This is a genomic window from Arthrobacter sp. TmtSoilC77, assembly GCF_059739415.1.
In genome coordinates this window covers 2,525,114-2,581,326 of record NZ_AP046050.1, presented here as the reverse complement: position 1 = coordinate 2,581,326, position 56,213 = coordinate 2,525,114, and the positions used below count along the sequence as shown (strand labels likewise).

Below are 56,213 nucleotides of genomic sequence, written 5' to 3'. Positions count from 1 at the left end.
GATTGGCTTCTCTGAACACCACCTGCGCGGGTGGCGGAATGGCAGACGCGCTAGCTTGAGGTGCTAGTCCTCGAAAGGGGGTGGGGGTTCAAGTCCCCCTCCGCGCACAAAGAAGGCCCCGGGAAACCGGGGTTTTTTTGTTCCCTCAACCATGCTGGGTCCATTCCAGTCATGGGTGGCGTTTACTAAGCCAACGGCCAGCCCCTCCATGACTCCAAGGCCACCCGTTTGATCTGTCCGGCCGGAAACCATTCCACATGATAGTCCCGCCGATCATCCATCCATTCCACAAGGCCGTAGGTCCGTGTGTACTTGATGGCCCGTCCATACACCTCACCAACACGGACAAGCGGTTGGGCGGCCGGCTCAAGCTCCATGATCTTGCCATCGTCAGGCTTCGGGTGGTTGGCCTCCGCCTCGGTCTGCAACATCATGCGGGCGAAAGCTTTGGAGTCTTGCTTGGGTCTCATAAACCAAGAATAGAACATATGTTCGAATGCGGCCGACCGTTTGCCCAGGGCCCCTCTCAATTGCCTTGGCTGGCAGCTTTCTCCACCGCTGCCAGCATACTTTCGAAGGTCGCCCTCAGCATTCGGTCAATCAAAGGACCCGTCAGGCGGCCGACGGGCCCACCTCTGGGCACATAGCGGTAGTCAAAGGTGAGCGCGGTCCCTTCGCCATCTGGCTGGAGGACGAGCCTGGAGTCGGCTTCTTTGAAGGGCACCAGCGCCGATGGCTCGTTCCTCGTGCCCAGGGCGCGGCCTTGCTCCCATTCGGTGACGGTTTCGATCATCGAGCCGACGGGCGACAAATGTACCCGACGGCGGGCACCCAGCCCTTGGGTCCTGTTACCGATGGTTTGTGATGCCCTTAGGCCGTTCCAGACGTCAGCGAGGTTGCCGAAATCCGCTAAAACAGCCCAGATGGAGTCACTGGTTGCAGCTGCTTGTCGCCGTACGGTCAGGTGGCGTTCCCTCATGATCATCACTCCGCGCCAATGGAAATTGCCTGGCTCATCGCTTGAGCGATGTGCCGCGCCCCTGAACGTGCCGCTCCTGCGGACTACGTCGAACTGCAAGAACGGGGTCGGCCGCGTCCAGCGTCAAACGGGGAAGCTTGGCAAGTCTTCTCCACAGAAGGTAGATCCGGACATCCACACCGTTGCGTTCGAACCGCGACATGAAGACGTCCCTGCAGGATGAGTAGCACAGTCGAAGGGATTCCCGAAGACCACCAAATTGCGCCGACCTCACCAGCAGAAGACCCACATGACCTACGAGCACCGGCACCAGAAACAGAGCTGGCGTGTGGCACCACTTGAAGCGAAGTTCGCTACGCCAGCGCAGTTGGCGCCTACGCAGAGGTTGGCGGTCAGCATTCGGGCAGTGCTGCACCGGATCCGAAGTTCCGTGCCTGACTACGAGGCCCGAAGCCAACAGTCGAATCGATAAATCCGATTCTTCGCAATAGAACCTATAGGACTCACGCAAACCACCGCAGGCAAGCACAGCATCGCGGCGCAGAGCATGCGCCGCGCCGATAAAGCTACGGGCAAGCTGAACGGTACCGCTGGATTGGTCGCCCTGCATGAGGGCGCCGTTCTCGGCAAAGGGGACTGCAACTGCGGCAATCGCAGGCGACGAGAAATCGGCCACCGTTTGCCGGGCCGTGGAGGCAGATGTGAAGTACGCGTCATCATCGAGGATGAGGACGAGTGGAGTTGATGCTGCCCGGATACAGATGTTCCGGGCAGCTATCAAACCGACATTCTCCTGACCCGTAATAAGGTCGACGGCGGGAAACTGCTCTCGAACCACCTCTGAAGTGCCGTCCGAGGATGCATCGTCATAGACGATGATGGGAATTGCGGGTTCCTGGGCGAGGGCGCTCGAGAGCAGCCTCTTCAGGTCATCAACTCGGTTGTAGGTCGAGACGCACAAACTTATCTGGTTCATGTGGCAAGACTCTCCTCCTGCGGGCTGTCCGTCTGAAGAGAATATCCCGCCCCCAAGGATTTAAGGAGGGCCTAAGACAAGGGAGCCACGCTGCCCCTGAAGTGACGCCGGCCGCTGCGCGGGTTCCACGCCACGTAGTCCGAATGCTGCCAAGCCCCGGATTCCGCCTGGATGGTGGAGATGTCCAGCGCCACCCGGGCCGGCAGGAATACCGGCGCTTCAAACGTCACGTCCCAGGCGAAGGCATCAGACTTGACCGCTCCGACATCTGCCAACGCCCGGGAGGCAAGGTACATGCCGTGGGCAATGGATCCCCTCAGGCCCAATGCTTTGGCCGATAGGACGCTCAGATGGATGGGATTGAAATCGCCCGACACGGCGGCATAACTGCGTCCGATGTCCAGGTCCAGTTGCCACAGGGCCGTGGGGTCCGGCGGGGAAAAATTGCCATTGTCCCCGGAGCCGCTTGAGTTTCCGGGCTTGTCGATACCAGGCAGGAAGACCCCTTTCGCAAGGTATGTGGATACTCCCCGCCACAGCAGTTCGCCTGAGGAGCTGGAGCGGACTTCGGCGATGACATCCACTTGCGTACCCGCCCGATGACCCGAAAGGTTCTCTGACCAGGACCTGATGTCCAGGGCTTCTGTGAACTGAATGGGAACCTGCTGCTCTACATGGTTCCTGAGGTGGATCATCCCGAGCAACGGCAACGGAAAATCATCCCGGTTCATCACGCTCATGGACACCGGAAAGGCCAGTGCGTGCACGAATCCTGCTGGCAGGATGTCACTGGCGGTCTCCCCCAAAAGGTGCTGGTAGGCGGTCAGGTTGGCGACATCCGCCTGGACTCCCATGACCTCGTGGCTAACGGCCGGCAATGTCGCCTGCCCCGCCGATGACCCCAGAACGCGGCGGCGGGCGGCAGTTGCCGCTGCATTCATGTAGAGCTTGGGCAGCGACGGCAGCTCCCCAAGGATGACCGGCTGCGGTTTGTTCATGCTCCCACCAGTTGCTGTCCACACACGCGAAGGACTTCGCCCGAGATTCCTCCCGCGGCATCGCTCGCAAGGAAAGCGATGGCCTCCGCCACGTCCTGTGGCTGGCCACCCTGCCTCAGGGAATTGGCTCTTCGCGCTGCTTCACGTATGACGAATGGCATCCGGGCAGTCATCTCTGTCTCAATAAACCCTGGTGCTACAGTGTTGATCGTCCCCCCGAAGGACTCCATGAGCGGCGCAGTTGAGCGCACCATTCCAATCACGCCACCCTTGGACGCGGCGTAGTTGGTTTGGCCCCTGTTGCCGGCAATGCCGCTGGTGGATGCCACCGCAACGATGCGCGGCTTTTCCTTGAAGTGCTCCGATGCCAGGAGGGCCTCATTGATCCTCAGTTGCGCGGCGATGTTGACGGCGATGACAGACTGCCAGCGGCCCTCATCCATGTTCGCCAGGAGCCGGTCGCGCGTGATGCCGGCGTTATGGACTACGATGTCGAGCCTGCCATGGCGTTCCATTGCGTGGTCGATCATCCGGTGACCGGCGTCGTCACGGGTGATGTCGAGTTGGAGGGCAGTCCCACGGACCTCGTTGGCCACTGCCGCCAAATGATCCCCCGCGGCAGGGACATCCACCAGCACCACCTTTGCCCCGTCACGGTGGAGCGTCCGGGCGATCGCGGCACCAATGCCCCGCGCGGCACCAGTGACGACGGCTACTTTTCCGGCGAGGGGCTTCCCGGCGTCAAAGGGCAGGCTGCCGGCGGAGGAGCTGATCGTCAGGAACTGGCCATCCACATAGGCGGAGCGGCCTGAAAGGAAGAACCGGAGGGCTCCCAGGGCTGACGGGCTTGTGGTGGCTAGATCCTCATCGAGGAGAATGCCATTGGCGGTGGCACCGGCGCGCAATTCCTTGGCCAGTGAACGCAGCAGGCCATCGATGCCCTGCCGGGCCGCCGCCGCAGCAGGAGCTGGTGCCGACTGGGCTGTTCTTGAGAGCGTAATGACGCGTCCGTTGGGCGAGAGGTCGCGCAAGGAAGCGCCAAGTGTCAGCATTGGCTTGCCCAGGTCCTCCGGGTGCTGCACGGCGTCGAGGACAACGATGATGGCCCCGAGCTTTTCCTTCGGCAATGCATGACGGCGAATGTCCAGGCCCCAACCAAGAAGCGTGGTGGCAAGGTCATCTGCGCCCAGGCTGTCGCCGTTTACCAGCACCGGCCCAGCGATAAGCGGTGCGCCTGGCTGGTGTCGGCGGAGTTCAACCGGCTGCGGCAGGCCGAGCCTTTTGGCGACGTCCTTTCCCAGTCCTTTGCTGACGATTTTGGCGTATTTGTCTGTCATCACGCTCCCCTAGGCTGCTTCCAGAATGGCAACAACGCCCTGCCCGCCGGCGGCGCACACGGAAATCAGGCCACGTGCCGGCCTTCCATCCACAGCTCCCTTTTCATGGAGCATCTTTGCCAGCGAGGCCACGATCCTGCCACCGGTTGCTGCAAATGGGTGCCCGGCAGCAAGTGAAGAACCGTTGACGTTGAGCTTGGTGCGGTCCACCTTCCCCAGCGCGCCGTCCAGCCCCAACCGCGTTCGTCCGAAGTCCTCATCTTCCCAGGCGGCCAGGGTGCTGAGGACGGTCCCGGCGAAGGCCTCATGGATTTCGAAGAAGTCGAAGTCCTCAAGGGACAGCCCATGGCGGGCGAGGAGGCGCGGTACGGCAAAGACCGGCGCCATCAGAAGTCCGTCCTTGCCGTGGACAAAGTCGACGGCGGCTGCCTCACCGTCCAGGACGGTGGCGAGCTTGGGCAGGCCCCGGCTGTCCGCCCACTCCTCGGTGGCAAGCAAGACCGTTGCGGCACCATCGGTCAGCGGCGTCGAATTGCCGGCGGTCATGGTGGCCTCGGATCCCAGGTTCCTGCCAAAGACAGGCTTCAGTGTGGAGAGCTTCTCCAACGTGGTGTCTGCGCGAAGATTCGAGTCCCGGTTGAGGCCGCGGTACGGAGTAATGAGGTCCTCGAAGAAGCCGCGCTCGTACGCGTCGGCGAGGTTGCGGTGGCTGTTAAAGGCCAGTTCGTCCTGTGCCTCCCGGCTGATCTTCCACTGTGCCGTAGTGAGGGCTTGATGTTCGCCCATGGACAGGCCGGTGCGTGGTTCGCCGGTGTTGGGAGCATCCGGGGCCAGGTCCTTTGGCCGGATGCGCGCCAGGACCTTCAGCTTCTGGACGGAGGTCTTTGCGCGGTTGAGGTCCAGCAGGATTTCCCGCAGCCCCTCGCTGACGGCGATCGGGGCATCGGACGCGGAGTCAACGCCACCGGCGATCGCGGATTCGATCTGGCCCAGCTTGATCTTGTTGGCAAGCCCAAGCACGGTTTCCAGTCCCGTGGCACATGCCTGCTGAAGGTCGTACGCGGGTGTCTCCGGAGATAACGCCGAACCCAGTACAGCCTCACGGGTGAGGTTGAAGTCGCGGGAATGCTTCAGCACGGCTCCGGCCGCTACTTCACCGATCCGTTCATCCTGCAACCCGAAGCGCGCGATCAGTCCATCCAGCGCAGCAGTAAGCATGTCCTGGTTGGAGGACTTCACATAAGCGCCGCCTGTGCGGGCAAACGGGATGCGGTTTCCCCCAACGATCACGGCAGAACGCGTGCCTTGTATGCCCTTGCCCTGCTCTGCGCTTGCGAAGCCGCCTGTACCTGTTCCCGCGGTACCAGTCCCGGCTGTACCTTTGTTCGTGCCCGCGGGTGCGTCTGCTGCAGCCATGCTTGACTCCTTCGATGAATACCAGTTACTGATACCCAGCGTACCTGATACGCTGGGTATCGTGAACCGTCGCCGTACAGATTTTCCGAACGCACCCCAAGCTGGTGCTTTTGATGCCGCCACGGAGTCCGGCAACGCCAACCCGGACCCTGCGGTAGATGGGCGTGCCGCCAGATGGCAGAGCCATCGCGAGGAGCGTCGGCGCGAGCTCATCAAGGCAGCACGCAGGGCTGTGCATGCCTTGGGCAGCGAGGCGTCCATGGAAGACATCGCCGGTGCCGCGGGCACGTCAAAGTCGGTGTACTACCGCTATTTCGGCGATAAGGCAGGCCTTCAACAGGCCATGGGTGAAGTGGTTCTGGGGCAAATGCAACGCCGCATGAAAGAAGCGGCCCAATCGGCGCTGACACCACGCGAAGGCCTCTACGCCATGGTTTCGGCCTACCTGCAAATGGCGGAATCCAGCCCCAACGTTTATGCGTTCATCACCCGGTTGACGCCCGGGGAAGCTTCCTCGCAGGATGCCATTGCCGCGTCGGGCGCGCTGGGAAACTTCTTCGAACAGATCACCGACATGATCGCCACCCCCATGCGGCAGTACCTCGGTGCAGAGAAAGAAGCATTGATCGAGTACTGGCCAACTGCAGCCATTGGGCTCGTTCGGAATGCGGGTGAAATGTGGCTGGGAAGCCCTGCCTCCGATAGTAAACCGAACCAGGCCACCATGGCCGGGCACATCACGGACTGGCTATGCCTGGGCATCGCTCCTGAACTCAAAGCAGCCAACTGACATGAGCAATGATCCATCAGTTGTAAGAACCAAAGAAGGAATCAACATGACTGAAGTAGTGGACCGGGCGCCATCAGCCCGTCAACCATCCGGCCGCGAGGATGCGGCCATGCACACCAGCGGCTCCAGCCAGCAGGGTGGGGACCCGGTGGTGGATGTCGCGGCACTGGGTGAACAGCTCTTGGGCAAGTGGGCCCACATCCGGCGCCAGGCCCGCCAAATAGCAGGTCATCCTGACGTCCGGAAAATTGAAGGCCTCCATCACACCGAACACCGGTCCCGCGTGTTTGAACAGTTGAAGTTCCTGGTGGATAACAATGCCGTGCACCGGGCGTTTCCTACCCGCCTGGGGGGCTCCGATGACCACGGCGGAAACATTGCCGGGTTCGAAGAACTCGTCACGGCCGATCCCTCCCTCCAGATCAAAGCAGGTGTTCAATGGGGCCTCTTTGGCTCTGCCGTCATGCACCTTGGGACCCGGGAGCACCACGACAAATGGCTCCCCGGCATCATGAGCCTGGCCATTCCGGGCTGTTTCGCGATGACTGAGACGGGCCATGGCTCCGACGTCGCGAGCATCGCCACGACGGCCACCTATGACGAAGCGAACCAGGAATTCGTCATCAACACCCCCTTCAGGGCAGCCTGGAAGGACTACATCGGCAACGCAGCAAATGATGGCCTGGCCGCCGTCGTGTTTGCGCAGCTGGTAACCAAGAACGTTAACCACGGCGTCCACGCCTTCTATGTCGAGCTTCGCGACCCCACCACTAAAGAATTCCTGCCAGGCATCGGCGGGGAGGATGACGGCATCAAGGGTGGCCTGAACGGCATCGACAACGGCAGGCTCCATTTCACGGATGTCCGTATCCCCCGCACCAACCTCCTGAACCGCTACGGCGACGTAGCTGTGGATGGCACATATTCATCAACCATCGAGAGCCCGGGCCGCCGCTTCTTCACGATGCTCGGAACCCTGGTCCAGGGCCGGGTCTCTCTGGACGGGGCAGCCGTGGCGGCCAGCAAGGTAGCACTCAAAACAGCCATCCAGTACGCCACCGAGCGCCGTCAGTTCAACGCTTCCTCCCCCACCGACGAGGAAGTCCTGCTGGACTATCAGCGTCACCAGCGGCGCCTTTTCACCCGGCTTGCTACGACCTACGCCGCCGGTTTTGCCCACGAGCAACTCCTGCAAAAGTTCGACGACGTCTTCTCCGGTGCCCACGACACCGACGCCGACCGCCAGGATCTGGAAACCTTGGCGGCCGCGCTGAAGCCCCTCAGCACCTGGCATGCTCTGGATACCCTGCAGGAATGCCGCGAAGCCTGTGGTGGCGCGGGCTTCCTGATCGAGAACCGCTTTGCCTCGCTGCGCGCGGACCTTGACGTTTACGTGACTTTTGAAGGCGACAACACAGTCCTGCTGCAGTTGGTGGCCAAGCGGCTACTGGCTGACTACGCCAAGGAATTCCGCAGTGCCGACTTCGGCGTGCTTGCGCGCTATGTAGTGGACCAGGCCGCAGGTGTCGCCTTGCACAGGACGGGCCTGCGCCAAGTTGCCCAGTTCGTAGCTGACACGGGCTCGGTGCAGAAAGCAGCACTGGCTTTGCGCGACGAGGAAGGCCAGCGGACCCTGCTGACCGACCGCGTGCAGTCCATGGTGGCCGAAGTAGGTGCTGCGCTGAAGGGTGCCAATAAGCTGCCGCAGCACCAGGCGGCAGCCCTGTTCAACCAGCACCAGCATGAACTCATCGAAGCCGCTCAAGCCCATGCCGAGCTCCTCCAGTGGGAAGCCTTCACGGAGGCGTTGGCGGAGGTTTCCGATGAGGGAACCAAGCGGGTCCTCACCTGGCTGCGGGATCTGTTCGGGCTTTCGCTCATCGAGAAGCACTTGTCGTGGTATCTCATGAACGGCCGGCTGTCGATGCAACGCGGCCGGACCGTAGGGACGTACATCAACCGGCTGCTGGTCAAGATCCGCCCCCATGCGCTGGACCTCGTGGACGCCTTTGGGTACGGACCCGAGCACTTGCGCGCGTCAATCGCGACCGGCGCCGAAGCACGCCGCCAGGATGAGGCCAGCACCCACTTCCGTAAGCAGCGCGCCAGCGGCTCCGCGCCGGCCGACGAGAAGTCGTTACTGGCCCTGAAAGGGTCAAAGTCCCGGTAGCAGGATGTGATTTCCGAATGGTGAACTTTTTTGGAAGTTTCGCCAAAGCGCGACGGCGCCGTCCCCACTCAAGGGGGCGGCGCGGTCGTCGTTTTGCCTGCTTTCCAGGACGGTCAGCTGCTCAGCCGAGCACGGACCGGTACACCTCAAGCGTGGTTTCAGTGATGGACTCCCACGAGAAATGTTCCTCGGCACGTCGCCGGCCAGCAATGCCCATCTTGCGGGCGCGCGCTGGATCCGCAACTACATCGTTCAGGGCTGCAGCGAAATCGGCCACGAATTTTTCAGGATCAAGCGGTGTTCCCGTGCCGTCAGTGACCTGCTCCAAGGGAACCAGGAGGCCGGTCTCGCCGTGCTGGACAACCTCTGGAATGCCGCCCGTAGCACTTGCCACCACTGCGGCGCCGCAAGCCATGGCTTCAAGGTTCACGATGCCCAGCGGTTCGTAAATGGAGGGGCAGGCGAATGCTGTTGCATGGCTGAGGACCTGGATGAGTTCCCGGCGTGGCAGCATCCGCTCAATGAGGATCACGCCCTCACGCTTGCTTTGGAGCTCCTCAATGAGGCGCGCTGTCTCAGCTGCCAATTCGGGAGTGTCAGCTGCACCAAGGCAGAGGACCAGTTGAACATCGGCGGGAAGGCTGGAAGCGGCGCGCAACAGGTAGGGGACGCCCTTTTGTCGCGTGTTCCGGCCAACGAACACCACACTTGGCTTGGCGGGATCCATGCCCAACGCGCGGATGGCGTCGTCCTCTTCGTCCCGTTCCCACAGGGAAACGTCGATCCCGTTATGTACCACCCGGACTTTGTCGGGATCAACGTCAGGGTAGCTGCGCAGGATGTCCTGCCGCATTCCATCGGATACGGCGATGATCGCCGCGGCAGCTTCGTAGGCTGTCTTCTCCACCCATGAGGACAACGCGTAGCCACCGCCGAGCTGTTCGGCCTTCCACGGACGCAGCGGTTCCAGGCTGTGGGCGCTCAGTACATGGGGAATGCCATGCAGCAGCGAAGCGAGGTGTCCTGCCATGTTCGCGTACCAGGTGTGCGAGTGGACGAGATCCGCTCCCGCAATATCCGGAACGATCCGAAGATCCACGCCCAACGTCTGGAGGGCAGCATTGGCGTCGCCAAGGTCGTGGGGTGTGGCGTAGGAGTCCACGGTGGCCCCGTGGTAGTCGGCCTCACGTGGGGCGCCAAACGCCCGGACGTGAAGATCCACGTGCTTCGCCAGCACACGGCTGAGCTCGGCAACGTGGACACCGGCACCGCCATAAATTTCCGGAGGGAATTCTTTAGTCACAATGTCTATTCGCACGTTACCCAACGTAGTCGTTCCGGCTTATGTGTTCTAGTGTGAAAGGGTCCGGAAAATCGGACTTTTGGGGGCTACGAAGACGTACGGGGAGCTATGACCATGGCGTTGAAGAAAGTATTGGCAATCGTGTTGGCTGGCGGCGAAGGCAATCGCCTCATGCCTTTGACGGCGGACAGGGCGAAGCCAGCGGTTCCGTTTGCGGGAGGCTACAGGCTTATTGACTTTGCACTATCGAATCTGGTCAATTCGGGATATTTGAAAATCGTGGTTCTGACGCAGTACAAATCGCACAGCCTTGACCGACATATCTCCGAGACCTGGCGCATGTCCACACAGTTGGGCCGCTACGTAGCTTCCGTACCCGCGCAACAGCGAGTCGGCAAGAGCTGGTTCCTTGGCAGCGCCAACGCCATCTACCAGTCCCTGAACCTTATTCACGATGACGCTCCGGACATTGTGGTTGTGGTCGGCGCAGACCACGTCTACCGCATGGACTTCTCACAAATGGTGGAACAGCACATTGCCAGCGGCGCGAAGGCTACCGTAGCAGCCGTGCGGCAGCCGCTGAACATGGCCAACCAATTCGGTGTGATTGAAGTTGACCAGAACGATCCCCAGAAGATCGCGGCATTCGTGGAGAAGCCGGCCAGCACGCCCGGGCTTGCGGCCGATCCCACCCAGTTCCTCGCCTCCATGGGCAACTACGTCTTCAACGCCGACGCCCTCGTTGAAGCGCTTCACGTTGACGCCGAGCGACTGGATACAAAACACGACATGGGCGGGGACATCATTCCCTACTTCGTGGACAAGGGTGAGGCCGGGGTCTATGACTTCACGCTGAATGACATCCCTGGTGCCACCGAACGTGACCGTACGTACTGGCGGGACGTTGGCACCATCGACTCCTTCTACGACGCCCACGTTGACCTCATCTCCCCCGTTCCCATCTTCAACCTCTACAACTCCGAATGGCCCATCTACACCCGCCAGAGCATCTCGCCTCCCGCCAAGTTTGTCCGCGGCGGCAACAGCACGGTGGGTACCGCCCTGGACTCCATCGTGGCCAGTGGTGTGGTCATCTCAGGCGGCATCGTTGAAGGTTCCGTGCTCTCCAACGACGTCTTCGTGGAGGCTGGCAGCCGTGTCCAGGACTCAGTACTGATGGATAAGGTCCGCGTCGGCGAAGGTGCAGTGATCAAGAGGGCCATCCTGGACAAGAACGTCAAGGTCCCTGCCGGCGCCGCGATCGGACTGGACCCGGCGTTGGACAAGGCCCGTGGCTACAAGGTCACCGAATCCGGGATCACCGTCCTTGCCAAGGGACAGCTTGTTCCTGAACCCGGCGAAGAGGAGCTCGCGTTGTCCGCGGAGTACCGGCGGAGCCTGCCGGAAGCCGTTAAGGCTGCCACGCAGGATGACCCCGATATCCGGGATTCTGCCGAAAAGGTAGCTGCCGGCATCCAGGCCCGCGTAGTAGACACAGCATCACAGGGCGCCGGCCGCTAGGCTTCCGTCCATCACCGGCTGTGCTGGTAGAACCCGAGGCAGGCCCCAGGCTCCCAAGGCTGTAAAATCAGGTCAATGAGCTCCACCGATCTGACGCCTGAAGAGATCCAGGCCTGCCTCAAGGTTCTGACCACAATCCACGTCTATGACGAGGAGCACCCGGACTACGTCGCGGTCCGTCGTGCAACGGGCAAGATGTTCAAAGCAGTCAAGCGGCACCGCCGCGTCACCAAGCGGGACCTGATCGCGGAAGCCGACCGTGCAGTCATTGCCCTCACCGCAACAGCTGCGCCGGACCGCATCGATGATGAAACCCGCGGCAACAAGCTTGCTCCTTCAGCCACCGGCGAGGTCGCGGGCCATCTGATCCGCTCACGTCCCTGCTACATCTGCAAGCAGCACTACACCCAGGTGGATGCGTTCTACCACCAGCTATGCCCCGAGTGCGCTGCCTTCAGCCACAGCAAACGCGATGCCCGCACGGACCTGACCGGCCGCAATGCCCTGTTGACCGGTGGCCGCGCCAAGATCGGTATGTACATTGCGCTCCGGCTGCTCAGGGATGGCGCCCACACCACCATCACAACACGCTTCCCCAAAGACGCGGCACGTCGGTTTGCCGCGATGGAAGACAGCGCGGATTGGCTGCACCGCCTGAGGATCGTTGGCATCGACCTCCGTGATCCCGCCCAGGTGATGGCCCTGACGGACTCCCTGAACAAGGCCGGCCCGCTGGACATCATCATCAACAATGCCGCGCAAACGGTGCGACGCTCCGGCAACGCCTACAAACCCTTGGTTGACGCCGAGGACGAGCCCTTGCCGGCCGCATTGGACGCTGCCAACGGAGGCCCCGAACTGGTCACGTTCGGCCACGCCCATGACAAGCATCCACTGGCCCTGGCCAGCAGCGTCACCGAACATCCTGTCCTTGCCGGAGACGCCATCACTTCCCTGGCGCTCTCAACTGGTTCGGCGTCTTTGGCCCGGATCGAATCCGGAACGGCTATCGATGCCGGCGGGCTGGTCCCCGACCTCGCCACTATCAACAGCTGGACGCAGGTAGTGGACGAAGTGGATCCGCTCGAAATGCTCGAGGTGCAGCTATGCAACGTAACGGCTCCCTTCCTGCTGGTCAGCCGCTTGCGCGATGCCATGAAACGCTCAACGGCACGCCGAAAGTACATCGTGAACGTTTCGGCCATGGAAGGGCAGTTCTCCCGTGCCTACAAGGGTCCGGGACATCCTCACACCAACATGGCCAAAGCTGCCCTGAACATGATGACGCGCACCAGCGCCCAGGAGATGTTGGATTCCGATGGCATCCTCATGACCGCCGTGGACACCGGCTGGATCACGGATGAACGCCCGCATTACACCAAGGTGCGGCTCATGGAAGAAGGATTCCACGCGCCCTTGGACCTGGTGGACGGTGCTGCCCGCGTGTACGATCCCATCGTGATGGGCGAGAACGGCGAGGACCAGTACGGGGTATTCCTCAAGGACTACAAGCCCTCCCCCTGGTAAATCCAAAGTCGTCGAGTGTGCTTACAGATATGGCCCCCAAGTCCTTCCTGGGGGCCATATCTGTACACAGACTACTTACGCTAGGCGGGTGATCTCCACGGAAACGGATAGCCCCGAACCTCCGCCACCGGAAAGAATGCCTTTCAGCGGCGGAACATCCCGGTAGTCCCGGCCCCTCGCCACGGTCACGTGGTAGTCACCGGCAGGCTTATGGTTGGTGGGATCCCAGCTGCGCCATTCGCCGTCCCACCACTCCAGCCACGCGTGGGACTGCCCGGCAACCGTTTCGCCGATGTCAGCGGATGACCGCGGATGGATGTAGCCCGAAACGTAGCGCGCTGGTATGCCGCGGCTACGCAAGGCGCCAATGGCCAAATGCGCAAGGTCCTGGCACACACCCTGGCGTTGCGTCCACGCCTGTTCGGCATTCGTCGTTACACCTGTGGTGCCCTTCATGTACGTCATCTCGCCGGCCATCCACGAAAAGATGGCCAACGCCGCCTCATGGGGGTTTTTGCCGTCCACCACGCCTGGAATGATGCCGAGGACTTCCTCACCCGGGCCGCTCAACCGGGACTGGGGCAGCCAATCGCTGAATTCGTCCTGGATCTTTTCCGAGGCGATAACGTCCCAGCCCACGATGTCGTCCTCGGACGCCACACGTTCGGTCCGGTGCACTTCCACTGTGGCCGTGGCAAGGACCTCAAGGCTCTCGTGGGGCATCTGCATATCGAAGGCAGTGACGCGCGTGCCCCAGTAGTCGCGGTAGGTGCTGACCGAGGCCTGATTGGGTGAAACCTTCAGCGAGGATTCCAGGACCACCTGCTGGCCGTCGGTCAATGGAGTCATCCGCGCCTCGTTGTAGGACAACGTCACGCGTCGGTTGTATTTGTAGGCCGTCTTGTGGACGATGCTAAGCCGGGTCATGAAACTTCTCCCACCCAGGCGTGCTCATCAGCCTGATTGAAGTACTTACGGGAAATCGCGTCCGAAGCCTGGGTTACAGCCTTCTGCACACGTTCCATATGCTCCGGCAATTCGGACATCAGGTCATCCGTCCTGTGGAACTCAAGGAACGTTCTGGCCTGCCCAACAATCCGACGGGCATCGTTGATGAAGCCGACCCGCTGTGCTGAAGGATCCAGCTTTGCCAGGCACTCGTCCGCGTCGCGCAGGGCATAGACGATCGAGCGGGGGAACAACCGGTCCAGAAGCAGGAACTCGGCCGCGTGCTGGTCGCCAAATGCGGCCCTACGGGTCCGGATGAAGGACTCGTACGCGCCAGCACACCGCAGCATGTTCACCCAGGACATTCCCGCGGACTGCACATCCCGCGTGGACAACATGCGTGCTGTCATGTCCGCACGTTCAAGCGAACGCCCGAGAACCATGAACAGCCAGCTCTCATCATGGCTGACGGTGGTATCCGCCAGTCCGCGCACCATGGCGGTCCTCTCAAGGACCCAATTGCAGAAACGGTAGGTTCCCACGACGTCCTTGCGATGCTGGCTCAGGCCGTAATAGGTGGTGTTGAGGCTTTCCCAGAGTGACTGCGAGACGGTCTCCCGGGCCCTGCGGGCGTTCTCGCGGGCGGCGCCAAGCGAGCCGGCAATGGAGGACGCGCTCTGCTTGTCATAGGCAAGTGCATGCAGCAGCTCGGGCAGGCCGAAGTCTTCGCTTTGAGGTTTCGCACCCATGACGGCGAGGAGTTCGCGGGCCACACTGCGTTGCTCTTCAAGGGGCAGGTGGTTCAAGCGCTCCAGGTGTACGTCCAGGATCCTGGCAGTGCCGTCGGCGCGCTCTACATAGCGTCCGATCCAGAAAAGTGACTCGGCAATACGGCTCAGCATGAAACTGCGCCTCCTTCGCGTGGTGCTTGTCGAAGTTCAGGGGTCAATTCAACGGTGGTCCAGAGCCGGTTCACTGCTGCTGCTCCGTCTGGCGGTCCCGCCAATTGCTTTCCACGGGCCACACGGAAACCTGCTCGCGGACCGTCACGGACTGGCGCGGAATGATCTCAGCAGGCATTTGTGGCGAATTGGCCAACACCCAGGTGTCCTTGGAGCCGCCGCCCTGGCTGGAATTCACAATCAGGGAACCTTCCTTGAGTGCTACCCGGGTCAGGCCGCCGGGAAGGACCCAGACGTCGTCGCCGTCGTTGACTGCAAAGGGGCGGAGGTCCACGTGCCGCGGGCCGAATTTGTCTCCGGAGAGCGTGGGCACCGTGGAGAGTTGAAGGACGGGCTGTGCGATCCAGCCACGAGGATCTGCAATCACGCGCTTCCGCAAAGCGTCAAGCTCATCCTTGGAGGCGTCGGGACCGATAACCAGGCCCTTGCCGCCTGAACCGTCGACCGGCTTGACCACCAGTTCCTCCAAGCGGTCCAGAACATGTTCCCTGGCTTCCTTTTCCTCGAGCCGGAAAGTGTCGACGTTGGCAATGATCGGCTCTTCGTGAAGGTAGTACCGGATCAGGTCAGGCACGTAACTGTACACGAGCTTGTCATCGGCTACGCCGTTGCCCACCGCGTTGGCGATGGTTACGCCTCCAGCACGGGCGGCGTTGACCAGGCCAGGGCAACCGAGCATGGAATCGGAACGGAACTGCAGGGGATCCAGGAAGTCGTCGTCGATGCGCTTGTAGATGACATCCACGCGCTGTTCGCCGGCTGTGGTCCGCATATACACACGGTTACCGCGGCAGATCAGGTCCCGGCCTTCCACCAGTTCCACGCCCATGAGTCCGGCAAGGAGGGTGTGCTCAAAATATGCGCTGTTGAAAACGCCCGGTGTCAGGACCACAACCGTGGGATCGTCGACGCCGGCCGGTGCGGTCTTGCGCAGCGCTGAGAGGAGCCTGCGGGGGTACTCTTCCACCGGCCGAATGTGCTGCTGGCCGAATGCCTCGGGCAGGCCCTTGGCCATGGCGCGGCGGTTCTCCAGTACATAGCTCACGCCGGAGGGCACGCGGACATTGTCCTCGAGGACACGGAAGGTGCCTTCCGCATCACGAACGACGTCGATGCCGGAGACGTGGACTCGGACGCCGCCGGACGGTTCGAAGCCGTGAACGGCACGGTGGAAATGGGCGCTTGTGGTGACAAGTTGCCGGGGAATGACGCCGTCAGCCACCACGGCCATCCGGCCGTATACATCGTTGAGGAACGCTTCAAGGGCTTTGACCCGCTGTGCCACGCCGCGCTCAAGGACATCCCACTCGTCAGCGGGGATAACGCGCGGGACGATGTCCAGCGGGAACGGCCGCTCCTCCCCCGCGTAGTCGAACGTCACGCCGCGGTCCAGGAACGTGCGTGCCATGGAGTCGGCGCGGGCGGTGACATCGGCCAGGGAAAGCTCGCGCAGTGCACCGGCAACCTGACCGTAGGATTTTCTGGCGACGTGGCCGGGGGCGAACATCTCGTCGTAGGCGCCGCTGCGCGCAGCGGCCTCGGAATAATCCTGAAATAGGTCAGACATGGGAATTAGACAATCACCTTTTTGAGTCAAGCGCATTTCGCACTGATTGTGTCGCGGTTTCCGGAGGCTCCCGGTTCGCCTTTCGGTGCCCCATCCGGCAGGGTTGAGGCATGCCCTTGAACAGTCTTGCGCCCCACCTGTCCCGGCTGGGGCCGGGGCTGGTCCTGAGTATTGCCGCAACGGGGGTTGCCTTCACCGTCCACGCGGTGTTTCCGGCATTGGGGGTTATTCCCGTCATGACGCTCGCTGTCGCACTGGGCCTGCTCTCTGCAAATATACCGGGCACTGCTGTCTGGGCGGCGGGGCGCGCCCGGCCGGGCCTGGACTTCGCCGGGAAGCACCTGATGCGTGCAGGGATCGTCCTGCTTGGACTCAAGGTCAGCATGGGCGATGTCCTCGGGTTGGGGTGGTTGTCACTGCTTCTGATTGCAGCCGTGGTGTTGCTGAGTTTCGCGGGGACCTATGGACTCGCCAAGATCCTCCGCCTTCCTGACGAGGCGGCACTCCTGATCGCCACCGGATTCTCCATATGCGGTGCGTCGGCCATCGGTGCCATGGCAGCGGTAAGGCGGGTCAAGCACCAGGACACCGTACTTCCGGTGGCGCTGGTGACCTTGTGCGGCACCCTGGCGATTGGGGTGCTCCCCCTCCTCATGCACCCCTTGGGTTTGAACCCGGAACAATTCGGAGCGTGGACCGGTGCGTCCGTGCATGATGTCGGCCAAGTGGTTGCCACGGCCCAGACTGCGGGGACAGCGGCGCTGGCTGTCGCCGTCGTCGTCAAATTGACGCGCGTGGTCCTCTTGGCGCCGATCGCCGCGGCAGCAGGGCTGCACCAGCGGGTGATGCACGTACGGCGGCGGGCGAACACTGAATCAGGCCAATCAGGAAAGCACGACGGCGATGGCCGGTTTCCGCCGATTGTCCCTCTGTTTGTCCTCGGCTTCATCGCGATGGTGGGCGTTCGCACCTTGGGTTGGGCGCCCCCGGCAGTTCTGGAAGCCGCCGCCGGAGTGCAGGACATCCTGCTCGCGACCGCCCTGTTTGGGCTCGGTTCCGCGGTGCGTGTACGCACTCTCGTTAATACCGGGGGGCGTGCCGTTGCTGTGGCGCTGGGATCGTGGCTGCTGATCGCAACGCTGGGCCTGGGCGCCGTATGGATCATGATTAGATAGCTGTGTGTCGAATCACAATCTCTCGCGCGACGAAGCCGCAACACGTTCAGCCCTGATCACCACCCATAGCTACGACGTCACCCTCGATGTCCGCGACGCGGCAGATCCCGCAATCGCCGGCTACCCGAGCACCAGCACCATCAGGTTTTCTGCCAATCCCGGCTCAGCTACTTTCCTGGATTTCATCAGCGGCGGAGTGAAGTCCGTGATGCTGAACGGCAAGGTCCTGGACGTTGACCGGGTGGTGGACCGGGACAGGATCATCCTGGAGGACCTGGCCGCCGAAAACACGGTCACCGTTACAGGAACCGCGCTCTACAGCCGCTCCGGAGAGGGCATGCACCGTTTCGTCGACCCAGCCGATGGCCAGTGCTATCTCTACACCCAGTACGAACCGGCCGACAGCCGCCGCGTCTTCGCCAACTTTGAGCAGCCCGACCTCAAAGCCGAATTCACTTTCCACGTGATCGCTCCGGCAGGCTGGGAAGTTGCATCCAATGGCGTAGAGACCGCCCGAACGCCCCTGGCGGATGATGCCGCAGCCTGGAACTGGGATTTTGCCACCACCAAGCGGATGTCCACCTACATCACCACAATCCTCGCCGGGCCCTACTTCAAGGCCACTGACCGTTGGGGAGCAACGCTCGACGACGGCAGCCGCCTTGACGTCCCACTGGCCCTCTACTGCCGGGCGTCTTTGGCAGAGTCGTTCGATGCCGATGAACTCTTCCGGCTGACCAAGAGCGGGCTGGCGTTCTTCAACGAACTTTTCGACTACCCCTATCCTTGGGGCAAATACGATCAGGCCTTCGTGCCCGAGTACAACCTCGGCGCCATGGAAAACCCGGGGCTGGTGACGTTCACCGAGAAGTACGTCTACGCTTCCCGGGCAACAGACGCCCAGTACCAGGCGCGCGCCAACACACTGATGCACGAGATGGCCCACATGTGGTTCGGTGACCTCGTCACCATGACCTGGTGGGACGACCTCTGGCTGAAGGAATCCTTTGCCGACTACATGGGGACACTTGGCGTGGACCGGGCCACTGACTGGGATACGGCATGGGTGAACTTCGCCAGCAAACGCAAAGCCTGGGCCTATGTACAGGACCAGCTGCCTACCACACACCCCATTGTTGCCGACATTCCGGACCTCGAAGCGGCCAAGCAGAACTTTGATGGAATCACGTATGCCAAAGGGGCCGCTGTTCTGAAGCAGCTGGTGTCCTACGTAGGCTTTGACGACTTTATCGCCGGGTCCCGCCAGTATTTCCGGGACCACGGGTTCGGCAACACCTCGCTACAGGACCTTCTGCACGCGCTCACCGTCGCGTCGGGAAGGGACCTTGCCGGCTGGGCGCGCCAGTGGCTGCAGACATCAGGCATTTCCACCATCACGGCAGACATTGTGGATGACAACGGGATCATGGGCGCCGTGACGCTCCAACAGGATGCGACCGACCCCCTGACGGGCAAGCAGGAGTTGCGGCCCCACCGACTCCGGCTGGGCCTGTACGACCCCGATTCCTCCGGCCACCTCGTCCGGAGCGAGAGCATCGAGCTGGACGTCTCTGGCCCGAGCACGTTGGTGGCCGAACTTGCAGGGAAGCCCCGGCCCGCCCTGTTGCTGGTCAACGATGAGGACCTCAGCTACGCGAAGGTGCGTCTGGACGCCCTTTCGGAGCACACAGTCCGGAGTTCCCTGGGCACCATCCAGGACCCCATGGCACGTGCGCTGTGCTGGACCGCACTATGGGATTCGGCTCGGGACGGCGCTACGCCAGCGGTGCGGTACGTTACCGCCGTCGAACAGTTCGCACCCACCGAAACCGGCATCGGCGTCCTCCTGAACGTGCTGGGCAATGCAGCCACGGCTATTGAACGTTATGTCCCCGCTGTCATGCGGGATGGCGTGCGTAAGGACTTTCTGGCGGTCGCCGCGGCCCAATTGCAGTCCGCCGCCCCTGGATCCGACCAGCAGCTTGCCTGGGCCAGAACCCTGGCCGATGTTTCCAGGCACGGCGACAGCGAACTTCCCCTGCTGCGGGCCGTCCTGGAAGGCGCCACGGTCATTGACGGCCTGGCCGTCGACGCTGAACTGCGCTGGAGTTTCTGGCAGGCCCTTGCGGCCCACGGACAAGCGACGCAGCGCGAGCTGGATGCCGAACGTGAGGCGGACAAGACGGCCTCCGGCCGGGAAGGCCATGCAGTAGCCTCCTCGGCCCGTCCTGACGTCTCCGTAAAGGCGGCAGCATGGGACGCAGCCGTCAACACTAGCGGGCTGTCCAACGAGATCCTCAGCGCAACAATCACGGGTTTCACCATTGCGCCCGGAGAGCTCCTGCAGCCATACATTGAGCCCTACTTCGAATGCCTGGAACGTGTCTGGGCTGAGCGCAGTATCGAAATTGCAGGCAGGATCGTCAGGGGCCTCTACCCCGGCGCCCAGGATTTGGCGGCCGGAATGGAGCCGGTCGCCCATCCAGTGCTGGTGACGACCGACCGATGGCTGCATGAGCATACCGAAGCACCCCGTGCTTTGCGCCGCATCATCATCGAACAGCGCAGCCACCTGCTGCGGGCGCTGACCGCACAGGCAGCCGGGTAAGGAAACCTGCCTAAGGAACCCTGCTTAAGGAACCCGGTTCAACCACTCCTCCGTGCCGAACTTCGTTTCCACCCGCTTCCTGGCTTGCGAAAGTTCATCGTCTGAGAGGCGGGATTCAACTGCGCCGTAGCGTTCCACAAAAACTTCCTGCATGGCCTCAATGATGGCGGCGCGGGCCAAGCCGGTCTGACGGCGCAACGGGTCCACCCGTTTTTTGGCGCTGCGCGTGCCCTTGTCTGAGAGCTTTTCCTTGCCGATGCGCAGGACCTCCACCATCTTGTCGGCGTCGATGTCATAGCTCATGGTCACGTGGTGCAGCATCCCTCCGTTGGCCAGCCGTTTCTGGGCCGCACCCCCGATCTTGCCCTGCTCGGTGGCGATGTCATTGAGGGGAACGTAGAAAGCCGTGATGCCAAGCTTCTCCAGCGCCGCCATGACCCATGCATCAAGGAAGGCGTAGGAATCAGCGAAACTGATGCCATCCACCAACGTCTGCGGTACGTAAAGGGAGTAGGTGATGCAGTTGCCTGCTTCCATGAACATTGCACCGCCACCACTGATACGGCGAACCACCGTGATGCCATGCCTGGACACGCCCTCAGGATCGACCTCGTTCCGGACGGACTGGAAACTCCCGATGACCACTGAAGGTTCTTCCCAGTCCCAGAACCGCAGGGTGGGATTTCTACGGCCTGCTCCCACCGCCTCGGTGAGTACTTCGTCCAGTGCCACGTTGACGTGGGTGGGCAGGACCGACGGCGGTATAACTTCCCATTGGTGGTCGGACCAGCCCGTGGCTTTGGACAGCGCACGGCGGACAGTCACGGCAACCGCCTCTGCAGAGAATCCAAACAGTACAGACTCTGGGGGCAACCCTTGTGAAACAGCCGCAGCGATGTCTGCAGCCGGGGTCGTCACGGGCAGGCCAGTCAGAGCGGCATTGATGTCCTGCAGGGCTTCGTCGGGCTCCAGGAAGAAGTCCCCGCTCAGTGAAACGTTGGCCAGCCGGCCATCCCGGACATCCAGGTCCACCACCACGAGTTTGCCCCCCGGAACTTTATACTCCCCGTGAAGGCGGGCGACGCCGTCGTTGTTGTCGTGAATGTCGTTAGGGTGTTCTTCGGGTGCGGGCTGGGACGTCATGCGTTCCATCTTGCCGGAAAACGAAAAGGCCCGCACTGCCGGAAGTTCCAGCGATGCGGGCCTTCGAAAAGCCTTGGGGTGAAGTGGTTACTTCGAGCCGCCGAAGCCCTTGAAGCGAGCGTTGAAGCGCTCGACGCGGCCAGCGGAGTCCATGATGCGCTGCTTGCCCGTGTAGAACGGGTGGGACTCCGAAGAGATTTCGACGTCGATAACCGGGTAGGTGTTTCCGTCTTCCCATTCGATGGTCTTCGAGGAAGACACGGTCGACTTGGTCAGGAACTTCGTGCCGGAAGCTAGGTCGTTGAAAACAACAGCTTCGTACTTCGGGTGGATATCAGACTTCATAATGGGACCTTTTGTTCACGCAACTGGATTTTGCCAGCTGCCAGGTATGAATGGAGGTGGTCCGCCTGCTGCAGGTAGAAATTTCAGCGGCCGGGCCAACAATCAATCATAGCCGAAACCAGCCGGGTGCACGAACCAGCCTCAGTCCTGCGGGCGAAGCCGGGTTTGGGTATGTTGCGGGCAGCGTGTTCGCCACGATCAATGGCGTCTTCGGTCAATTCCATGGCGGCAACAGTGAAGCCCTTTCCCCTGCGCAGATGGCCGGGTTTACTGTAAGTGCATGCGCGGGCGCATCGAAGCCGACTATCTGGTGGTCGGCGCCGGGACAGCGGGGATGGTCTTCACCGACCGGATCCTCGCGCATTCGGATGCAACGGTCGCGATCGTAGATCGTCGGCACGCGCCCGGGGGACACTGGCAGGACGCATATCCGTTCGTTCGGCTGCACCAGCCCGCGAACCTCTATGGCGTGGAATCCGTGCCATTCGGAGCCAGCAGGCGCGACGTCAGTGGCACGAACGCAGGCATGTACGAACTGGCCGGCCCGAGCGAGATCTGTGCGCATTTCGAAGAGGCGATGACGCGGGTCTTCCTGCCGAGCGGCCGTGTAATGTACCTGCCCGAGTGCGAGTTCGTTGACGAGGATCGGATCGTCTCCCGCCTGGACGGCCGCACCGTGCCCGTCACCGTGCGCCGCCGCGTGGTGGATGCCAGGTATCTCGAGGGGCGCATCCCCGCCACCTCCGCCCCGCCGTTCGCCGTTGCCGATGGAGTCCGCTGCATCCCAACCGGTGGGCTCGCCCGACTCGCCCACCCGGCCGGACGCTTCACCGTGATCGGCGCAGGAAAGACCGCCCTCGACACATGCGTGTGGCTTCTTGAGCGGGGTGTGGATCCCGCCGACCTCACGTGGATCAAGCCGCGCGAGGGCTGGTGGCCGAATAGACGCTACCTGCAGCCGCACGATCTGGTCGTCGACCAGTACGTCGCGAACGCTGCACAGATCGAGGCCATGGCCCAAGCAACGACGGTTGACGATCTCTTCGCACGGCTCGACGAACAGGGAATCCTGCTACGGGTTGATCCCTCGGTGCCACCCACGATGTTCCACGGCGCGATCGTCGGAGAAGCCGAGATCGCCCTCCTCCGGCAAATCGAGGATGTCGTCCGACTCGGCCACGTGCGTAGTGTCGAGCGCGACCGCATCATCCTCGACGACGGCGTCATCCCTACGACACGCGAAACGCTGCACGTCCACTGCGCGGCGACGGGGCTCGTCCGGCCTCCACTTCGTCCGATCTTCGAACCTGGCCGCATCACGCTTCAGCCGATGTTCTGGGGCACCGTCTCGTTCCAGTACGCGATGCTTGGCGTCGTCGAAGCCGAACTCCACGACGACGACCAGAAGAACAAGCTGTGCCGCCCGCTGCACCTCTGGGATCGGAATGTCGACTTCCTCATCGCCTACGCCGCGCTGATGGCGAACTCCCGGGCACGCGGCCAGCATCCGGCCGTGTCCGCATGGTCGCGCACGAGCCGGCTGTATCCTTTCGCCGAGCTGCAGCGTTATGCCGACGACCCACGCATCCCCGAGGCTCAGGAGCGCAGCCGGGCCCATGCCGCCGGAGCGCTCTCCAACCTCCCCCGCCTCATCGCATCGGCGTGACCCGGCCATCGTCGGGCCGCGATCGCTGGGGGGCCACTACTTCGTCGCGTAGAACGCCACAGCGGATGCCGCGGCAACATTCAGCGAATCGACGCCGTTCATCATCGGAATTGTTACGCGCGCGTCGAGCACTTGGTCGGTCTCAGGCTTCAATCCCTCACCCTCGGTGCCGAAGACCAGCGCGAGGTTCGGATGGTCCTGGGCGACCAGTTCATCGAGTGTTATGGCCCCTTCGCCAAGCGACATGCCGGCAACGAAGTAACCTGCATCCTTAAGGACTCCAAGGTCTCCAGGCCACGACTCGATCCGCGTCCACGGCACCTGGAACACGGTGCCCATCGACACCCGGATGGAGCGTCGGTACAGCGGGTCGGCGCACTGGGGCGAGACCAGTACAGCGTCGACACCGATGGCTGCCGCGCTGCGGAAGATCGCCCCTACGTTCGTATGGTCGGTTAGGTTTTCAAGGACCGCGATCCTCGATCGTCCTCGAAGAGGAGCGGTTTCGTCCCCTTGCACTTTGGAACCACCGACGTCGGGGTGGTCCACGCTGTCTTCCAGCACGGCAACCCGGCGCGCATCCGCCAGCAGCTGCGAGAGCGGCACAGGTGCCGGACGGTGCATGGCTGCCATCGCTCCGCGGTGCAGATGGAAACCCGTGATTTCTTGCAGCAGCCTGGCTTTGCCAACGAACACCGGGACGTCGGGATAAGCCTGGAAGACGTCGTCGAGGTCTTCCAGCCACTTCTCCGCCAGGAAGAACGAGCGTGGCTGATGACCTGCTGCCAATGCACGGCGGAGGACCTTGGAGGATTCGGCAATGTACATGCCTTCCTCCGGCTCGCGAACCTTGCGAAGGTGCACATCCGTCAGCGTGGTGTAGTCGGTCACGCGGGGATCATCGGCGGACTCAAGATAGTGAAACGTCACCGGCCGATTATTTCAGCAGATTGGCGATCATAAAGCCAAGGGCCACGATCCCAAGCGTAAAGATGACCGCCCTCAAGACGCGTGGCGAAAGCTTGCGGCCAACCTTGGATCCGACCAGGCCGCCAATGGTTGAACTCACGCCGATCAGCAGGACCACGAGCCAGTTGATTCGATCGAAGGCGAAGATCAGGTAGGACACAGCAGCCACCATGTTGACGCCGAGCACCAGGATGTTCTTCATGGCGTTGGCGTTCTGCATGGTCCCTGTGAGGAACACGCCCAATATTGCTACAAGCAAAATCCCTTGAGCCGCTACGAAGTAGCCGCCGTAAACGCCGGCGAGGTAAACCAGGACCACGAGGAGGACTCCGTGGCTCCGGTCCCTGAGGGCATGTTCCGGATTTTGTTCACGGTTTCGCACCGAGGCTTGGAGACGAGGCTGGAACATCACCATCAGCAGCGCCAGTACCAGCAGGACGGGGGCCACAAAGTGGAAGACTTTGTCCGGCAGATGAAGCAGCAGCCAAGCCCCCGTGATACCGCCCAGCAGAGAGGCCGGAAGCAGCTTCATCAACTGCCTGCCGCGGCCCGCGAGTTCGCGGCGATACCCCCAGGCTCCGGCGGCAGTGCCAGCCACCAGGCCCATGGCATTGCTCATGGAGGCAACCACCGGAGTCACGCCCAGCGCGATGAGCACAGGAAAAGTCACGAGGGTGCCGGAGCCGACCACCGCATTGATGGTGCCGGCCCACAAGCCCGCGAAAAAGATCAGGATGCTGCTAAGAATCTCCACCGTCGACTACTGGCCCGCCTGGCGGCGGGCGGTTGCCGTGTAACGCCCGGCGTTTTCCGTGACGTCCAGGGCCAGGCCGAAAGTGTTGCTCAAGTGCTCGTCCGTGAGTACGTCCTTAATGGCACCGGCTGCCACTACTCCACCTTCGCGCAGCAGCATGGCGTGGGTGAATCCCGGGGGAACTTCCTCAAGGTGGTGGGTCACCAGGACCATCGCCGGAGCTGCCTCGTCCTTGGCAAGTTCACCGAGTTTGTGCACGAGCTCTTCGCGCCCCCCAAGATCGAGTCCGGCGGCCGGTTCATCCAGGAGCAGGAGTTCGGGATCGGTCATGAGTGCCCGCGCGATCTGCACCCGCTTCCGCTCACCTTCGGAAAGCGTGGCAAACGTGCGGTTGAGCAGCGGGCCCATCCCCCAGTCATTCAGGAGGCCAAAGGCACGACGCTCGTCATCGCGTTCGTATCCTTCACGCCAGCGGCCGGTGACGCCGTAGGCCGCAGTCACTACGACGTTGAGGACGTTCTCGTGTTCCGGGATCTGGGTAGCCAGCGCGGCCGAGGAAAGGCCGATGCGGGGGCGCAGTTCAAAGACGTCAACCCGGCCCAGGGTTTCGTCAAGGATCCCTGCCCTTCCGCTGGACGGGTGCATGCGGGCTGCAGCAATCTGGAGAAGCGTCGTTTTGCCTGCGCCGTTGGGGCCAAGAATGACCCAGCGTTCGCCTTCGTTGACCTGCCAGTCAACCTTGTCCAGCAGGGTCTTCTTGCCTCGGACAACGCTGACGGAAGCCAATTCCAGAACATCACTCATAGCAGTAGACACTAGGACAAAAATACAGATGACTGATAACCGGGCATACGTGCTGGCTGCTGCGGAGAAACGAATTCGGGTGGAGGTAGCACGCTCAGTAGGATTGGGACCATGACTTCGAACTTGGCTGCGGTCAGCTATGGCGTGAATTTGTCCCCTGAATCGCTTGATAACGTGCGCAAAGTGCTGGCTGATGCCGGCGCCGAAGTGTCATCGGAATCACAATCCGGGGACCACCGCTTTGGTGTTCACACGGCCGGTCTCGCCGTTGATGCCATCACGCCCGAAGCCCTGACAACTATTCGACGGCGGGTGGCTGAGGCCGCGGATGCCGGAGTAGATACTGCGATCGTTCCGGAGGACCTTCGCCAGGCGCCAAGGAAGCTCCTCATCATGGATGTGGATTCCACGCTGATCCAACAGGAAGTCATTGAGTTGCTTGCCGCTTATGCAGGCAAGCGCGACGAAGTTGCAGCCGTAACCGAAGCAGCCATGCGTGGGGAACTTGATTTCGCACAGAGCCTCTACGCCCGCGTTGAGGTCCTCGCAGGGCTGCCGGCCGCCGTCGTCGATTCTGTACGTGCGGAGGTGCGCCTCAGCCTTGGCGCAGCAGAACTGGTGGCTGCCTTCAAGGAGGCGGGCCACGCGGTGGCTGTGGTTTCCGGTGGCTTTAACCAGATCCTCGGGCCCATAGCCGAAGAACTCGGCTTGGATTACTGGATTGCCAACGAGCTGGAAATCGTCAATGGCGCTTTGACGGGCAGGGTGCTGGGCGACGTCATCGACCGCGCAGCGAAGGAGAAGTACCTGCGCAAGTGGGCAGCTGCCGAGGGAATCGACCTTCAGCACACCATCGCAGTGGGCGACGGCGCCAACGACCTCGACATGCTGGGAGCGGCCGGAATTGGCGTTGCCTTTAACGCCAAACCGGCCGTCCGTGCAGTGGCAGACGCCGTCATCAACATGCCCTACCTTGATGCGGTGCGGCACATCGCCAACGTCTGAACCGCCTAGCTGTTGCTACCTGCCCTGCGGTTGCGGACAAACAGCAGGCCGGCACCAATGACGAGGAGAGCGCCGGCTCCATAAAGCAGACCGGTTCCCGCTCCTCCCGTCAGAGGCAGCTCGAACCCGGCGTTGGACGGCATGTTCTTCACGCTCAGGTCAACGCCGACGGTTGTGGTTGTGGAGTTGATCAGGAAGGACAAAGGTTCGGCAAGCAGCTCGTAGCCCGCCGGCGCCGTGGTCTCCACCAGGTAGTAGGTGCGGTAGTCCAGGTCCCCAGGGGCAACGGCCGCACCGTTGGCCCAGTCCGAGTAGCGCAGCCCTGAAATGGTCAAGGTTCCATCGCCGCCAACGGTGAAGACAGTCTGGCCGTCAATCTCCACGGGGTTGGTGCCTGCGTTGGCATCGGCCTCATTGGTGTAGACCGAGAAAGAAGCGCCGGCCAGGGCGGCAGCATTTTCGTCTACCTTCTGCAACGTCATCCCGCCCCACTTGGTAACGACAGGCGGCGTTACCACCGGGCCGCCGGGCTGGCCGGGGGTGATGCTGAAGCTCGCAGCGTTCGGGTAGGCAAGTGCGACGTTTTCAATTTCACCTATGGTGTTGACCTTGGTGCTCACAACTATCTGCACACGGGTATCGGTGCGGGCGGCCAGGAAGGCACGGCCGTCATCGGTGAAGACCACCGAGACAGTGTTGGTTGTGGCATCGAAGCTCACAACATAATCGGCACCTTCCGCAAGTGCGGTCCCATCCTCCAGCAAGGCGGTGGCACCAACATACGTCAGTTTGGTGTCGAGCTGATCCACCACTTTGTAACCGTCGATCACGGCCTCGTTGGGGATATCAGCGGTGATCGTCCAATCGACCTGATCGCCGAGCTTGACGTCGGGAGCATCAGTGACCGTTTTCTCCGCACCGGAGACGGAGTTCTTCGGGTACACGTCGACGTCGTAGATCCAGTTGTCAAGGTTATCCGGATCAGTTGTCGGCACCGAGATAAGGAACGGAGCCGATGGCGTGACACCGGCCGGATAGTTCGTCTCGGTCACTAGATACAGGCCTATGGGCAGGTCGGCAAAGACGGCAGTGCCGTCGGCAGCAGTGACCTGCGCCTGGCTGGCACCCAGGGTGTATCCAGCGCCAGTAATGGAACCGGAGGGGTCGGACGGCACAAAGACATTGCTAAGGTTGTGTGCCGCGTCCCAGCCTGCATTGCTGGATAGGTCAATCGTATTGACCTGCTGGATCGTAAATTCAATACCAGGCAAGGGCGTCAGGCCCGTGGTGTCAGGAACGGCGCGGGAAAAGTTATTGCCTCCCCCGCCGTGGCCGCTGCCATTGCCACCCCCGCCGTGGCCACCGCCGCCACTGCCACCAGGGATGGGCTTCTCGAACTTGTGAACGGTGATGGAACCGGTCTGGTCACTATTGATCACCGGGGCTGCCGAGGCTGGCGCGACGGAGAGTGACACAGACAGCACTGCCCCTGCCAAGGCGGCAGTGGCGGCTCGCCAATGTCGTGAGGCGCGTTGATTGATCACACTTTTCCCCTTCGATTGATGGTGCCCAGGACACTTGGCCGAGGGCCTCCACCATTCGAGTAGCGCTGGCACGGTGTTCATGTTGCGGATTCCACAACCTTTCAGCGAAACGATTTGCGCTTTCAGGACACTCATCAGATGTGGCGCTTGCCGGTTGGCGCACGTCGCCTTGCCGATCCGAAGGAGATGCGTTGCTGGAGCATGAAACCCTGTGCAAGTCTGTTGTTTCGGCTGACCCTGACGGTGTGCTGAGGAAGCACTTCACGTCCTGGTGTGCGCGGTTCAAGATCTTTCCAACAGAATCCGGCTTCGCCACCGAAACCGGCCACATCGTGTACCCGGCCCATGGGGTGGTCGAGGCAGATGGAACTGTCTGGCTGTCTACCTTGGCATCCTTTGATCATTCGGGGATCCGCGGGCGCGTGGAGAATCATCCGGGTTTTCGGAGCATGCTCGCACATGCGTCGCGAACGCCTGACAGGGCACCTGACGGAATAGCCCTGTTGATTGGGCACACGCCCTATCAAGTGATCTTCCAAAACACGGTGGAGGCCGGTGGGGACCACATTATTAACGTTGCCTTCATTAATCGAAAGGCGATGAACATAAACGCCCCTGAAACTCATGAACGTATTTCGTGACGCCAACTTCGGAATAATTTATGCGATCGTCACTAACTGGTTCACTTGTTGAGACAGTGCATTCCAGTGTGTTCCCAATGTGTAAAGTTGGAAACTCCAAGACGGAGCCGTGATGCATTAGGCAGCCGGGGATCAATACCAGCAGGGGCAGACAATGAATCGTTCGAGGCACGCACGGAGATGGTGGAAACGTCAGGAAAAGTCCGTATCTGCTGAACTGCATGCCAACGAGGATGAATCACTTCCCAATGCGCCGGTGTACCAAGAGATCCGGGCGGACTACTTCACACATTTCGGTGATAATAAAAAAGAAAAGGAAGAACAAAATATGAGCACGCTTGACGAATCCATAAAGCAGTTGCTGTCCATCGAGGGCGCAACGGGCGCGGCCGTCGTGGACTACTCCAGCGGAATGGCTTTGGCCCAGGGAGGAAACCCTGGCTTTGACCTGGGTGTGGCAGCTGCCGGCAACTCAAATGTTGTCAGCGCAAAACTCCGCACCATGGCTGACCTCAACGTGGACAGTGATATCGAAGATATCCTCATCACCCTCGGTTCGCAGTACCACCTGATCAACGTCCTGAACGCAGGCGGTTCCAAGGGCCTGTTTGTCTACTTGGTGCTGGATCGAACGTACGCAAACCTTGCGCTGGCGCGCCACAAGCTCAGCAGCCTGGCCAAGGGAATTACCGTCTGATCTTCCCTGGAACAGTGAAAGGGGCGGCCGCGCATTCGCGGTCGCCCCTTTCGGTTCGTGTCAGGAAGAGAGGGCCGTCAACTCTTCACCCGGCGGGCTTCCCCACTGCCGGAAGTGAACTTCTCGCCCAGCATATGGTGCACCAGGGCGTCTTCGTTGGTATTGGCATTGGCCTCGATGGCCACCATTTCGCCGTTGCGCATCACGCCAATCCGATGGCACCAGCTGACCAGTTCCGACAAATCCGACGACAAGAGGATGATCGCAACCCCCGTGCGGCTGAGCTCCTGGAGCATCCTGTACACCGTTTCTTTGGCCCCAACATCTATGCCGCGGCTGGGGTGGCTAAGAATCAACACATCGCAGTCACTGGTCATCCATTTGGCAAGCTGCACCTTTTGGCGATCGCCGCCCGAAAGAGTGGTGATGGCGCCATGAATGTTCGTCGTGTTGATGCGCATGCGGCGAACCAGTTCGATCACGCCACGAAGCTGGGTGATCTCATCCTGCAAATTCGCGCCGGCAGCATCGTCAGTACGCTGGAGGCCTTCAACGATTCCGCTTGCCGATTCCAGGGTGTCTGCGGTGTCTGACAAGTAACCGATCTTCAAACGCAGTGCATCCTGCAGCCCCTGGATCTGTACAGGTTTCCCTTGTATGAAAATCTGGCCCGAGGTACTCGGGTGGATACCTACCAGCGCTTCGAGCAATTGATAAATGCCTGAGCGATGTGTTCCGGCCAGGCCGAAAATCTCACCCTTGGACACGCTGAAGGAAATATCGCGGATACTGTCTTCGACAGTGAGTTCCACCACCCGAATGGCCTCATCTCCGGGTGCCGGATCCGTGGGCCTGGAGTTGTTGGCCAGCTCGTGCTGAAGCAAGAGGAAGGCGAGCTCGTCGACGTCGGTCCGGCTGGCTTCCAGGATTTTGTGGACCCTGCCATCCCGCATGACGGCGATGCGGTGGGCTATGGACCGGACCTCATCAAGGCGGTGGGTGATGTAGATGATGGCACGTCCCTGCCCGACCAGCATCCGCAGGACTTGATGCAGGACGGCGACGTCATGATCCGGCAGCGACGCAGCAACCTCGTCCATGATCACGAGTTGGGCTTCCTCGGCAACCATTCTCAGAACTTCCACGAGGGTCTGCTCGGCACGAATCAAAGTGCCCACCTTCACGTCGGGATCCAAGGTGATTCCGATGTCCTGAATGAGTTTGATTGCTTGACCCCGGAGTTCATCATGGGATCGATTGGCTTGAAACGTTCCCCGGAAAATTGCCTCGGCGACGGTCAGGTCAGAGTCGAGCCGGAAGTTCTGCGGGATGAGGCCTACGCCGCAAGCCTGGGCTTCCTCCATCGAATCCGGTCCATATTTCTCGCCAGCCAGCGTGATGTGCCCGCCATCGTGCTTATGGGATCCGGCCAATACGCCCATGAGGGTGGTTTTGCCGGCGCCGTTGGTTCCGATTAATCCCAGGATCTCGCCGCGGTGGAGTGAAAGTCCAACACCTTTGAGGATGCGTCTTTGATCGTAGGACGCGTGAATATCATCAGCATGCAGTAACAGGTCCAAAGATGCTCCTAGTTCACAGTAGTGGGTTCGACCCTGGACACTGCCATAAAGTTCCTGCCTTGGCCTAATACAGTTTGCTTACCTTAGGGACGATGACGCCTTGGAGATTCAATCAGATCGATTCCTTAAATGCAAAAGCTCGAACTTGAAACAACTAATCGAATTTCGTGTCGCAGAAAGCTGAATAATTTATGAAATTGTCATCCACCACCTTTGGTTGCCATTTGAACGGTTAAACAGTTGTGGCCCGGACGCTTGTCCGGGCCACAACAAATTTTGGCAGGATACCTACTCGGCAGATTTGCCGAAGTAGTCTGCTCCACCCACGTATTCAGTGTGGCCGGATTCGACGTCGGCCGTCACCATCTTGGCGACCTCGGCCGCAAATTCTTCAACCGAGTACAACTTGCCGGCTTCTGCACGGCGGGCTTCGATGGCGCCCGGGTTGGAGCGGTCAAGCAAGGTGGCCGTGACGGTGCCCTCGATCATGTCACCGGAAACAACCACCAGCGAGATGCCTTTGGCGGCAAGGTCGGGCAGGAGTGCACGCAGGGCGTCCTCGCCGGCCCGCTTGCTCTTTGCCACCGGCTCGTATTCAGGCATGGTGGGGACGGTCTCCACGAAATGCGCCTGGTGGCTGGTCACGAAGACGACGCGCGAACCTTCGCGCATGAGGGGAACAGCCGCATTGAGCATGTTGATCTGGGCATCGCGGTTGAGTTTGAGGGCGTAACCCTCCTCCATTCCGGACTCCATGCCTCCGGAAGCATTCAGGACCAGGACATCCAGCGAACCGAACTGTTCCATGGCGGTGCTGGCAAGCGCGTGTACGCCTTCATCGGTAGTGAGGTCTGCGCCGACAGCCGCAGCGCGGCCGCCCGCTGCCTGGATTTCAGCAACTACCTTGTTGGCGCGCGGTGCCTTCTGACGGTAGTTGACGACGACGGCGGCACCCTCACCCGCGAGGATCTTGGCGACTTCAGCACCGATACCACGGGAAGATCCCGTGACGATCGCGGTCTTGTTATCCAGCATTCCCATTCGTGCTCCTTTTGTTCACTTCAGCTAAAAATGTGCGGGCCTGGGTTCCATCATGCCAGTGGTGGGCTCAAACCCTTTTGTCGGGTCGCGACAAAAGCTGGCTGATGGCCTCAGAGCGTGCCGCTTTAGTGGCCCATCCCGAGGCCGCCGTCAACCGGAATCACAGCGCCTGAAATGTAGGCGGCCTCATCGCTGGCTACCCAACGCACAACGTTGGCTACCTCGGAAGCCTCGGCGAAACGGCCCGCCGGCACGTTTGCCAGATACGACTTCTGGGTTTCCTCGGGTAGTTCTGCCGTCATGTCCGTATTGATGAATCCGGGAGCTACCACGTTGGCCGTGATGCCCCGGCTGCCCAGTTCGCGGGTCAGCGAGCGTGCGATGCCCACCATGCCCGCCTTCGATGCGGAGTAGTTGATCTGGCCCGGAGCTCCATACAGGCCGGACACCGATGAGATGAGGACTACGCGGCCCTTGCGGAGCCGGATCATGCCCTTGGAAGCACGCTTAATGACGCGGAACGCACCGGTGAGGTTCGTGTCCAGCACAGAGGTGAAGTCGTCCTCACTCATGCGCAGGAGCAGCGTGTCCTTGGTGATGCCAGCATTGGCAACCAAAACCTCCACGGGGCCGTGCGCTTCCTCTACTGTCTTGAAGGCGGCATCAATCGAGGCTTCGTCCGTGACGTCGGCTTTGACTCCCAGGATGCCTTCAGGCAGTTCTGATTCGCTTCGATAAGTCACTGCCACCTTGTCACCGTTTGCGAGGAAGGACTCGGCAATGGCCAGACCGATGCCCCTGTTGCCGCCGGTAATGAGGACGCTGCGGCCGGTGGATACTGCTTCAGACATACTTTCGCTCCAGATTCTGCGGCATGGGTGTGCTGCGGTGAAGAGGGGATTTCCTGCCTCGATCTTATCGGGCACCTGCTCCAACCCGCGGGTAACCGGCCCGTCCCGCGGTTTGGGCGACTACCGCCTTGGTGAGAGAATTGAGTGAAGCCTTTGGAGCGTGATGATACAGCTGTGACACGAGAAAACAGTCCCCTGCAGCAGGTGCCCGGGGATCCGGACGCTGTCTCCGGCGACCCCGAAGTCCACAGCATCACTGATGCCGCTGCTGCCCACTCGGAAGACATGCGGGAACGCATGATCAAGTACGCAGTGGCCATGGGTATTCGCATGGTCTGCATCATCCTGATCTTCGTGGTGGACGGCTGGTTCAAGATCATCGCCGTGGCCGGCGCCGTGTTCCTTCCCTGGATAGCCGTTGTCATCGCGAACGGTAGCGATAAAGCCGAGGACCACAGCGATTCCCTCCTGGATTATGTGGCAGCAGCGGAAATCGAGGGCTCGCCCCAGTCCACCTACGACGAATCGACAGACAACATCACTGTGCTCAAAGGCGAACTGGTAGACGACGAGCCAGCAGGTCAGGGAACAGAGCCTGACGCGACCCAGACACCCAAGACCGGGGATGCCGGCAACGAACGGGCGGCTTCATGAACATCTTCAACCTTGGCGGCACCGGTTTGGGCAGCCAGGAGTCCGATCGCGCCACTGGCCCTGCCCTCTGCTCCCGCAAGGGGTGCCGGGAGGGCGCAGCCTGGCAACTCCTGTGGAACAACCCGCGCATCCACACCCCTGACCGGCGGAAGGTTTGGCTTTCGTGCGACGAGCACCGCGATTGGCTTGAGGACTACCTTCAAACCCGGGGCCTCTGGAAAGAGACCATCCCTTTCGAGGCAGATGACGCTGCCGTTGGCGAGGCCCGCTGAATGTATCGTTTCCTGTTCTCCAGCAAGTGGCTGGGTTACTTTGTTCTGGCCGTTATCTTCGCCACAGCATGCGTGTTCCTCGGCCGTTGGCAGATGGATCGGCGGGCGGAGACGCTGGCTGAGATCAACCGCGTAGTCAGCAATTACTCCGCGACGCCAGTCCCCTTCGCTGACATCAAAGACCAGTTCCACACCTTGGACCCCGAGCGCGAATGGACCCAGGTAGAGCTGCGGGGTAGCTATGACCTGAACGGCCAGCGCGTTGTACGAAACCGTCCATTGAATGGGCAGCCAGGTTACGACGTCGTGGTTCCTTTCCGCCTCAGCACCGGCGAAGCGGTGGTAATCGACCGCGGCTGGTTGCCAATTGGCAACAACACTCCCGGCCGTCCCGACGTCGTTCCGGCACCTCCCGTGGGTGAGGTCACCGTGGTTGCCCGCCTCAAGCCAACGGAACCGAAGCTGGACCGTGGTGCGGTGGACGGACAGCTGCCATCCATTGACCTGGCCAGCTTCGCAAGCGAACTCCCCTATCCCATCGCGACGGGCGCCTATGGGCAGCTGGCCAGCGAGGACCCCGCAGTCCAGCCCATGCCAACGCCCTTCCCCAAACCAGCCACGGAAGAGGGCACGCACCTCTCATACTCCCTGCAGTGGTTTGCCTTCGGCGTCCTGATGTTCATTGGCTTCGGTTACGCAGCCCGACAGCAGGCGCGTAATGCTGCCATCGACGCGGAAGAGGACGAAGAAGGCGAGGACGAAGTCATTGCCGTCAGTAGCCCACCCAAACGTCGTGCGCCCGCAAACCGAAAGAACAAGCGCCCCACGTCAGAAGAAGAGGAAGACGCAATCCTGGATGCCCAAGGTTACTGAAGCTATTCCGGACCCGGTGCTCAACGTGAAGTCGGCCCTCACGGCGGCCGGCGTTGAGGACACCGTCCGGATCTTCACGGACAAGGTGCCCACGGCCGCAGCGGCCGCCTCTGTCCTTGGATGCGAGGTTGCAGCCATCACCAACAGCCTGATTTTCGACCTCGACGGCAAACCCCTGCTGATCCTCGCCAGCGGAGCCGCGAGAGTAGACACAGCGCTGGTAGCCAAACTGCTGGGCACCGGAAAGATCCGCCGGGCGAAGCCTGATTTCGTGCTCAAATACACCGGCCAGGAGGTGGGAGGTGTCGCCCCGGTAGGTCACCCCAACCACATCCGCACGATTCTGGATGTCTCGCTGAAGCAACACCCCGTCCTATGGGCCGGCGCCGGAGACCACAATTCAATGTTCTCCATCACATACGACCAGCTGCAAAGGATAACGAACGCCGAGGCGTTGCAGGTCCGCTAGCGCGCCGCGAAGCGGACGCAGAAGTGAACGGTCCCTACGCCAGCGTGATCAGGTCCAGGTAGTCCTCGTTCCAGTGGTCTTCGACACCGTCCGGAAGCAGCACCACGCGCTCCGGATTCAAGGCCGATACGGCGCCCTCATCGTGGCTGACCATGACGACCGCGCCACTGTAGTTCTTCAGTGCACCAAGGATTTCCGCGCGGCTGGCGGGGTCCAGGTTGTTGGTGGGCTCGTCGAGGAGCAGCACGTTGGCGCTGGAGGCCACGATGGTTGCAAGGGCTAGCCGGGTCTTCTCGCCACCGGACAAAACACCCGCCGGCTTTTCGACATCGTCACCCGAGAACAGGAACGAACCCAGAATGCCGCGGACTTCGGCGTCCTTCATGTCGGGCGCGGAGGAACGCATGTTTTCAAGGACTGTGCGATCGTGGTCCAGGGTTTCGTGTTCCTGGGCGTAGTAGCCCACCTTCAATCCGTGCCCCGGGATGATGTCGCCGGTGTCCGGCTTGTCCACTCCTGCAAGCATTCGCAGGAGGGTGGTCTTGCCCGCACCGTTGAGGCCAAGGATCACCACTTTGGAACCGCGATCGATCGCCAGGTCCACGTCAGTGAAAATCTCCAGGGAGCCGTAGGACTTGCTGAGACCTTCGGCAGTCAGCGGGGTCTTGCCGCAGGGTGACGGATCCGGGAACCGCAGGGCGGCGACGCGATCGTTTTCACGAACGGCTTCCAAACCGCCAAGGAGACGCTCAGCACGCTTTGCCATGTTCTGTGCTGCGACGGCTTTCGTTGCCTTGGCGCGCATCTTGTTGGCCTGGTCGATGAGGACCTGGGCCTTCTTTTCCGCGTTGGCCCGTTCGCGCTTGCGGGCCCTCTCATCCGTTTCGCGCTGTTGGAGATAGCGCTTCCAACCCATGTTGTAGTAGTCGATCTGGGCTCTGTTCGCGTCAAGGTGGTAGACCTTGTTTACCGTGGCCTCCAACAATTCAACATCGTGGCTGATCACGATCAACCCACCCTGGTGGTCCTTGAGGAAGTCGCGCAGCCAGGTGATGGAGTCGGCGTCGAGGTGGTTGGTTGGTTCGTCAAGGAGCAGGGTTTCTGCCGAGGAATAGAGAATACGGGCGAGTTCCACGCGACGGCGCTGACCACCGGAGAGGGTCTTCAGCGGCTGGTTAAGGATGCGTTCCGGGAGCGCAAGGTTGGAGGAGATCGCGGCTGCCTCAGCTTCAGCGGCGTATCCGCCGCCAGCCAGGAACTCAGCTTCCAAGCGATCGTAGCGGTTCATGGCCTTGCGCTGGATGGCGTCATCCTCGCTGGCCATCTCAGCCTGCGCCTTCTTCAGTTTCCCCACCACCACGTCCAAGCCACGTGCAGAAAGGATGCGATCACGTGCGAGCTGTTCCATGTCCGGGGTGCGGGGATCCTGCGGCAGATAGCCGATCTCACCGCTCCGGGTCACTTTGCCGCCCGCCGGGAGGCCTTCGCCCGCGAGGACGCGGGTCAAAGTGGTCTTGCCGGCGCCGTTGCGTCCAACAAGGCCGATTTTGTCGCCTTTGTCCACCCTGAAGTTGACCTTGTCCATGAGCAGGCGTGCGCCGGCGCGGAGTTCGAGTTCCTGGACGGTAATCAATTCGGGTGATGCCTTTCAATGGGGAACGCCTGCGTGACCGGTTGGCCCGGTAGTGCGGCGGGGACGGCTGTGAGAACAGCCTGTTCAAGTCTACCGGCACCATGCCCTCCCCCGGACCTCACATTGTCCGCTCGGCACGTTGTGCCATCTCGTACAGAATTTAGACCCACGGTTGTGGAGAGGATCCAAAAAAGGCCGTTCCCAAGCTCCGTATCCTCACTGTTGGGGGAAATAAACGTCAACCTCGCACCCACAGCATTTCCTGATAGGACCCGTCATGAGCCAAACCACCTCCGCCTCTGTGGAACGCAACTCTTCGCGTAAGCGATGGACCGCCACAGACCTCGGCCTCATTGCCGTCTTCGCAGCCCTTGTGGCCGCATCCGCGATCGTTCCCGGCATTCCGGTTGGCGCCCTTGGCGTGCCGATCACCCTGGTGACCCTCACTGTGATGCTGAGCGGCCTGGTGCTTGGCCCCGGGCGGGGATTCGCCGCCGTCGGGCTTTATGTTCTCCTTGGGCTCGCCGGGCTGCCGATCTTCAGCGGAGGCCGCAGCGGACTGGGCATCCTCGCTACAGCTTCGGCAGGCTACATCATTGCCTTCCCCCTCGCGGCGGCCGCCACGGGCTATCTGGCCGCGCTGATTATCCGTAAGACGGTGCGGAACCGCTCCCTGCTCCTGTTTGCTGCAGCTATGGTCAGCAGCATCGTCCTCATCCACGGCCTGGGCGTCCTGGGCATGATGGTCAACGGCAAACTGGACTTCACCAAAGCCTTCATTGCCGATCTGGCGTTCTACCCCGGGGACATCCTCAAGAATGTCCTTGCAGTGATCATTGCTGTGGCTATTCACAAAGCCTTCCCGGATGTCCTGGTCCGCAGGGTCAAATAGCCTGCGACACGCAAAGTCGGAAACAATACCTCTATGAACTCCATCAGCTTCAGCAGGGTCTCGGTTCGTGTGGCCATTGACGGCACCAGCACGTCCAAGACCCTGCTGGAGGATGTTTCCTTGAGCCTTACGGAGCGGCGCATCGGCGTCATTGGGGCCAACGGTTCCGGAAAGTCCACACTGTTGCGGCTGGTGAACGGCCTGGTGGAGCCCAGCGACGGAACTGTTGAAGTCCACGGCGATGACACAGTCAAAGCTGTGCGCAGGGTTCGTGCGAACGTCGGCTTCGTCTTCACAGATCCCTTGTCGCAATTGGTGATGCCTACCGGGCGGGAAGACGTCGAACTCTCGCTCCGCCGCACCATCAAAAACGCGCGCGAACGGGCCACGCGCGCCGAGGCGGTTCTTGACCGGTTTGGCCTGCTGCCCTTGGCAGACCAGAGCATCTATGAGCTCTCCGGTGGCGAGCGTCAGTTGCTGGCCCTGGCTGCGGTCCTCGCCGTCGACCCCAAAGTGCTGGTCCTCGATGAGCCCTCCACCTTGCTTGATCTTCGTAACCGCGAACTCCTTCGCCGCACGGTGGCGGGCTTGGACCAGCAAGTGATGATGTCCACGCACGACCTCGACCTCGCCCTGGATATGGACCGCGTCCTGGTGGTGGACTCAGGGCGCATCATCTTCGACGGCGGGCCGTCCGAAGGCGTCGCACGGTACCGGGAGCTGTGCGCAACTGCCCTCGACGAGGTCCCGGGCTTTGGCGAACGTCCGGGGAGAGGCCAGTCATGAGGTGCCGGTTATGAGGGGCCATGGCTTCCTGATTGCAAACTATGTGCCGGGAAACTCGCTCATCCACCAAATCCCGTTGTGGCTGAAGTTCCTTGTAGTGGCTGCCTGCGGAACGGCGTCCTTCCTGATCGTCGACTGGGCGGTGTCGCTGGTGGTCTTCGCCCTGATGTGCGGCTTGTTCCTGCTCAGCGGGGCCGGTTTGCGCCGACTGATGCGTGCCATATGGACGGTTACGCCCATCCTTGTGGTGATCGGCTTGTTCCAATGGTGGCAATTGGGTGCCCCCACGGCTGCACGCATTGTCCTGAACGTCCTGGTGTGCGTCGTCGCAGCCTCGGTTCTAACTGCCACCACACCCGTGCAGGACCTCTTGGACGGCGTTGTCTCCCTCGCCAAACCGTTCCAGCGCTTCGGTGCCGATCCCGAGCGTTTCGCGCTGACCATCGCCGTGATGCTCAGGAGCATCCCGTTCATCGCGGGAGCCTTTTCGGACGTCAGGGATGCGGCCCGCGCCCGCGGACTTGAACGCAATCCAAGGGCACTTATACTCCCCGTCTTTATCTCGACGGTCGCTTATGCGCGGCAAACCGGCGACGCTTTGGCCGCCCGGGGACTCGGGGAACCGAACGAGCCCAACTAGGTCGCAGCTGAGCGCGTTTTGACGGCTCTAAACGCGCTCTAATGCGACTCCGTTGGGTCAGAGCCGGGCGTAACGCAGGAGGGCTGCCGTGCCCATGCCCCCCGCGATGCTGATCATCGCCAAGGCCAGCGGTGCGGGTCCGGAGTTTTCGGACAGGCTGCGCGCCTGGGTGAACAGGCGCGTCACCAGGACTGCCCCCGAAGCGCCGTAGCCGTGGCCAAGCGCCAGCGCTCCGCCCTCTGCATTGGCCTTCCCGGGATCGATGCCCAGATGATCAAGGCAAGCGATGGCCTGTGAGGCAAAAGCTTCATTGAATTCGATGAGGTCAACGTCATTGGCAGCCACGCCTTGCTGAGCCAACAACCGTTCCGCAGCATGCGCGGCCCCGATGCCGAGCAACTCCGGATGCACCCCCGTCGTTTCACAACCCAAAACCAGCAAGCCGTCAACCGCGCCCATCTCCCGGGCACGCTTCAGGGACGTTATAACGACGGCGGCAGCCGCGTCGGCATCGAAACACGAGTTGGCTGCCGTGACCGTTCCGTCAGGGACGAAAACTGCCGGGAACCGTGACATCAGCGAAGCGCGCAACGAACGCTTGGGGCCGTCGTCGGCCTCGACGAGCGTCCCGCCATTTTCCAGCGGCACGATTTCGCGTGCGAGCTTGCCCGCTGCAACAGCCTCAAGTGCCCGCCGATGGCTGCGGAGTGCGTACTCATCCTGCCGCTCACGACTGATACCAAACGTGCGCGCCACATTTTCCGCAGCAACACCCATGTCGGGGTCACCAAACCCGGGCGGCACAAAGGTGGCCCGCGAATAAAAGTCCAGGCCGCCGTCGTCGGTCCTGTTGGCCCGCGCTGGAGCGGTACTGATGCTTTCCACCCCGCCGGCCACATACAGCGGATCTCCACCGGCGCCAACCAGACGCGCAGCAAGTGCAATAGCATCCAAGCCGGAACCACACTGCCGATCAACCGTGAGCCCAGGCACCGTGATGGGCAGGCCGGCCTGCAGCGCAGCGAATCGCGCCACGTTTCCACCACCACCAACAGCATTGCCCACGATGACGTCGTTCACCCCTGCCGGATCAATGCCTGCCGACTCGACGAGGGAACGGATGACCGGTGCCAGGAGGTCCGGCGCCCGGAAACGCTTCAGCTGCCCGTTTGCACGGCAGATCGGAGTCCGCAACGCCGCTATGATGACCGGCTGGCGGGACTCGTCCACCTCCTGCATTGAAGGGCCGCTACCCAAGGGGACGCCGCTACCCAAGGGGACGCGCCCGGGCATCATGGTTTTTGATCCAGTCGAGTAGCACCATCCGGCTGACCTTACCGCGATCCGTAATGGGTAACTCGGACAGGACGTAGTACTGCAGCGGCCACTTGTCCCGAGCGAGAAGGCCATCAAGGCCGGTGCGGAGCTGCGTCGCCGTGACGGCACCGTAGGCGGGAACGACGCCGGCAATCACCTTTTGACCGCGGACGTCATCCGGAGCGCCGGCTGCTACCGCAACTTCGATGCCCGGAACGGAGGCGAGGGCGAGTTCCACCTCGTGCGGATACACGTTCTTCCCCGCAGTGATGATCATGTCCGAACGACGTCCCAGAATGTGCAGGGTCCCGTCGGCGAGATAGCCTTGGTCCCCCACGGTGTACCAGCCGTCCAAGCAGCGGAGGGCCTGGCCGTCGTCACCCCAGAGGTAGCCGTTGCTGACCATCCCACTGCGGACGCTGATGTTGCCGTGCTCCCCGTCCGGAAGGTTCCGGCCGGTGTCGTCCAGGATCCGCAATTCCACACCAGGAAAAGGCCGGCCAATCCCCGTACCCCCGACGTCAAGGGGTTCCCCCGCAGCCAACCGAGTGCCGGAAACGAAGCTCAATTCGGAGGCTCCGTAGTATTCAAAGATGGCAGCATGCGGGGCCCAGCGGCGCGCCGCTTCCATCGTACGGCCATCGAGCTTGGAACCCGCGCAGACAATGCTGCGGATGCCCGAAGCATCCACGTCTCCAGCCAGGCCCCGTTCACTCAGCAAACGAAGCATAGTGGGCGTAAGAACCAGCCTGGTGATGTTGTCATGGCTGATCGAAGCGTGGGCGTCACCCACGTCGAAGGACTCCAGCGTGTGGAATGCGGAGCCCGCGTACAGGCACTCGGACAGGGCATAGAGGTTCAAGCTGGAGGAGAGCGGACCTGCTGCCAGGGTCCGGTCGTCCTGCGAGAGCCCAAAGAACTCGACCGATGCCTCGAAGGAAACCTGCCAGGAACGGCGGGACCGCGTGAACGCCTTCGGCACCGAAGTGGTGCCGGACGTAAGCCCAATCAGGAACGTCGTGGAGGGATCCCCGTCAATGAGTTCGACGCCGGATGCGACGGAAGAGTCGACGATCCGGGACGTCACTTCATCCACCATTGCTGCGGGCCACTGTGGGTCCAGCACGGCACAGCGGCGCTCCCCCGCCACCGCCGCCGCGAACTTGGCGATGAAGTCAGTGGAGTTGGGCTCGGCAAGCACAGTAGTGGCCATCGCATGGCCAAGCAGGCCCGCCGCGGCGTCGCGGAGCTCGGCCCAGTTGAGCCGGCTGCGCCCCACAACGACGGCGGTGTCGTGGGGACGCTCATCGGCCCAGAGCTGAATTTTGTCCAGGAAAGGCATCCCCGCAATTTTACGGCAGTGTTCTCCCTACGGCACCAACGGTGACGTCTATTCTGACTGTATGAGTTTCAATGACGGTGCGCAGCTTGACCCATCCCAGGTAGAAGACCGACGCGGCGGAGGCATGGGCCGTGGGACGAAGATAGGTGGCGGGATTGGTGGTGGCATCGTCGTGCTGCTTCTGGCCCTCTTCGGAATCAACCCCAATATCCTTGGTGACCTTACAGGCGGCGGAACGCAGCCTCCCGCCGTGCAAGGCGGGAGCGGCGGCGTGCAGGAGTGCCAGACGGGCGCGGACGCGGATAAACGACTCGACTGCCGGATCACAGGCACGGTCAACAGCCTTAATGCCTTCTGGCCGGAATACCTCGCCCAATACAACGTGCAGTACTCCCGGCCCGGAACGGTCATCTTCGACCAGGGAACCAATACGGGATGTGGCCCTGCCACCACGGCTGTAGGACCCTTCTATTGCCCGGCGGACACCAAGGCATACTTCGACCCCGGGTTCTTCGATGAGCTCGTGACCCGTTTTGGTTCATCAGGGGGTCCACTGGCGCAGGAGTATGTGGTGGCCCACGAATTCGGCCACCACATCCAAAACATCCTGGGCAACCTGGACCGGGCACAACAGGATCCCCAAGGACCACAATCCGGTGCAGTCCGTGTCGAACTGCAGGCGGACTGCTACGCCGGACTATGGGTTCGCCACGCCACCACCCAGAAGGACCCTGCAACGGGCAAGCCGTTCCTTGACCCCCTCACCGAGCAGGACCTGCAGGACGCGCTGTCCGCCGCGTCCGCCGTCGGCGATGACCGCATCCAGGAAGCCGCAACCGGACGGGTCTCGCCGGAGTCATGGACCCATGGCTCAAGCGAACAGCGGCAGAAGTGGTTCTACCAGGGGTACGCCACAGGCGACATCAACAAATGCGACACCTTTGGTGTTGCAGCACCGTAGCTGCTGGACTATCGGTTAAATGCAGAAATGGTTCCGGGCCAATTGGCCCGGAACCATTTCTATTTGCCCTTGAAAGGCGAAAACTGCTGATCAGATGTTGAAGCCGAGGGCCCGCATCTGGTCCTTGCCGTCGTCGGTGATCCGCTCAGGACCCCATGGCGGCATCCATACCCAGTTGAGGCGCCAGTCATCGACGATTCCGTCAAGGGACTTGCCCACCTGCTCCTCCAGGACGTCAGTCAGCGGGCAGGCCGCAGTGGTCAGCGTCATGTCGATGAGGAGTGCGCCGTCCTCGTCCGAGTACTTCAGGCCATAGAGGAGGCCCAAGTCAACGACATTGACACCGAGTTCCGGGTCAATGACGTCCTTGAGCGCTTCCTCGACGTCCTCGAGGCTGGTGCGCGCCGCGTTGATTTCGGTCATGGAACGATCCTAACTAGGCCTGTACGGCAGGAGCAACGGCAACGCCGGCGCCTGCGGCGTAGCGGTCGTAGCCTTCTTCTTCAAGGCGGTCAGCGAGCTCGGGGCCGCCCTCTTCAACGACCTTGCCGTCAACGAAGACGTGGACGAAGTCCGGCTTGATGTAGCGCAGGATGCGGGTGTAGTGGGTGATGAGCAGCGTGCCCATGTTGCCCTCTGCGTGTGCGCGGTTGACGCCTTCGGAAACTACCTTGAGGGCGTCGACGTCCAGGCCTGAGTCGGTCTCATCCAGAACCGCGAACTTCGGCTTGAAGAGCTCGAGCTGAAGGATCTCGACGCGCTTCTTCTCTCCACCGGAGAAGCCTTCGTTGACGTTGCGCTGTGCGAAGTCGGCGTCGATGCGCAGCTGCTGCATGGCAGCCTTGACGTCCTTGGTCCACGTGCGAAGGGCGGGTGCTTCGCCGTCGATCGCCGTCTTGGCGGTCCGCAGGAAGTTCGTCATGGTGACGCCGGGAACCTCAACCGGGTACTGCATGGCGAGGAAGACGCCTGCACGGGCGCGCTCGTCAACGCTCATTTCGAGGACGTTTTCGCCATCGAGCGTGATGGTGCCGCTGGTTACCGTGTAACGGGGGTGGCCGGCAATGGTGGAAGCGAGGGTGGACTTGCCCGAGCCGTTGGGGCCCATGATGGCGTGCGTTTCACCGGTCTTGATGGTGAGGCTGACGCCCTTCAGGATCTCCTTGGTGCCCTGCTCCGTCTCGATGCTGACGTGCAGGTCCTTGATCTCAAGAGTAGACATGCTCTTCTTTCTTTTCCGTTCGTAAGTCTGGTGATACCGGGCGCTCAGTAGTTATCTACCGAAGCACCGTTCACAATGTTGGTCACGTCCACGTAGACGTCGTCACCATCGATGGTGACGGCGAAAACGGGAACGGGGTCGTAGGCAGGCAGCTGGAGAGGCTGTCCGCTGCGGAGGTCGAACTGGGAACCGTGCCCCCAGCACTCAATCGCACAGCCGTCAATCTCGCCTTCGGACAACGAGATGTCCGCGTGCGAGCAGGTATCGCCGATGGCATGGATCTCACCCATCGAGTCCCTCACGATGGCTACGGGATAGTCATCGATCAGGACGCGCAGCGCCTGCTTGACCTGGATGTCATTGGCGTTGCATACCAGTTCGCCCTTGGTTTGTTCACTCATGGTTGCCTGCCTGGTCTGCTAGTTGTCGGTCGCGGCGAGTTCGCGCTCAACAGCTGCGGTCAGGCGTTCTTCGATTGCCGGGACGTTGATCTGCTGGATGATCTCGTTGAGGAAGCCTCGAACCACCAGGCGGCGGGCAACCTTTTCCGGAATGCCGCGTGCCATGAGGTAGAACAGGTGCTCGTCGTCGAAACGGCCGGTGGCGCTGGCGTGGCCGGCACCCTCGATGAGTCCCGTCTCGATTTCCAGGTTCGGCACAGAGTCCGCACGTGCACCGTCCGTGAGGACCAGGTTGCGGTTGGCCTCATAGGTGTCGGTGCCTTCGGCTTCCTTACGGATCAGGACGTCGCCTACCCACACAGTGTGGGCGTTGCGGCCCTGCAGCGCGCCCTTGTACAGCACACGCGACTTGCAGTTGGCCACTGCGTGGTCAACAAACAGGCGCTGCTCAAGGTGCTGACCAGCATCGGCGAAGTACAGGCCGAACATCTCGACGTCGGCACCAGGGGCCGTGAAACGGGTGGACGGCGTAACGCGAACAACGTCGCCGCCAAGGCTGACCACAATGTGCTTGAACTTCGCGTCGCGGCCGATCTTGGCCTGTTGCGATGAAGCATGTACTGCTTTGTCGTCCCATTCCTGCAAGGACACGACAGTCAGTTCAGCGCCATCCTCGACGATGATTTCAACGTTCTCGGAAACGACCGCGGTGCCCTGGTGGTCCAACACAACAACAGCCTTGGAGAAACGCTCTGCCACAATCACGATGTGCTGGGCAGCCGGAGCCTCGCCGGATCCGGTGATCAGGACGGAAACTTCGCCCTCGGCCTGGAGCTCAGCCGGAACCGTGACAACTGTAGCCTCGGTGAAGTTCTCCCAACCGTTGGCGGACACGCGGTCTTCGGGAATTGCTGCCTGGCCGATCCGCTGATCCTCGCGGCCAACCGTTTCGACAACGACGCCGGAAGGTGCAGTCACGCTGACAGCGGGAGCTGCACCGTCAAGGACCTCGGTGTGGAGGCCGCGCAGGCGCTTCAGCGGTGTGAAACGCCAGTCTTCTTCAAGACCGGTCAGGGGCTTGAAGTCCTCCAGCTTGTAGGACGTGAGGCGTCCGGCGCGGGAGCTGTCCGGAATACCGACGCCGCCGCCATGCGAGTGGCTCTTTACCGATGCGCCGCCGAGCGGACCAGCAGCAGGCTGCTCCGACGTCGTGCTGGTGTTTGTTCCGGTGTTTACGGGCGAAAGGTTTTCGCCTTCCTCGGTGAAGCCGTCGATAAACGGCTGGGCCGAGGGCGCGCCGATGCGTGCCTTTTCAGTAGTGATATCAGTCATTGTTAACCGACGGACCCTTCCATCTGCAGTTCAATCAAGCGGTTCAGCTCAAGGGCATATTCCATGGGCAGTTCACGGGCGATCGGCTCGATGAAGCCGCGCACGATCATGGCCATGGCCTCGTCCTCAGGCATACCGCGGGACATCAGATAGAAGAGCTGCTCTTCGCTGACGCGGGAAACGGTGGCCTCGTGACCCATAACGACGTCGTCTTCACGGATGTCGATGTACGGGTACGTGTCCGAGCGGGAAATGGTATCCACCAGAAGGGCGTCGCAACGGACCGTGTTGGCCGAGTGTTTTGCACCTTCGCGGACCTGGACCAAGCCGCGGTAAGCTGCACGGCCACCGCCGCGCGCCACGGACTTGGAAATGATGGAGCTCTTGGTGTTCGGTGCGATGTGCACCATCTTGGAGCCGGTGTCCTGGTGCTGGCCCTCGCCGGCAAAAGCGATGGACAGGGTTTCACCCTTGGCGTGCTCGCCTACCAGGTAAACAGCCGGGTACTTCATGGTCACCTTGGAACCGATGTTGCCATCGATCCACTCCATGGTGGCGCCCTCTTCGCAGATGGCACGCTTGGTGACGAGGTTGTACACGTTGTTGGACCAGTTCTGGATGGTCGTGTAGCGGACGCGGGCGCCCTTCTTCACGATGATCTCCACAACGGCGGAGTGCAGGGAATCCGAGGTGTAGATCGGAGCCGTGCAACCCTCGATGTAGTGAACGTAGGAGTCCTCATCGGCGATGATCAGGGTGCGCTCGAACTGGCCCATGTTCTCCGTGTTGATACGGAAGTAAGCCTGGAGCGGGATGTCCACGTGCACGCCCTTGGGCACGTACACGAACGATCCACCGGACCATACTGCCGTGTTCAGGGAAGCGAACTTGTTGTCGCCCACGGGGATGATGGTGCCGAAGTACTCCTGGAAGATCTCCGGGTGTTCCCGCAGGGCGGTGTCCGTGTCCAGGAAGATAACGCCCTGGGCCTCGAGGTCCTCGCGGATCTGGTGGTAGACAACTTCGGATTCGTACTGGGCAGCGACGCCGGAAACGAGCCGGCTGCGCTCAGCTTCCGGGATGCCGAGCTTTTCGTAGGTGTTCCGGATGTCTTCCGGCAGATCTTCCCACGTTGCCGCCTGCTTCTCAGTGGAACGCACGAAGTACTTGATGTTGTCGAAGTCGATGCCCGAGAGGTCTGCGCCCCACGTAGGCATGGGCTTGCGGTCAAAGTACTTCAGGCCCTTGAGGCGCAGATCGAGCATCCATTCGGGCTCGTTCTTCTTCGAGGAGATGTCGCGGACAACCTCCTCGTCGAGGCCACGACGGGCGTTTGCGCCTACGTCGTTCTTGTCGGCCCAGCCGTACTCGTAGTTTCCGATACCGTGCAGTTCGGGATTCTTCTCCAGAATCTCCGAGATCACAGTGCCGTCAGCTACCGCTTTCTCTGCTAGTTGGTCCGTCATCACGGCCTTTCTTGCTGGTTGTTTGATTCCTGGTACGGGTTCCCGGACTGCTCTGCGGTGCTGTGGGGCACCGTGGCAGCTGGTCGCCCGGTAGGTATATGGGTGGTGCAGACGTGCCCGCCTTGCGCCAGGGTTGAAAGACGCCGGACGTCGACGCCCACCAAGCGGGAAAAGACTTTGGTTTCGCTGTCACAAAAAACCGGGAATTCGGCTGCGAGCTGCTGTATGGGGCAATGTCCCTGGCACAGCTGGACACTGGAAAATTCTGCCGGCAGAGGGGCTTTGGCCTCAATGGAATGGGCAGAGGCTACGTAGCCGTCCCGGCTGAGGGCCTTGGACAAGGCCAAGGCGCGGGCGGCGATGTCCTGCCCGGCGGCCGCAACTTCGGGGGCATAGCGGCGCTCCATTTCAGAGAAGCGCTCTTCCGCATATTCGCGGACTGCATCCTCACCGGCTATTTCCTGGAGTCGCCGGAGCGCGGAGCTGGCGATGTTCAAGTAGTCATCGCCAAGTTTGGATTGCCCTTGTGAACTCAGGACATAGCGGCGCGCAGGGCGTCCCGCACCGGCTCCAGCCTTGGCGACGCGCTTGACTTCGATAACGCCATTGCGCTCCAAGTGATCCAGATGCCGGCGGACTGCTGCAGGCGTGAAGCCAAGGAGGTCACCCAACTCGGCAGCACTAACGGGGCCGTGCTCCAACACGGCACCCAGAACGCGGTCCCTTGTGCGGTCTTCCGCGTCCGGCAGCGCAGACGAAGGCGCGAAGGCCTCCGCCGCTGCAGCATGCCGCCGTGAGGGCATGGAAATTGGACTGCTCATGGAATACACAACACAATCATGTCGTAATTTGTTTCATGCATCCAGTAAGGCAAGACTGACCTTAGTCACCCGCCAGGTGCGACCGTACTACTTCACGTAGAATACTCTGGTGCGATCCACCGATTCCCCTGTCCTCACTATAGACGGACTCATTAAGGATGTAGGGCCCCTGGCCTCCCTTGACGGCAAAATGCTCCGGGTTGTCAGTGGGCTGTCCATGGTGGCTGAGCGGGGCCGGATTACCGCGCTCCTTGGAGCCAACGGCGCCGGCAAGACCACCACCCTTGAATGTGCCCAGGGTTTGCAGAGACGGACCGCTGGAACCATTTCACTGCTGGGGGAAGACCCGGATGCTGCCGGCGCTGACTTGAGGTCCCGGGTAGGTGTCATGCTCCAGGATGGCGGCCTCCCGCCGTCGGCCCGTCCCATCCCCCTGCTGCGTCATGTTGCCGGTATGTACCGCAACCCCATGGACGTCGATGCCCTCGTGGACCGCTTGGGCATTGCCCAGTTCAGCCGCACCAGCGTGCGGCGCCTCTCAGGTGGCCAGAAGCAGCGGGTGGCTTTGGCTGCGGCATTGATTGGCAACCCCGAGGTCCTCTTCCTCGATGAACCCAGCGCGGGATTGGATCCGCATTCGCGGCAAGTGGTTTTCGACCTCATTGCGGAACTGCGCGACGCCGGCATGGGCATCATCCTCACGACCCACCTGATGGATGACGCCGAGCGCCTGGCTGACTACGTTTACATCATCGACGGCGGACACAACGTCGCGGAGGGAACGGTCGCCGACCTCCTGCGGCACGATCATTCCACCGACACCGCTATCACTGACCGGACCCTCTTCTTCGATGCGCCGCCGGGGCTGGAGTTCAAAGACGTCCTGGGAGCAGGCCTGCAAGTGCTTGAAACCCGGGCCGGCAGCTACTCGATCACCGGCGCCCTGGGGCCCGACGACCTTGCCGCCCTGACCGCCTGGTGGGCCGCACGGAACATTATGCCCGCGTCACTAAGACTCGAGGCTCGGAGCCTCGAGGACGTTTTCCTGGACATCTCCGGAAGGGACCTCCGATGAGCAAGTTACTGTCCCCCAACGCCGGACCAGCTTCCCTTCCACGCCGTATTCTGCAGCAAGGCCGCTACGAGACCATCACGATGCTGCGGAACGGTGAGCAACTGATTCTTGCCGTTGTCCTGCCGCTACTTGCGTTGGCCGGGCTGACTGTCACTCCCCTGCTGGATGGGCTCGGAGGCTCTCGTGTCGACGTAGCCACGCCGGGCATTCTCGCCCTATGTGCCATGTCCACCGCGTTCACTGGCCAGGGCATTGCCACGGGATTTGACCGGCGCTACGGCGTTCTTCGCTTTCTCTCGACCACCCCTCTGGGGCGGGGTGGCCTGATCGCCGGCAAGATACTCGCCGTGCTGGTCGTCCTCTTCCTTCAAGTACTGGTAGTCGGGGTAGTCGCTGGACTCCTGGGCTGGCAGCCGCGGCCGGAGGCATGGCTTCCGGGCCTTGGCATCCTTGTCCTTGGTGCGGCTGCGTTCACTGCGCTGGGACTCCTCGTCGCGGGAACCGTGCGACCGGAAGCCACCCTGGCCATCACAAATCTTCTATGGATCCTCCTCGGAGCGCTGGGCGGGATCGTTGTCCCGGCAGAACGGCTTCCCGCGGTTGCCCAGGGCATCGTGCACTTCCTGCCCTCCGGCGCCCTTGGCCAGGCATTGCGGGACGCGTTCCTGCTGGGCATTGTGCCCTTCCCCGCCGTCCTGGTCCTCCTGGTGTGGACATTGCTGGCCGGCGCCGCAGCCATTCGCTGGTTCAAGTGGAACTGACAACAAAGCAGAACTGAGAGTTGAGCAAACTGTGAGCACGGCATCGCGCCTCCCTAAATCCGTCCAGCGATTCACCACCAAGCTGCCGACGCAGGTAAACCGCACTATCCGCCGGCTATCGGTCCTTTCCCTGATCGGACAGACCGTACTCGTGGTGACCGGTGGTGCAGTTCGCCTTACGGCTTCGGGCCTCGGTTGCCCCACGTGGCCTCGATGCACCAACGAATCGCTCGTCAACACGCCTGAAATGGGCATTCACGGTTTTATCGAGTTCGGCAACCGTATGCTCACGTTCGCGTTGGCGGCGGTCGCAGCACTCATGCTGGTCTACTTGTGGAATCTCCGCAAGGAACGTCGGGACCTCTTCATGCTCGCTCTTGGCCTCCTGGCGAGCATCCCTGCCCAGGCCATCATCGGCGGAATCACCGTCCTGTCCAACCTCAACCCCTGGGTCGTGGGCCTGCACTTCCTGGTATCCATGGCCTTGGTTGTCTTCGCGACCCTGCTCGTGAACCGCGCCTTCGGCCGCACCGGCCGATTCATGAAGCAGGTACTGCCTGCCCTGCCTGTGGTTGCCCGCCCCGTTATGCTGACTGTCGCCGTCTTCTCTGCAATAGCGGTCATGCTTGGCGTGGTAGTCACAGGCGCCGGTCCGCATGCAGGGGATGCAGATGCGCCACGCAATGATCTGGACTGGGACCTTTTCTCACACATTCACGCCGTGCCCGCTTACCTGATTACGGCCGGGACACTATTGGCTGTGTACCTTGTGGTGCGGCATAGGATCGGCGGCCCGTTCCGAACCGCTTCTTTCCTGCTGCTCGCCGTGACGTTGCTCCAAGCCGTCATTGGGTTCACCCAGTACTACAACGGAATTCCCGCCCTTCTCGTGGGCGCACACATGCTGGGGGCAGCCCTGCTGATGAGTGCATCGACCAACGCGGCTGATATCGCCAAGTACAGCCCCTCCAAGTAGCACCCCAAACACGCTCGCTCACATCCTGCGCCCCTGGGCCTGGTGCTTTCTCAGATCGTGCGGCCCTGGGCCGGGTGCTCTATCAGATCGTGGGGCCCTGGGCCGGGTGCTCTATCAGATCGTGGGGCCCTGGGCCGGGTGCTCTATCAGATCGTGGGGTGTGGGGCCGCATGCTCTCGCAGATCGTGTAGAGGCTGTTCGCTATCTACAACACCGCCACGTCCCGGTGCGGACGACGTGCATGCATAGGTGCCCTATGAAAACATCCGCTTTGGACCGGCAGGACGTGCGAGAGGATCCGGCCGAAAACGGGCAGGATGTGCGAGAGCATCCGGCGAAAACGGGCAGGATGTGCGAGAGGATCCGGCCGAAAACGGGCAGGATGTGAGAGAAGATCCGCTTTGGACCGGCAGGATGTGAGAGAAGATCCGCTTTGGACCGGCAGGATGTGAGAGTGCCCCTATGTTTTTCGTCAAGCGGTTGCGGGTGTTTGGGGTTGGTATAGGGTCCCGTCTCTGAGCATGGCGTAGAGGGTGTCGCAGCGGCGTCGGGCGAGGGCGATAAGGGCTTGGCTGTGGTGTTTGCCTTCGGCGCGTTTGCGGTCGTAGTAGGAGCGCGATTGCGGGTCTTTGAGGGCTGCGAAGGCGGAGAGGTAGAGGGTGCGTTTGAGGACTTTGTTGCCTTTGCGGGAGGCGCGGTCTGCCCGGATGGAGGACCCCGAACGCCAGGTCACGGGGGCCAGGCCGGCGTAAGAGGCCAAGTGCCCCGCGGTCGGGAAGTCTTTCCCGGCGACTTCGGTAAGGATCCGTGCTGCGGTCCTGATGCCCACTGCCGGCAGAGACATCAGGACCGGGTAAAGAGGGTGGGCCTCCACAAGGGCCTCGACCTGGGCGTGAACCATGGCGCGTCCTTCATGGAGCCTGGCGAGCATTCCGGCCAGTTCCGGGAGCACGATCGTTGCGGCGTTCGTCCCAACAACCGTGACTGTTTGCCGGCCGAGGGCGTCGATGATCTCATCTGCCAGGCGTTCGCCCATGCGCGGGGCGAGCTTGGTCAGCCGGTTCGCGATCCGGCGCCTGCCGGCGTGACGCAGCGCTTCAGGGGTGGGCCAGGTCCGCAGCAGATCCTGGACCGCGGGATGATCCAGCCTGGGACCAAGCACCCGCTCAAGCGCCGGGTGGATCTGGGTCAACAGCCCACGGATCCGGTTGGACGTGGCCGTGGCCTGCTTGGCCAGATCATCATCGAACCCGCACAGCATGCCCAACTCGGCCAACTGCTCGTCAGCGAGCCGGACCGAGCGCAGGGTGTGCGGCATGGTCCGGGCCGCGTCGGCGATGATGAACGCGTCGCGGGCATCGGTCTTGGCCTCCCCGGGATGCAGGTCCGCGATCCGGCGCATCGCCAAACCAGGCAAATACCCCACCAGAACACCGGCGGCCTGGGCCACCGCGACCGGCAACGCACCAATGGTCGCTGGCTGGTCAACTACCAGCAGGATCCGGCCGTGATGCTCCAACTCGGCCAGAATGTCTTGGATCCTGGCCTCGTCGTTAGGCAGCGCCCGGTCCAGCAGCTTCTTTCCCGCCCGGTCCACGGCAACGGCATGATGCTCGCCCTTGCCCACATCCAGTCCGATGAACACCTCAACCGTTTCGTGTTCTGCGATCACGTTGGCACCTCCAGTCGTAGTCAGCTCCCGTGCTGGCCTGTCCGCGGTGTCAGGGCCCGGCATCCACGTTACGCACGACGTTCCCACACTGTCCTGCCCCTATAAGCGGTCTCCCCGACACCTGCCAACCCCGGTGACAACACTCTCAAGATCATCAACAACAGAGGATCACAATCATGCCGGGATCAGCAGGCCAGCACACCCACATCCTGCACCAGGAAACGGGCTACGAAAAAGGTAACGAGGATCCGGCCAAAAACGGTGGGATGTGCGAGAGGATCCGGCCGAAAACGGGCAGGATGTGAGAGAACATCGCTGGGGAAACGAGAAGGCACGACGCCGGAACTCGGGTGGGTTCCGGCGTCGTGCCTTCTCTGTTGAAGCGGTCGCGGGGGTTAGCCGCCGATGATTGGTGATCCGATGAACGGGTCCACGGCCAGCGCGATGAAGAGCAGCGTCAGGTAGCTGATGGAGCCGTGGAAGACCTTCATGGCGCCCTTGTTGGAGACATCGCCGCCCTGTGCGCGCTTGTAGAGGGCGTGGCTTTCGTACAGGAACCAGGCGCCAGCAGCGACAGCGGCAACTGTATAGACCCAGCCGGCGCCGCCAACGGGAATCATGAGCAGGGAGCAGGCAACCATGGCCCAGGCGTACAAGACCACCTGCACGGAAACAACCTTGGCGCCGGCGATCGCGCCGAGCATGGGCACCTTGGCGTTGCGGTAATCCTCGCCGTAGCGCATGGACAGCGGCCAGTAGTGCGGCGGCGTCCAGAGGAAAATGACCATGAACAGCACAATGGCAGGCCATTCAACGGTGTTGGTGACCGCGGCCCAGGCGATAAGTACCGGGAAACAGCCGGCAGCCCCGCCCCAAACGATGTTCTGTGCGGTGCGGCGCTTGAGGATCATGGTGTAGATGACCACGTAGAAAACGATGGCACCCAACCCAAGCCATGCGGACAAGGGATTCGCACCGAACCACAGGATTGCGATCGACGCGGCGCCGAGAATCCAGGCGAATACCAAAGCCTCCCGCGGGGAGACTTCGCCGGTTACGAGCGGGCGCTTCTCGGTGCGATGCATCAGTTTGTCGATGTCGCGGTCGATGTAGCAGTTGAACACGCCGGCGCTGCCCGCCGCGAAAGCGCCGCCAACGAGAGTGGCCAGAATCAGTCCGATGGACGGGAAGCCCCGCTGGGCGAAGATCATGGTGGGGAGCGTGCTGACCAGGAGCAGCTCGATGACACGCGGCTTGGTGAGAGCCAGATACGCCTTTAACTTACGGGAGATTCCGATGCTTCCCCGGGCCGGGGACGCGTTGAGGGGCGTATCAGTTGTGCTCACGGCGGCAGTCACTCTGTTCTATGCTCTGGGGTTCTCGCAGCGGTCGCAGTCCGGGTTTCCGAGGTGGAACCGCAGGCGCATGAACCGCTGGTGGCCTCCAGATATCATACCGTGGCTGGAAGTGCGTCCATGTCCGCAAAATACGCCAATGTTTCGGAAAGTTCACTCTGCGGGGGCGCCATCGTGATTCATATAAGGGAAATTCTGTCCAGTTAGTGGGATTCCCTGAGTCTCAGGACACGTTTGGGGCTAAGCTGTTGAGCAGATCAGCACACGTTGACAATCCGGGAAACCGTATTCTCGGAGGAGCCGTGCGTCTGGATGAAGGATCAACGTTTCAATGGTGAACGGCTGGTAGACACATTGCAGCGGGCGCCATCCTGTGCTTCCTGCGTGCCGTGTCCTTACACCTGCCGTCAGCACAGAGAGGGGCTCGGTTTTCGTGCCACATTTGGAAGAGCAAGAACTGTCATGGACCGATCTGGATAAGAAGGCTGTTGACACCGTTCGCGTGTTGGCCGCTGACGCCGTGGAGAAGGTCGGAAATGGCCACCCTGGCACGGCTATGAGCTTGGCTCCGGCAGCATACTTGCTGTTCCAGAAGCTGATGCGCCATGACCCGAAGAACCCTGACTGGATTGGGCGTGACCGGTTCGTCCTGTCCCCCGGCCACACGTCACTGACGCTTTACATCCAGCTGTTCCTCTCCGGATACGGCCTGGAGCTGAAGGACCTCGAGGCACTGCGTACCTGGGGTTCGCTGACTCCGGGACACCCCGAGTACAAGCACACCGCGGGTGTGGAAATCACTACTGGCCCGTTGGGCCAGGGACTGGCTTCTGCTGTTGGCTTCGCTTACTCCCAGCGCCGCCAGCGTGGCCTGTTCGACGCCGATGCTCCCGCTGGCGAGTCGCCGTTCGACCACACGATCTGGGTTATCGCTTCCGACGGCGACCTGCAGGAGGGTGTGACCTCAGAGGCGTCCTCGCTTGCCGGCCACCAGGAACTGGGCAACCTCGTGGTGATCTACGACGAGAACCACATTTCCATTGAAGACGACACCGACATCGCGTTCACTGAAGATGTCCTGAAGCGCTACGAAGCATACGGCTGGCACACCCAGCGTGTGGACTGGACCAGGACCGGGGAGTACGTCGAGGACGTCCAGGAGCTCTACTCGGCACTGTTGGCTGCGAAGGCTGAGACGAACAAGCCGTCCATCATTTCGCTGCGGACCATCATTGGCTACCCGGCCCCGAAGAAGCAGAACACCGGCAAGATCCACGGTTCGGCCCTGGGCGCCGAGGAAGTCGCAGCACTGAAGACCGTGCTCGGTTTCGACCCCGCGAAGTCCTTCGATGTTGACGAAGAGGTCCTGGCACACGCCCGCAAGGTCCTGGACCGCGGCGCCGAGTCCCGCGCCGCATGGCAGTCCTCGTTCGAGGCATGGCAGTCCGCCAACCCGGACGCCGCTGCCCTGCTTGAGCGTGTCGAAGCCAAGAAGCTTCCCGTCGGCATCGACGCTGCACTGCCGGTCTTCGAAGCCGGCAAGGACGTCTCCACCCGTGCGGCCTCGGGCAAGGTCTTGAACGCCATCGGACCTGTCCTGCCGGAGTTGTGGGGTGGCTCGGCCGACCTCGCCGAGTCCAACAACACCACGATCGAAGGCTCGCCGTCGTTCATTCCGGCCTCGCGTTCCACCGAAGCCTGGAAGGGCAACCCCTACGGCCGGGTGCTGCACTTCGGTATCCGTGAGCACGCGGCTGCCTCGATCGTGAACGGTATCTCCCTGCATGGACGTACCCGCGCGTTCTCCGGCACGTTCCTGATCTTCTCGGATTACCAGCGCCCGGCCATCCGCCTCGGTGCGCTGATGGGTGTCCCGTCGCTGTACGTCTGGACGCACGACTCCATCGGCCTGGGCGAAGACGGTCCCACCCACCAGCCCGTGGAGCAGCTCGCTTCCCTGCGTGCCATCCCGGGCC

At 61.7% G+C, this 56,213-nt stretch carries 52 protein-coding genes and 1 tRNA gene (1 of these 53 cut by a window edge); 23 read left to right on the top strand and 30 right to left on the bottom strand.

Going from position 1 to position 56,213, the window contains the following annotated elements; genetic code table 11:
* The first annotated feature begins 24 nt into the window (after positions 1-24).
* A tRNA-Leu gene (locus tag AC6I99_RS11855) sits at positions 25-107 on the top strand.
* Between the two features lie 78 nt (positions 108-185).
* On the opposite strand, the gene AC6I99_RS11850 is transcribed toward AC6I99_RS11855, so the two are convergent.
* The 6 genes from AC6I99_RS11850 to AC6I99_RS11825 form a co-directional block, all read right to left on the bottom strand.
* On the bottom strand, positions 186-470 hold the full coding sequence (locus tag AC6I99_RS11850) for a hypothetical protein (protein ID WP_224090321.1): 285 nt from the start codon (positions 468-470) through the stop codon (positions 186-188).
* A 56-nt stretch (positions 471-526) separates the two neighbouring features.
* Positions 527-979 carry an SRPBCC family protein gene (locus AC6I99_RS11845; protein ID WP_497945035.1) on the bottom strand — a complete coding sequence of 151 codons (453 nt, stop codon included), beginning with the start codon at positions 977-979 and terminating at the stop codon, positions 527-529.
* Positions 980-1,013: 34 nt separating this feature from the next.
* Complete coding sequence (locus AC6I99_RS11840; RefSeq protein WP_497945036.1) at positions 1,014-1,955, bottom strand: glycosyltransferase family 2 protein; 942 nt, start codon at positions 1,953-1,955, stop codon at positions 1,014-1,016.
* A 71-nt stretch (positions 1,956-2,026) separates the two neighbouring features.
* A complete protein-coding gene (locus AC6I99_RS11835) occupies positions 2,027-2,953 on the bottom strand; it encodes a MaoC/PaaZ C-terminal domain-containing protein (RefSeq protein WP_497945037.1) in 927 nt (308 codons plus the stop codon).
* The gene (locus AC6I99_RS11830) at positions 2,950-4,290 is read right to left on the bottom strand and encodes a 3-oxoacyl-ACP reductase (RefSeq protein WP_497945038.1); all 1,341 of its coding nucleotides are present in this window, start codon (positions 4,288-4,290) and stop codon (positions 2,950-2,952) included. The genes AC6I99_RS11835 and AC6I99_RS11830 overlap by 4 nt, the downstream gene beginning before the upstream one ends.
* Before the next feature lie 9 nt (positions 4,291-4,299).
* Positions 4,300-5,706: an acetyl-CoA C-acetyltransferase gene (locus AC6I99_RS11825; protein ID WP_497945039.1), complete on the bottom strand. Its 1,407-nt coding sequence runs from the start codon at positions 5,704-5,706 to the stop codon at positions 4,300-4,302.
* Here AC6I99_RS11825 and AC6I99_RS11820 point away from each other — a divergent pair.
* Positions 5,705-6,496 carry a TetR family transcriptional regulator gene (locus tag AC6I99_RS11820; RefSeq protein ID WP_497945040.1) on the top strand — a complete coding sequence of 264 codons (792 nt, stop codon included), beginning with the start codon at positions 5,705-5,707 and terminating at the stop codon, positions 6,494-6,496. The genes AC6I99_RS11825 and AC6I99_RS11820 overlap by 2 nt on opposite strands.
* A 46-nt stretch (positions 6,497-6,542) precedes the next feature.
* On the top strand, positions 6,543-8,666 hold the full coding sequence (locus AC6I99_RS11815) for an acyl-CoA dehydrogenase family protein (protein ID WP_497945041.1): 2,124 nt from the start codon (positions 6,543-6,545) through the stop codon (positions 8,664-8,666).
* Positions 8,667-8,787: 121 nt separating this feature from the next.
* Here AC6I99_RS11815 and glgA read toward each other — a convergent pair whose 3' ends face one another.
* The gene (glgA, locus tag AC6I99_RS11810) at positions 8,788-9,984 is read right to left on the bottom strand and encodes a glycogen synthase (RefSeq protein WP_224164388.1); all 1,197 of its coding nucleotides are present in this window, start codon (positions 9,982-9,984) and stop codon (positions 8,788-8,790) included.
* Between the two features lie 93 nt (positions 9,985-10,077).
* On the opposite strand from glgA, the gene glgC reads away from it, so the two are divergent.
* On the top strand, positions 10,078-11,490 hold the full coding sequence (glgC, locus tag AC6I99_RS11805) for a glucose-1-phosphate adenylyltransferase (RefSeq protein ID WP_224090301.1): 1,413 nt from the start codon (positions 10,078-10,080) through the stop codon (positions 11,488-11,490).
* 75 nt (positions 11,491-11,565) lie between these two features.
* Positions 11,566-13,017, top strand: coding sequence for an SDR family NAD(P)-dependent oxidoreductase (locus AC6I99_RS11800; protein ID WP_224090299.1), 1,452 nt, complete (start codon positions 11,566-11,568; stop codon positions 13,015-13,017).
* Positions 13,018-13,092: 75 nt separating this feature from the next.
* On the opposite strand, the gene AC6I99_RS11795 is transcribed toward AC6I99_RS11800, so the two are convergent.
* The 3 genes from AC6I99_RS11795 to AC6I99_RS11785 form a co-directional block, all read right to left on the bottom strand.
* On the bottom strand, positions 13,093-13,944 hold the full coding sequence (locus tag AC6I99_RS11795) for a transglutaminase family protein (RefSeq protein WP_224164385.1): 852 nt from the start codon (positions 13,942-13,944) through the stop codon (positions 13,093-13,095).
* Complete coding sequence (locus tag AC6I99_RS11790) at positions 13,941-14,867, bottom strand: alpha-E domain-containing protein (protein WP_216925742.1); 927 nt, start codon at positions 14,865-14,867, stop codon at positions 13,941-13,943. The genes AC6I99_RS11795 and AC6I99_RS11790 overlap by 4 nt, the downstream gene beginning before the upstream one ends.
* A gap of 70 nt (positions 14,868-14,937) precedes the next feature.
* Entirely contained in the window at positions 14,938-16,494 is a 1,557-nt protein-coding gene (locus AC6I99_RS11785) for a circularly permuted type 2 ATP-grasp protein (protein ID WP_223946004.1), read from the bottom strand.
* Positions 16,495-16,604: 110 nt separating this feature from the next.
* Between AC6I99_RS11785 and AC6I99_RS11780 the strand changes: the two genes are divergently transcribed.
* Both AC6I99_RS11780 and pepN read left to right on the top strand, forming a co-directional pair.
* A complete protein-coding gene (locus tag AC6I99_RS11780) occupies positions 16,605-17,669 on the top strand; it encodes a YeiH family protein (protein WP_497945042.1) in 1,065 nt (354 codons plus the stop codon).
* Between the two features lie 4 nt (positions 17,670-17,673).
* Positions 17,674-20,277: an aminopeptidase N gene (pepN, locus tag AC6I99_RS11775; protein ID WP_497945043.1), complete on the top strand. Its 2,604-nt coding sequence runs from the start codon at positions 17,674-17,676 to the stop codon at positions 20,275-20,277.
* A gap of 24 nt (positions 20,278-20,301) precedes the next feature.
* On the opposite strand, the gene lplAB is transcribed toward pepN, so the two are convergent.
* Both lplAB and AC6I99_RS11765 read right to left on the bottom strand, forming a co-directional pair.
* Positions 20,302-21,420 carry a lipoate-protein ligase LplAB gene (gene lplAB, locus AC6I99_RS11770; protein WP_497945044.1) on the bottom strand — a complete coding sequence of 373 codons (1,119 nt, stop codon included), beginning with the start codon at positions 21,418-21,420 and terminating at the stop codon, positions 20,302-20,304.
* 87 nt (positions 21,421-21,507) lie between these two features.
* Positions 21,508-21,765 (bottom strand): type B 50S ribosomal protein L31, encoded by a 258-nt coding sequence (locus AC6I99_RS11765; protein WP_223932840.1) that lies wholly within the window; start codon positions 21,763-21,765, stop codon positions 21,508-21,510.
* A 280-nt stretch (positions 21,766-22,045) separates the two neighbouring features.
* Between AC6I99_RS11765 and AC6I99_RS11760 the strand changes: the two genes are divergently transcribed.
* Positions 22,046-23,431 carry an NAD(P)-binding protein gene (locus AC6I99_RS11760; protein WP_497945045.1) on the top strand — a complete coding sequence of 462 codons (1,386 nt, stop codon included), beginning with the start codon at positions 22,046-22,048 and terminating at the stop codon, positions 23,429-23,431.
* 36 nt (positions 23,432-23,467) lie between these two features.
* Here AC6I99_RS11760 and AC6I99_RS11755 read toward each other — a convergent pair whose 3' ends face one another.
* The 3 genes from AC6I99_RS11755 to AC6I99_RS11745 are packed head-to-tail and all read right to left on the bottom strand — an operon-like array spanning position 23,468 to position 25,958.
* Entirely contained in the window at positions 23,468-24,361 is an 894-nt protein-coding gene (locus tag AC6I99_RS11755; protein WP_497960999.1) for a TrmH family RNA methyltransferase, read from the bottom strand.
* A gap of 7 nt (positions 24,362-24,368) precedes the next feature.
* Positions 24,369-25,154 carry a sulfite exporter TauE/SafE family protein gene (locus AC6I99_RS11750; protein ID WP_497960998.1) on the bottom strand — a complete coding sequence of 262 codons (786 nt, stop codon included), beginning with the start codon at positions 25,152-25,154 and terminating at the stop codon, positions 24,369-24,371.
* A gap of 6 nt (positions 25,155-25,160) precedes the next feature.
* Complete coding sequence (locus AC6I99_RS11745; RefSeq protein WP_497960997.1) at positions 25,161-25,958, bottom strand: ABC transporter ATP-binding protein; 798 nt, start codon at positions 25,956-25,958, stop codon at positions 25,161-25,163.
* Positions 25,959-26,069: 111 nt separating this feature from the next.
* Between AC6I99_RS11745 and serB the strand changes: the two genes are divergently transcribed.
* Positions 26,070-26,963 carry a phosphoserine phosphatase SerB gene (serB, locus tag AC6I99_RS11740; RefSeq protein ID WP_497960996.1) on the top strand — a complete coding sequence of 298 codons (894 nt, stop codon included), beginning with the start codon at positions 26,070-26,072 and terminating at the stop codon, positions 26,961-26,963.
* Positions 26,964-26,968: 5 nt separating this feature from the next.
* Here serB and AC6I99_RS11735 read toward each other — a convergent pair whose 3' ends face one another.
* The gene (locus tag AC6I99_RS11735) at positions 26,969-28,507 is read right to left on the bottom strand and encodes a SpaH/EbpB family LPXTG-anchored major pilin (protein WP_497960995.1); all 1,539 of its coding nucleotides are present in this window, start codon (positions 28,505-28,507) and stop codon (positions 26,969-26,971) included.
* Positions 28,508-28,698: 191 nt separating this feature from the next.
* On the opposite strand from AC6I99_RS11735, the gene AC6I99_RS11730 reads away from it, so the two are divergent.
* Entirely contained in the window at positions 28,699-29,148 is a 450-nt protein-coding gene (locus tag AC6I99_RS11730) for a hypothetical protein (RefSeq protein ID WP_497945048.1), read from the top strand.
* A 328-nt stretch (positions 29,149-29,476) separates the two neighbouring features.
* Positions 29,477-29,845 (top strand): hypothetical protein, encoded by a 369-nt coding sequence (locus AC6I99_RS11725; protein ID WP_497945049.1) that lies wholly within the window; start codon positions 29,477-29,479, stop codon positions 29,843-29,845.
* Between the two features lie 77 nt (positions 29,846-29,922).
* Here AC6I99_RS11725 and AC6I99_RS11720 read toward each other — a convergent pair whose 3' ends face one another.
* From AC6I99_RS11720 to AC6I99_RS11710, 3 genes are all read right to left on the bottom strand, one after another.
* Positions 29,923-31,425, bottom strand: coding sequence for a sugar ABC transporter ATP-binding protein (locus tag AC6I99_RS11720; protein ID WP_497945050.1), 1,503 nt, complete (start codon positions 31,423-31,425; stop codon positions 29,923-29,925).
* A 288-nt stretch (positions 31,426-31,713) separates the two neighbouring features.
* Positions 31,714-32,466: an SDR family oxidoreductase gene (locus tag AC6I99_RS11715; protein ID WP_224164377.1), complete on the bottom strand. Its 753-nt coding sequence runs from the start codon at positions 32,464-32,466 to the stop codon at positions 31,714-31,716.
* A 125-nt stretch (positions 32,467-32,591) separates the two neighbouring features.
* On the bottom strand, positions 32,592-33,317 hold the full coding sequence (locus AC6I99_RS11710; protein ID WP_309926143.1) for a beta-ketoacyl-ACP reductase: 726 nt from the start codon (positions 33,315-33,317) through the stop codon (positions 32,592-32,594).
* Positions 33,318-33,470: 153 nt separating this feature from the next.
* Here AC6I99_RS11710 and AC6I99_RS11705 point away from each other — a divergent pair, with 153 nt between their 5' ends.
* Genes AC6I99_RS11705 through AC6I99_RS11690 form a run of 4 tightly spaced genes read left to right on the top strand, consistent with a single transcriptional unit; the run spans position 33,471 to position 35,585 of the window.
* On the top strand, positions 33,471-33,971 hold the full coding sequence (locus AC6I99_RS11705) for a DUF3099 domain-containing protein (protein WP_497945051.1): 501 nt from the start codon (positions 33,471-33,473) through the stop codon (positions 33,969-33,971).
* Entirely contained in the window at positions 33,968-34,243 is a 276-nt protein-coding gene (locus AC6I99_RS11700; RefSeq protein ID WP_224090264.1) for a hypothetical protein, read from the top strand. Before AC6I99_RS11705 ends, AC6I99_RS11700 begins: the two co-directional genes overlap by 4 nt.
* Complete coding sequence (locus tag AC6I99_RS11695) at positions 34,244-35,116, top strand: SURF1 family cytochrome oxidase biogenesis protein (RefSeq protein ID WP_497960994.1); 873 nt, start codon at positions 34,244-34,246, stop codon at positions 35,114-35,116.
* Positions 35,100-35,585 carry a YbaK/EbsC family protein gene (locus AC6I99_RS11690; protein WP_497960993.1) on the top strand — a complete coding sequence of 162 codons (486 nt, stop codon included), beginning with the start codon at positions 35,100-35,102 and terminating at the stop codon, positions 35,583-35,585. The genes AC6I99_RS11695 and AC6I99_RS11690 overlap by 17 nt, the downstream gene beginning before the upstream one ends.
* 34 nt (positions 35,586-35,619) lie before the next feature.
* On the opposite strand, the gene AC6I99_RS11685 is transcribed toward AC6I99_RS11690, so the two are convergent.
* Positions 35,620-37,218 (bottom strand): ABC-F family ATP-binding cassette domain-containing protein, encoded by a 1,599-nt coding sequence (locus tag AC6I99_RS11685; RefSeq protein ID WP_224090256.1) that lies wholly within the window; start codon positions 37,216-37,218, stop codon positions 35,620-35,622.
* Between the two features lie 277 nt (positions 37,219-37,495).
* Between AC6I99_RS11685 and AC6I99_RS11680 the strand changes: the two genes are divergently transcribed.
* The 3 genes from AC6I99_RS11680 to AC6I99_RS11670 are packed head-to-tail and all read left to right on the top strand — an operon-like array spanning position 37,496 to position 39,536.
* Entirely contained in the window at positions 37,496-38,110 is a 615-nt protein-coding gene (locus AC6I99_RS11680; RefSeq protein ID WP_223946046.1) for a biotin transporter BioY, read from the top strand.
* A gap of 33 nt (positions 38,111-38,143) precedes the next feature.
* Positions 38,144-38,896: an energy-coupling factor ABC transporter ATP-binding protein gene (locus tag AC6I99_RS11675; protein ID WP_497945052.1), complete on the top strand. Its 753-nt coding sequence runs from the start codon at positions 38,144-38,146 to the stop codon at positions 38,894-38,896.
* A 10-nt stretch (positions 38,897-38,906) separates the two neighbouring features.
* Entirely contained in the window at positions 38,907-39,536 is a 630-nt protein-coding gene (locus tag AC6I99_RS11670; RefSeq protein WP_497945053.1) for an energy-coupling factor transporter transmembrane component T family protein, read from the top strand.
* A 57-nt stretch (positions 39,537-39,593) separates the two neighbouring features.
* On the opposite strand, the gene AC6I99_RS11665 is transcribed toward AC6I99_RS11670, so the two are convergent.
* The gene (locus AC6I99_RS11665; RefSeq protein ID WP_497945054.1) at positions 39,594-40,832 is read right to left on the bottom strand and encodes a thiolase family protein; all 1,239 of its coding nucleotides are present in this window, start codon (positions 40,830-40,832) and stop codon (positions 39,594-39,596) included.
* Positions 40,804-42,195, bottom strand: a complete 1,392-nt coding sequence (locus AC6I99_RS11660) for a class I adenylate-forming enzyme family protein (protein ID WP_497945055.1) — start codon at positions 42,193-42,195, stop codon at positions 40,804-40,806. Before AC6I99_RS11660 ends, AC6I99_RS11665 begins: the two co-directional genes overlap by 29 nt.
* 61 nt (positions 42,196-42,256) lie before the next feature.
* On the opposite strand from AC6I99_RS11660, the gene ypfJ reads away from it, so the two are divergent.
* The gene (gene ypfJ / locus AC6I99_RS11655; RefSeq protein ID WP_497945056.1) at positions 42,257-43,156 is read left to right on the top strand and encodes a KPN_02809 family neutral zinc metallopeptidase; all 900 of its coding nucleotides are present in this window, start codon (positions 42,257-42,259) and stop codon (positions 43,154-43,156) included.
* 90 nt (positions 43,157-43,246) lie between these two features.
* Here the strand turns inward: ypfJ and AC6I99_RS11650 are convergent, their stop codons facing one another.
* From AC6I99_RS11650 to AC6I99_RS11625, 6 genes are read right to left on the bottom strand one after another with little or no spacing between them, the layout of a single operon-like run.
* Entirely contained in the window at positions 43,247-43,579 is a 333-nt protein-coding gene (locus tag AC6I99_RS11650; protein WP_021470428.1) for a metal-sulfur cluster assembly factor, read from the bottom strand.
* Between the two features lie 13 nt (positions 43,580-43,592).
* Positions 43,593-44,378 carry a Fe-S cluster assembly ATPase SufC gene (gene sufC / locus AC6I99_RS11645; protein ID WP_224090246.1) on the bottom strand — a complete coding sequence of 262 codons (786 nt, stop codon included), beginning with the start codon at positions 44,376-44,378 and terminating at the stop codon, positions 43,593-43,595.
* Positions 44,379-44,422: 44 nt separating this feature from the next.
* Positions 44,423-44,779 carry a non-heme iron oxygenase ferredoxin subunit gene (locus tag AC6I99_RS11640; protein WP_497945057.1) on the bottom strand — a complete coding sequence of 119 codons (357 nt, stop codon included), beginning with the start codon at positions 44,777-44,779 and terminating at the stop codon, positions 44,423-44,425.
* A gap of 18 nt (positions 44,780-44,797) precedes the next feature.
* Positions 44,798-46,111: a Fe-S cluster assembly protein SufD gene (gene sufD, locus AC6I99_RS11635; protein WP_309926168.1), complete on the bottom strand. Its 1,314-nt coding sequence runs from the start codon at positions 46,109-46,111 to the stop codon at positions 44,798-44,800.
* Between the two features lie 2 nt (positions 46,112-46,113).
* Positions 46,114-47,577 (bottom strand): Fe-S cluster assembly protein SufB, encoded by a 1,464-nt coding sequence (sufB, locus tag AC6I99_RS11630; protein ID WP_223932865.1) that lies wholly within the window; start codon positions 47,575-47,577, stop codon positions 46,114-46,116.
* The gene (locus tag AC6I99_RS11625) at positions 47,577-48,398 is read right to left on the bottom strand and encodes a helix-turn-helix transcriptional regulator (protein ID WP_396133434.1); all 822 of its coding nucleotides are present in this window, start codon (positions 48,396-48,398) and stop codon (positions 47,577-47,579) included. Before AC6I99_RS11625 ends, sufB begins: the two co-directional genes overlap by 1 nt.
* Before the next feature lie 109 nt (positions 48,399-48,507).
* Here AC6I99_RS11625 and AC6I99_RS11620 point away from each other — a divergent pair, with 109 nt between their 5' ends.
* The 3 genes from AC6I99_RS11620 to AC6I99_RS11610 are packed head-to-tail and all read left to right on the top strand — an operon-like array spanning position 48,508 to position 51,210.
* The gene (locus AC6I99_RS11620; protein ID WP_497945058.1) at positions 48,508-49,473 is read left to right on the top strand and encodes an ABC transporter ATP-binding protein; all 966 of its coding nucleotides are present in this window, start codon (positions 48,508-48,510) and stop codon (positions 49,471-49,473) included.
* Positions 49,470-50,234 (top strand): ABC transporter permease, encoded by a 765-nt coding sequence (locus tag AC6I99_RS11615; protein WP_309926173.1) that lies wholly within the window; start codon positions 49,470-49,472, stop codon positions 50,232-50,234. Before AC6I99_RS11620 ends, AC6I99_RS11615 begins: the two co-directional genes overlap by 4 nt.
* A 31-nt stretch (positions 50,235-50,265) precedes the next feature.
* Positions 50,266-51,210, top strand: coding sequence for a COX15/CtaA family protein (locus tag AC6I99_RS11610; protein ID WP_497945059.1), 945 nt, complete (start codon positions 50,266-50,268; stop codon positions 51,208-51,210).
* 472 nt (positions 51,211-51,682) lie between these two features.
* On the opposite strand, the gene AC6I99_RS11605 is transcribed toward AC6I99_RS11610, so the two are convergent.
* The gene (locus AC6I99_RS11605; RefSeq protein ID WP_497944496.1) at positions 51,683-52,945 is read right to left on the bottom strand and encodes an IS110 family RNA-guided transposase; all 1,263 of its coding nucleotides are present in this window, start codon (positions 52,943-52,945) and stop codon (positions 51,683-51,685) included.
* Between the two features lie 332 nt (positions 52,946-53,277).
* Positions 53,278-54,240, bottom strand: coding sequence for a heme o synthase (locus AC6I99_RS11600; RefSeq protein ID WP_224090238.1), 963 nt, complete (start codon positions 54,238-54,240; stop codon positions 53,278-53,280).
* 430 nt (positions 54,241-54,670) lie between these two features.
* Between AC6I99_RS11600 and tkt the strand changes: the two genes are divergently transcribed.
* Positions 54,671-56,213: the 5' portion of a transketolase gene (gene tkt / locus AC6I99_RS11595; protein ID WP_497960992.1), read on the top strand. 584 nt of this gene lie beyond the right edge of the window; 1,543 of the gene's 2,127 nt are visible here — the first part of the coding sequence; its start codon is at positions 54,671-54,673; its stop codon lies beyond the right edge, outside the window.

What these genes read in the sequence shown, in the direction of transcription:
- AC6I99_RS11850 (WP_224090321.1), bottom strand. Translation starts at nt 470, where the DNA reads ATGAGACCCAAGCAAGACTCCAAAGCTTTCGCCCGCATGATGTTGCAG.
- AC6I99_RS11845 (WP_497945035.1), bottom strand. Translation starts at nt 979, where the DNA reads ATGAGGGAACGCCACCTGACCGTACGGCGACAAGCAGCTGCAACCAGT.
- AC6I99_RS11840 (WP_497945036.1), bottom strand. Translation starts at nt 1,955, where the DNA reads ATGAACCAGATAAGTTTGTGCGTCTCGACCTACAACCGAGTTGATGAC.
- AC6I99_RS11835 (WP_497945037.1), bottom strand. Translation starts at nt 2,953, where the DNA reads ATGAACAAACCGCAGCCGGTCATCCTTGGGGAGCTGCCGTCGCTGCCC.
- AC6I99_RS11830 (WP_497945038.1), bottom strand. Translation starts at nt 4,290, where the DNA reads ATGACAGACAAATACGCCAAAATCGTCAGCAAAGGACTGGGAAAGGAC.
- AC6I99_RS11820 (WP_497945040.1), top strand. Translation starts at nt 5,705, where the DNA reads ATGCTTGACTCCTTCGATGAATACCAGTTACTGATACCCAGCGTACCT.
- AC6I99_RS11825 (WP_497945039.1), bottom strand. Translation starts at nt 5,706, where the DNA reads ATGGCTGCAGCAGACGCACCCGCGGGCACGAACAAAGGTACAGCCGGG.
- AC6I99_RS11815 (WP_497945041.1), top strand. Translation starts at nt 6,543, where the DNA reads ATGACTGAAGTAGTGGACCGGGCGCCATCAGCCCGTCAACCATCCGGC.
- glgC (WP_224090301.1), top strand. Translation starts at nt 10,078, where the DNA reads ATGACCATGGCGTTGAAGAAAGTATTGGCAATCGTGTTGGCTGGCGGC.
- AC6I99_RS11800 (WP_224090299.1), top strand. Translation starts at nt 11,566, where the DNA reads ATGAGCTCCACCGATCTGACGCCTGAAGAGATCCAGGCCTGCCTCAAG.
- AC6I99_RS11795 (WP_224164385.1), bottom strand. Translation starts at nt 13,944, where the DNA reads ATGACCCGGCTTAGCATCGTCCACAAGACGGCCTACAAATACAACCGA.
- AC6I99_RS11790 (WP_216925742.1), bottom strand. Translation starts at nt 14,867, where the DNA reads ATGCTGAGCCGTATTGCCGAGTCACTTTTCTGGATCGGACGCTATGTA.
- AC6I99_RS11785 (WP_223946004.1), bottom strand. Translation starts at nt 16,494, where the DNA reads ATGTCTGACCTATTTCAGGATTATTCCGAGGCCGCTGCGCGCAGCGGC.
- AC6I99_RS11780 (WP_497945042.1), top strand. Translation starts at nt 16,605, where the DNA reads ATGCCCTTGAACAGTCTTGCGCCCCACCTGTCCCGGCTGGGGCCGGGG.
- lplAB (WP_497945044.1), bottom strand. Translation starts at nt 21,420, where the DNA reads ATGACGTCCCAGCCCGCACCCGAAGAACACCCTAACGACATTCACGAC.
- AC6I99_RS11765 (WP_223932840.1), bottom strand. Translation starts at nt 21,765, where the DNA reads ATGAAGTCTGATATCCACCCGAAGTACGAAGCTGTTGTTTTCAACGAC.
- AC6I99_RS11760 (WP_497945045.1), top strand. Translation starts at nt 22,046, where the DNA reads ATGCGCGGGCGCATCGAAGCCGACTATCTGGTGGTCGGCGCCGGGACA.
- AC6I99_RS11745 (WP_497960997.1), bottom strand. Translation starts at nt 25,958, where the DNA reads ATGAGTGATGTTCTGGAATTGGCTTCCGTCAGCGTTGTCCGAGGCAAG.
- serB (WP_497960996.1), top strand. Translation starts at nt 26,070, where the DNA reads ATGACTTCGAACTTGGCTGCGGTCAGCTATGGCGTGAATTTGTCCCCT.
- AC6I99_RS11725 (WP_497945049.1), top strand. Translation starts at nt 29,477, where the DNA reads ATGAGCACGCTTGACGAATCCATAAAGCAGTTGCTGTCCATCGAGGGC.
- AC6I99_RS11715 (WP_224164377.1), bottom strand. Translation starts at nt 32,466, where the DNA reads ATGGGAATGCTGGATAACAAGACCGCGATCGTCACGGGATCTTCCCGT.
- AC6I99_RS11710 (WP_309926143.1), bottom strand. Translation starts at nt 33,317, where the DNA reads ATGTCTGAAGCAGTATCCACCGGCCGCAGCGTCCTCATTACCGGCGGC.
- AC6I99_RS11700 (WP_224090264.1), top strand. Translation starts at nt 33,968, where the DNA reads ATGAACATCTTCAACCTTGGCGGCACCGGTTTGGGCAGCCAGGAGTCC.
- AC6I99_RS11695 (WP_497960994.1), top strand. Translation starts at nt 34,244, where the DNA reads ATGTATCGTTTCCTGTTCTCCAGCAAGTGGCTGGGTTACTTTGTTCTG.
- AC6I99_RS11690 (WP_497960993.1), top strand. Translation starts at nt 35,100, where the DNA reads ATGCCCAAGGTTACTGAAGCTATTCCGGACCCGGTGCTCAACGTGAAG.
- AC6I99_RS11680 (WP_223946046.1), top strand. Translation starts at nt 37,496, where the DNA reads ATGAGCCAAACCACCTCCGCCTCTGTGGAACGCAACTCTTCGCGTAAG.
- AC6I99_RS11675 (WP_497945052.1), top strand. Translation starts at nt 38,144, where the DNA reads ATGAACTCCATCAGCTTCAGCAGGGTCTCGGTTCGTGTGGCCATTGAC.
- AC6I99_RS11670 (WP_497945053.1), top strand. Translation starts at nt 38,907, where the DNA reads ATGAGGGGCCATGGCTTCCTGATTGCAAACTATGTGCCGGGAAACTCG.
- AC6I99_RS11665 (WP_497945054.1), bottom strand. Translation starts at nt 40,832, where the DNA reads ATGATGCCCGGGCGCGTCCCCTTGGGTAGCGGCGTCCCCTTGGGTAGC.
- AC6I99_RS11660 (WP_497945055.1), bottom strand. Translation starts at nt 42,195, where the DNA reads ATGCCTTTCCTGGACAAAATTCAGCTCTGGGCCGATGAGCGTCCCCAC.
- ypfJ (WP_497945056.1), top strand. Translation starts at nt 42,257, where the DNA reads ATGAGTTTCAATGACGGTGCGCAGCTTGACCCATCCCAGGTAGAAGAC.
- AC6I99_RS11650 (WP_021470428.1), bottom strand. Translation starts at nt 43,579, where the DNA reads ATGACCGAAATCAACGCGGCGCGCACCAGCCTCGAGGACGTCGAGGAA.
- sufC (WP_224090246.1), bottom strand. Translation starts at nt 44,378, where the DNA reads ATGTCTACTCTTGAGATCAAGGACCTGCACGTCAGCATCGAGACGGAG.
- AC6I99_RS11640 (WP_497945057.1), bottom strand. Translation starts at nt 44,779, where the DNA reads ATGAGTGAACAAACCAAGGGCGAACTGGTATGCAACGCCAATGACATC.
- sufD (WP_309926168.1), bottom strand. Translation starts at nt 46,111, where the DNA reads ATGACTGATATCACTACTGAAAAGGCACGCATCGGCGCGCCCTCGGCC.
- sufB (WP_223932865.1), bottom strand. Translation starts at nt 47,577, where the DNA reads ATGACGGACCAACTAGCAGAGAAAGCGGTAGCTGACGGCACTGTGATC.
- AC6I99_RS11625 (WP_396133434.1), bottom strand. Translation starts at nt 48,398, where the DNA reads ATGAGCAGTCCAATTTCCATGCCCTCACGGCGGCATGCTGCAGCGGCG.
- AC6I99_RS11615 (WP_309926173.1), top strand. Translation starts at nt 49,470, where the DNA reads ATGAGCAAGTTACTGTCCCCCAACGCCGGACCAGCTTCCCTTCCACGC.
- AC6I99_RS11605 (WP_497944496.1), bottom strand. Translation starts at nt 52,945, where the DNA reads ATGCCGGGCCCTGACACCGCGGACAGGCCAGCACGGGAGCTGACTACG.